The following is a 43,223-nucleotide window of genomic DNA, read 5'->3' as shown; positions in this document are numbered from 1 at the left end:
ACAGGATGCCGCCGTCCGCGATGGGCAGGGTGAGCAGGTTGCCGTATTGGATCCGGTTGGACCGTTCGAGCAGGGTCCGTTCCGAAGCCACTCGGGTGTCGGAGATCATCGCGTTCTGCGTCTGCTCCGGACCGAAGGTCTGCGTATCCGTCGGCAACTGCAGGATCGTGAACTTCCCGTAGTTCTCCGGATCGGATTCGACCGAGATGTACGCCGACAGGAACTGCCGGTTGTAACCCACCATCGCCGAGGTCAGACGGAACCGGGGATCCGCCGTCTCGCGATCGCCCATGAGCAGGTAGTAGGGCGGCTGGTTCGCGCTGGTGTCGACCGTCGGGTCCGCCGGCACCGACCAGAACGCATTGTTCGTGAAGAACTCGCGCGGGTCGTCGACGTGGTACTTGGCGAGCATCTCGCGCTGCACCTTGAACAGATCCTCCGGGTACCGGAAGTGCGCCCGCAGCTCGTCGGAGATCTGGTCCTGCGGGGTCACCGCATCAGGGAAGACACCCATCCACGCCTTCAGGACCGGGTCCTCATCGTCGACCTGGTAGAGCGTCACCGTGCCGTCGTAGGCATCGACCGTCGCCTTCACCGAGTTGCGGATGTACGAGACCTCCTTGCGGGGCAGCAACCGGCCGGTGTTCTGGTCGATGCTGTCCTCGACGAGGCCCTCGAGCGACGCGCGCTGCGCGTACGGGTAGTAGTCGAGCGTGGTGTACGCGTCGACGACCCACTTGATGCGGCCGTCGATCGCGGCCGGGTAGGCGTCGCCGTCGGCCGTCAGCCACGGCGCGACCTTCGTCACGCGCTCACGCGGGTCGCGGTTGAACAGGATCTTCGAGTCGCTGCCGATGGCGCTCGAGAACAGGATGTTGCGTTCGCCGTACTTCGCGGCGAAGGCGAGCCGGTTGAACCAGTTGCCGATGTCGACGCCGCCCGAGCCGGTGTAGGTGTACTTTTCGGTGTCGGTGTCGTACTCGCGCGGACCGGACGAGTCGGCGCTGTTGCCGACGATCGCGTAGTCCGGATCGGCCTCGGCGATGACCTCGCCGTAGTAGATGCGGGGCTGCTCGACGGGGATGACCTGGTTCTCCGCAGCGAGCGACGCCAGGTCGCTGACGAAGTAGACGGGATAGCCGCTGTTGCTGTTGGCGGCCTCCTCCGCCGAGGCACTCGCGGCGGCGTTCACGCGGTTGGCGGGCGCCGCGACGAGACCGTTGCCGTGCGTGTACACGGTGTGGCGGTTGATCCAGTCGGTCTGGTTGCCGGTCAGGCTCGTCGGCGAGAGCTCACGCGCCGCGACGATGTAATCCTCCATACGACCGTCGAGCTCGTACCGGTCGATGTCGAGCGACTCGGGGTAGCCGTAGAAGTTCTTCAGCTGCGTCTGCTGCGTGAACGTGCGGGGAAGCACGTTCGGGTCGAGCAGGCGGGCGTTCGCGATCGTGGTGATGTCGGCCGGGATGTTCTCGGGCGAGGTGGTGCCCACACCCGGGTAGTCCTCGTACGCCACCTTGTCGTCGGTGATGCCGTACGCCTCGCGGGTCGCGGCGATGTTGCGCTCGATGTACTCGCTCTCCTTGTCGGCAGCGTTCGGGCGCACCGAGAACTGCTCGACCATGAGCGGGTACACCGCGCCGACGAGGATCGACGAGAGCACGAGCAGCGCCGTCGCGAGCGCGGGGATCCGCAGGTCGCGCAGGAAGATCGCGGCAAAGAACGCGATCGCGCAGATGACGGCGATCGCGAGCAGGATGAGCTTGGCCGGCAACACCGCATTGATGTCGGTGAAGCCACCGCCGGTGAAGGTGGGTTCCTTGCGGCTGCTCCACAGCAGTTCGTACCGATCGAGCCAGTAGGCGAACGCCTTGAACGCGACGAACAGGCCGGCGAGGACCGCGAGCTGCACACGCGAGGCCGTCGACATGCTTCCCCCGCGACCGGCGAGGCGGATGCCGCCGAAGATGTAGTGGGTGACGAGGTTCGCGATGAACCCGAGCACGATCGCGACGAAGAACCAGTTGAGCAGGAAGCGGTAGAACGGCAGGTCGAAGGCGTAGAAGCCGACGTCGAGACCGAACTGCGGATCGGTGGTGCCGAAGTCGCCGCCGTTGAAGAACATCTGGACGGTGACCCAGCCGGCCTGGGCGACCAGACCGGAGAGCACACCGAGCACGACCGGGATACCGATCCCGAAGGCGCGCATGCGCGTCATCACGGTGGTGCGGTAGCGCGCCACCGGATCGTTGGGTCCGGTGGTCGGCACGAAGACCGGGCGCGACCGGTAGGCGAGCAGCATCGCCAGCCAGACGACACCGCCGATGAACAACCCGACCGCCAGGAACAGTGCGATCCGGGTCAGGAGAACCTTGACGTATACGTCCCGGAAGTCGACCTCGCCGAACCAGAGCCAGTTGGTGTAGGTGTCCACCAACCGTGGTCCGAGCAGGAGCAGCACTGCGGCCACCACTGCCAGGATCAGCAGAACTCTGCTCCGCTTCGACAATGTAGGTACTCCGGTCGGGGGCCTCATGCCCACGTGCCACGCTCCCAACTCGTCCGGCGGCGCGATCGCACCGCATCTGTACATCTCGCGCTCGACGAAAGCGTGCGAGCACGCCTCGTTCTCACGGAGTGACCGTTTCGCCCCACTCTACGGAATCCTCGTACAGGGGGTCGCACGACGCAGGTCCGGCAGCGCACACCCGCGTACGGGTGCCAGGATAGGCCGGTGAACCAACGTCTTCCCGTACCTTCCGAACAAGGACTCGCGCGCGCCGTCCACGAGATCATCGATTTCGCGGATGCGGAGGGTTGGGACCGCCCTCCCGTCATGTTCGCGCTCGTCCCGACCGTGCTTCTCGCAGCCGCCGAACCCGCCCTCGCCGACCAGCTCGACGAGGGACACGAGTACACCCCGATCGCGCAGGAATCTTTCCCCGACGACGTCGAGGGCGGCAGTCCCGCACTCGAGGAGTTCCTCGCCACGACCACCTGGCCCGGATCGGTTGCCGGGTGCGCTCTCGTGCAGGAGGTGGTCGTGCTGCCGCCGAGCGCCGAGAACGAACTCGACGACGCCTTCACGCCATTGCTCGCCGACGCCCACGCGGCGGACGAGGCGGCCCGGCTCGCAGCGCACAGTCACCCGGAACGACGCGCCGCCCGCCTCATCTCCGCGGTCCTGCGCGACGGGCCGTCACTCTCGCTCCTTCAGTTGCGCCCCCTCGACGACGACGATCCGTTCGCGGGCACTGAACTGCGGACCTACGACAACCTCGCCCCGCACGTCGTGGCCGCGTTGTACGCGACCCTCGAGGCGAGCGACGACGACTACTGAGAGGGCGATCACCGCACTGCCGGCCCCCGTGCGGCGCGCGGGATCGGCTGCCGACGGGCGGGATCAGCTGCAGGCGGGCGCGTCGCGTCCGTCCGCGATCGCTGCCAGCGCGTCGATCGCACCCTCGAGCGTCTCGACCTTCACGAGCTGCACACCCTCGGGGGCGCCGCTCTGCGCCTCCGCGCAGTTCTCGGCGGGCACCAGGAAGACGGTCGCGCCGTCCTCCGACGCCGCGGTGAGCTTGTGGGTGATCCCGCCGATCGGACCGACCATCCCGTCCGAGTCGATGGTGCCGGTACCGGCGACGTCCAGACCGCCGTTGAGCAGGCCCGGGCTGAGCTTGTCCACCACGGCCAGACTGAACATCAGGCCGGCGGACGGTCCGCCGATGTCGGCGAGGTTGAAGGTGACCTCGAAGGGCACCTCGGGAACCTCCTCGGTGGCGATGCCCAGGAAGCCCTTGTCCGGGTCGCCGGGCCGGGAACCGACAGGAACGTCGAACGACTCCTCGGCATCGCCGCGCCGGACGGTGACGTCCACCGACTCACCGGGCGGCACGTCGCCGACCGCGCGCTGGACCTGGCCGGCCGTGCGCATCTCCTCGCCGCCGACGGCGACGATCCGGTCGCCCGCCTCGAGCAACCCGGCGGCAGGGGCGTCCTGGCCCACCTCGGCGATCCGCAGGGTCACCGGCAGGTCGAGATAGTGCAGGGCGGCGAGTTCGGCGGACCGCTCCGACTGGGCGAACTGCGCCTGGTCGACGGCCTGGACCTCGTCCTTGCTGCGGTCGGGCGGGTAGACCTGCTCGCGCGGCGCCACGCCGTAGCGCCCGCTGATCCATGCGGTGAAGGTCTGCGCGAGGGTGAGATTGTCGGTGACCCCGACGGTCGTCATGAACAGACTGCCCTCGGTCTCGTCCGCCTCGATCCCCTCGAGCGCGACGACCGGGGTGCCCTCGATCTCCCCGAGCGTGTCGAAGACGGGGCCGGGGCCGAGCGCCACGTACGGCGCCCGGACGTTGAACGCCACGACCACAATGACGAGGATCGGGAGCACGAGCGCGAGCGGCAGGACGTAGCGACGATTCACCCGGCCAGGGTAACGGTCGTCCGACCACCCCCCTTGACACCACGGCCGTGTCGTGTTCGCCATGAGCGTGACCACGACGCCGGTCCCCGCCCTGGACGCCTTGTACCGTTGGATACATGAGCGACACGCCCTTCGGATTCTCGAATCCCGACGACGACCCCGACCGTAGGAAGGACGAGGGTTCCGGTAGCGGCGGAGCCGGTGGCGGCATGCCCTTCGGATTCGGACTCCCCGGCAGCGGTGGGGGCGACAACCCGTTCGGCGGTCAGGGCTTCGATCCCGCGCAGTTCGGTCAGATGCTCAGCCAGTTCGGCCAGATGCTCGCCGGTATGGGCAGCGCCATGGGTTCCGGCGGCGGCTCGGGTCCGGTCAACTACGACATCGCGACGAAGCTCGCACGTCAGCAGATCGGGTCCGTCGACCCGGTCTCGCCCCGTACCGCCGACGCCGTGACGGACGCCGCGCGCCTCGCGGAACTGTGGCTCGACGCGGCCACCACGCTGCCCGCGGGTGCGTCGAAGGTTGTGGCGTGGACGCCCGTCGACTGGCTCGACAACACCCTCGAGACGTGGAAGCGCCTGTGCGATCCGATCGCCGAGCAGGTCAACGGCATGATGCTGAACGGTCTGCCCGAGGAGGCCCGTGCGATGGCCGGGCCCATGCTCGGGATGTTCTCGCAGATGGGTGGGGTTGCTTTCGGCTCCCAGCTCGGCCAGGCCCTCGGCCAGTTGTCGAAGGAAGTGCTCACCTCCACCGACATCGGTCTCCCCCTCGGCCCGGAGGGCACCGCCGCTCTCCTGCCGGCCGCGGTCGAGAGCTTCGGTGAAGGACTCGAGCAGCCCGCTCAGGAGGTGCTCGTCTTCCTCGCCGCACGCGAGGCCGCCCACCAGCGCCTCTACAGCCACGTGCCGTGGCTGCGTCAGCGGATGCTGGCGACCGTCGAGGAGTACGCACGCGGCATCCGCATGGACATGTCGTCGATCGAGGATCTCGCCCAGGGACTCGACCCGTCGGCACTCACCGACCCGTCCAAGCTCGAGGAAATCCTCAAGCAGGGCGCGTTCGAACCCCAGACCACCCCGGAGCAGAAGGCCGCACTCGAACGACTCGAGACGATGCTCGCGCTCGTCGAGGGCTGGGTCGAGACGGTCGTCGCCGACGCGCTCGGCGAGCGGCTCCCGGGTGCCTCGGCCCTCACCGAGACCCTGCGCCGTCGCCGCGCCACGGGCGGACCGGCCGAGCAGACCTTCGCTACGCTCGTCGGCCTCGAGCTCCGGCCCCGGAAGGTGCGCGAGGCCGCTGCGCTGTGGCGACGCCTCACCACCGACGCCGGCACCGAGGCCCGCGACCATGTGTGGGCGCATCCCGACCTGCTGCCGGACTCGTCGGATCTCGACAACCCGACGGCCTTCGTCGATCGTGTGATCGGCGGTGGCACCGGAGCCTTCGAGGATCCGATCGCCCAGCTTCAGGCGACCATGGAACGTGAGCAGGCCGAACGGGATCGCGCGGCCGAGGACGGATCCGGCGAGGACCGGCCCGGGGACGACAGCACCTCCTAGAACGACCCGATAGAGGCACCCGCGCCTGTGGACAAACTGCTCCTCGTGAGCCGTCCACGGGCGCGGATACTGTCAGTCTGTCTCCATGATCACCGCATCGCGCGAAACGACCACGAATCCCGCGCCGGCCGAGGCTGCGGTTCTCCGGGTCGATCCGGAACTGGCCGTGCTCGAGCGGTCCGACGGCTCGCTCCAGCTCGGCTGGGGTCCCGGCACCGCGACCGTCGTCCTGCCACCCCAGGGCATGGACAGCTTCGACCTCGGCGTTCTCGTCCGACTGCTCGACGGCCGGCTCACCCTCGACGAGGTGCTGGACGTCGCAGCCGAGCGCGGGCTTCCGTCCGGACGGGTCCGGCAGGTGCTCGATGAGCTCACCGCGACGGGTGCGGTCCGGCAGGTCCCCGCGTCGCCCGGTCCGGCGCGACCGCGGCGGGTGCGGGTCCACGGCTCGGGTCCGCTCGCTTCGGCGATCGTCGAGGATCTCCCGGTATGGGATGTGCGGTGGGTACGCTCGTCGTCCGGTGACGAACTGCAGGACCCGGCCGACTGTGTCGTCCTCGCCGACGGGCAGGTGCCCGACCCCCATCTCGTGAACATGCTCGTGCGGGCCGGTATCCCCCATCTCGCGGTGCGGATCAGGGACGGACGCGGCATCGTCGGCCCGTTCGTACTCCCCGGCCGGAGCAGTTGTCTGCGCTGCGCCGATCTCGTGCGGGCCGATCTCGATCCGTCCTGGCCGCGACTGGCGAGTCAGCTGTACGGGCGGCAGGGCCACGCCGGCAGGGCGGTGACGTCGGCGACCGCGGCGATGGCCGTCGGCCAGATCGAAGCGTTCCTCTCCGCAGATCCGTCCGTGACCCCGGCGGTCGACCGCACACTCGAACTGGACCTGCGAACCCACCGCATCGTCACGCGCCGATGGTTCCGTCACCCCCGGTGCGACTGCTCGGCCATCGCTCGGGTCGGTCAGGCATGATGGGGGGCGTGCCAGACATCCCTCGCAGAAGCTCGTCCCGCACTGCCAAGCTCGCGAGCATTCCTCTGGGAATCGCCGGGCGCGCCGCTGTCGGTTTCGGCCGTCGACTCGCCGGTGGAGATCGGGAGGAGATCGACGCCGAGATGACGGCGAAGGCCGCCGAACAGTTGTTCAGTGTGTTGGGCGAACTCAAGGGCGGCGCCATGAAGTTCGGCCAGGCCCTGAGCGTGATGGAAGCCGCCGTCCCGGAGGAGTTCGCCGAGCCGTATCGGGAGGCGCTCACCAAACTGCAGGCGGAGGCCCCTCCACTGCCCGCCCAAGCCGTGCACCGCGTGCTCGACCAGCAACTCGGCACGAAGTGGCGTGAGCGCTTCGAGTCGTTCGACGACGTGCCCGTCGCGTCGGCCAGTATCGGCCAGGTGCACCGGGCCGTGTGGTCGGACGGACGCGAGGTCGCGGTGAAGGTCCAGTACCCGGGCGCCGACGAGGCTCTGCGCGCCGACATGCGCACGCTGTCCCGGTTCGCCGGATTGTTCGCCACGATGATGCCGGGTGCCGATGTGCGTGCGCTGCTCGACGAGTTGTCCGCACGCACCGAGGAAGAGCTCGACTACCGGATCGAGGCCGACAACCAGCGAGCCTTCGCGAAGGCCTTCGCCGGCGACGAGAAGTTCGTGATCCCGCGTGTCGTCGCGAGCGCCCCGAAAGTCGTCGTGACCGAATGGCTTTCGGCCACTCCGCTGTCTGTGATCATCAGCGGTGGCACGCGGGAGCAGCGCAACCGGGCCGGTGCGCTGCTCGCGGAGTTCCACTTCTGTTCGCCCGCGCGCGCCGGTCTGCTCCACAGCGACCCGCATCCGGGCAATTTCATGCTTCTCGACAACGGCCGTCTCGGAGTCATCGACTTCGGGGCCACGGCGTCGATGCCCGACGGCTTCCCGCCGGTGCTCGGACGGATGGTCCGACTCGCCCTCGAGGAACGTTTCGACGAACTCACCCGACTGCTCTACGACAACAAGTTCGTCCTGCCCGGCCGCACGGTCACCGACGAGGAGATCGCCGACTACCTCCGGCCGTTCACCGACCCGATCCACACCGAGTCGTTCCACTTCACCCGCACATGGCTGCAGCGGGTGGCGGGCACGGCCACGGACTTCTCGAGTTCGACCTTCAAGACGGCTCGGACGCTGAATCTTCCGCCCGAGTACGTGAGTGTGTTCCGGGTGCTGCTCGGCTCGGTCGGCATCTGCGCTCAGCTCGACGCCGAGGCACCGTACATGCGCATCCTCAGTGAATGGCTACCCGGCTTCGTCGAGGAGTGACAAAGCCGGGCAACCGTATTCACGCACAGACCAGTTCCTTGCGGGGTTCGGGCAGCGGATTCTTCCGCGGCCGGCCCCGCGGCCGCTTGCGGGCCACGACCACACCACGGTCGATGATCTCCCCGCCCCACACGCCCCAGGGTTCCTCCCGCTCGAGAGCGGCGTCGAGACACTGGGCACGCACCGGGCAGCCCGCACACAGCGTCTTGGCGTACTCGAGATCGGCCGGGGTCTCAGCGAACCAGAGGTCGGGGTCGTTGTCGTGGCACGGCAGGGTGTCGCGGTCGCGGTCGTTGCGGGAGACCGCGAAAGTGTCGCTGCGCGACAGGATGTCAGTACAACGCATCTCGTCTCCTTCCGTTCGGTTCGGCAGGCTCGACGGGTATTCGCTCGGCACGTGAGCTCCTTCGTTGGTTCGGTGGAATGCGATGCGAACCCGGCCGGAGAACGAGAAAGGCCACGGTCCGCGGGGCGGGGTCCGTGGCCTGGAGGAGACGAAAGGTCTACCGGAAAACAGTTCCCGATCGACTTCCGACCACGGACGAGACGGCGGCGGCGTGCACACGTCGGCGTGCACGCGGCGCGGCTGCCACTGCGGGTGCCACAGATGTGGCGGTGCGAGTGGTAGCGGCGGCCCCAGCGACACGAGGGGCCGCTGCCGCTGCAAAAGCATCGAAACCGAGCATCGGGGCCACCTCACTTTCTCGTCGCGCACGGACCGTCTCCCGTGACATCGTCATCCAGACTAGATTCGTGAGCACGATCGGCACAAGTTATTTTCTACCTGCGGTTTCGTGCCGCGTTCTTCGTCCCCGCACCAAAGTCGGAGGGCATGTCCCTCGCGACCACGAGACTCCTGCCCGACCTCGACGAGGCCGAACGCCTCGTCCTCGGGCTCGATGCGTTGCGCGCCGACGACGGCTCGAACAAAAGCACCTTCCGGGTGTTCCGCGACCGGCCGGGCACTACTTCTGCCTGTGCGCCGAATGAACACGGTCGGGTAGTCGTCAGAGGTCGAGGGTGTCGACGGTGCGCTCCCCCCGCACGAGGGCGAGCACGTCGGCACCGTACTGCTCGAGCTTCTTCGCCCCGATCCCCGGGATGGCGACCAGCGCACGATCGTCGCGCGGCTGCTGTTCGGCGATCGCGACGAGGGTGTTGTCGCTGAAGACGACGTAGGCCGGAACCTTCATCTCCTTCGAACGCTCCCGGCGCCATTCCTTGAGCGCGACCAGCAGATTCTCGTCGAGATCGGATGGGCAACCCTCGCAGCGGCCGAGCATGGTCGAGGTGGTGCCCATGAGCGGCTTGCCACAGACGCGGCATTGCGGGCGCTTCTTCCGCGGGGAGGACGGTTCGGCGATCTTCGACGCGGGTGAACTGTCGGGGATGAGCCCGTGAAGGAATCGAGAGCGTCGCCGCGACCGACGTCCGCCCGCCGTGCGGGACAACGCCCACGACAGTTGCAGGTGCACACGGGCTCGGGTGACACCGACATAGAGCAGCCGCCGTTCCTCCTCGATGCCGGCCTCGTCGGGCGGTGTGTCCTTGTCGCCGGTGACATGAGTGATCGGCAGGGTGCCGTCGGTGAGTCCGACGAGGAAGACGGCGTCCCATTCGAGGCCCTTCGCCGCATGCAGCGACGCGAGGGTGACGCCCTGGACCGTCGGTGGCTGGCGCGCCTCGGCACGGGCCGCGAGATCGCGCAACAGACCCTGCAGATCGAGATCGGGTTCGTGCTCGAGCAGTTCCTCGGTGAGCTGCACGAGCGCGACGAGCGACGCCCAGCGCTCGCGTGCCTGCGCACCCACCGGTTCGGTGTCGGTCAGGCCCAGCGGCACCAAGGTGGCCCGGACGAGGCTGCGCAGCCCGGCACCGCGACCGGCATCCTCCGGCAGGTCGTCGCGCGTACCCACCTGACGCAGGGCGTTGACCGCCTGCCGGACCTCCGCGCGGTTGAAGAAACCTTCACCGCCGCGCACCTGGTACGGGATACCCGCCTGCGTGAACGCCTGCTCGTAGGCCTCGGACTGGGCGTTGATGCGGTAGAGCACCGCGATCTCGGCCGCCGGGACCCCCTTGCCCATCAGCTTCGCGACGGCCTTGGCGACCGCCTGCGCTTCGGCGGGTTCGTCGTCGAACTCGGCGAAGGTGGGCTCCGGCCCGGACGGACGCTGACCGATGAGCTCGAGCCGGGTGCCGGCGATGCGGCCCCGCGCCGCACCGATCACGCGGTTGGCGAGGTCGACCACCTCCGGCGTGGAGCGGTAGTCGCGTTCGAGGCGCACGACCGTGGCGTCGGGGAACCGGCGGGAGAAGTCGAGCAGGTGCTTCGGGGTGGCGCCCGTGAACGAGTAGATGGTCTGGTTGGCGTCGCCGACCACCGTGAGGTCGTCGCGCGCGCCGAGCCACGCGTCGAGCACGCGCTGCTGCAGCGGCGTGACGTCCTGGTACTCGTCGACGACGAAGCAGCGGTAGCGGTCGCGGAACTCCTCGGCCACCGCGAGGTTGTCCTCGAGGGCCGCGGCGGTGTGCAGCAGCAGGTCGTCGAAGTCGAGATACATCCCGTCGCCCGACCGGGTCTTGAGCTGCTCGTACGTCTCGTAGACACGCGCGACCCGCTCGGGATCGGCCGGTGGGGTGCGGTGGGCGCGGGCGGCCGCGGCGGGATAGTCCTCGGGCGCGACGAGCGTGCCCTTGGACCATTCGATCTCGGACAGCAGGTCGCGCACGGTGTCGGTGTCGGTCGGGAAGCCGCACCGGTGCGCCGCCTGCGAGACCGCCGCGAACTTGCGATCGAGCAGTTGCCAGGGTGTGTCGCCGACCACCTGCGGCCAGAAGTACCGCAGCTGCCGCAGCGCAGCGGCGTGGAAGGTGCGGGCCTGCACCTGCGTACCGTCGCCACCGATGCCCAGGGCGCGTAGGCGGGAACGCATCTCCCCTGCCGCGCGGGCGGTGAAGGTGACGGCGAGGACTTGGCTCGCGGAGACGTGACCGGCCGAGACGAGATGGGCGATGCGGCGGGTGATCGTGCGGGTCTTGCCGGTACCGGCGCCGGCGAGCACGCAGACCGGCCCGCGTGGGGCGAGCACCGCTGCTGCCTGCTCGGGGTCGAGACCGTCCACCACATCCGCACACATGGCCTCCATCATGACAGCGACCGCCGACAGCGCAGCCCACCGGTGAGATCACCCGGTGTGGTGAGGACCACAGCTCACCCCGTCGCGGAACATGTTCGGCGGCTGTGATGTTCTCGAAGACATGACGCCCACCGACGCACCCGCCCTCACCGTCTACTCCACCACCTGGTGCGGTTACTGCAGGCGGCTGAAGACCCAGCTCGACCAGAACGGCATCCCATACGCCGAGATCGACATCGAGTCGGATCCGGCCGCCGCGGAGTTCGTCGGCAGCGTCAACAACGGCAACCACGTGGTGCCCACCGTCAAGTTCGCCGACGGCAGCACCGCGACCAACCCGTCGCTCGCCGAGGTCCAGCGCGCTCTGGGTCTGTAGCTCCCGCTCTTCCGGTAAGGCCGGTCGCGTTCGTCGCGGCCGGCCTCCCCCGTGTCCGGGCCCGACTCGATCCTGTGCCCTCTACCGCAGTGCCCTCTACCGCAGTGCCTCTACCGCACGGCCTGCTACTCCTTGGCCCAGCCCTCGAGCATCCCGCGCGCAATGGAGATCGAACCGGGCAACAACAGCGGGGCGTCCTCGGCGGACGCCCAGTCGCCAGTCGCCAGCGCCGCACGGACCTCGTCACGAGTGAACCACCGCGCCTCGGTGATCTCCCCGTCGCGGAAGTCCAGCGCCTGCTCGGGATCGGCGATCGCCGCGAATCCGAGCATGAGCGATCGAGGGAACGGCCAGGGCTGACTGCCGAGATACCGCACGTCGCGCACCTCGACACCGACCTCTTCACGGATCTCCCGCACCACGCACGATTCGAGCGACTCACCGGCTTCGACGAAGCCTGCGAGAACGGAGAAGCGCCGCTCGGGCCACACCGGTTGCCGGGCGAGCAGCACCCGGTCGTGTCCGTCGTGTACGAGGCAGATGATCGCCGGGTCGGTGCGAGGGAACTCCTGGTGTCCGGTCTCGGTGCTGATCCGCGACCAGCCGGACATCGTCGGACGGGTGGGCGAGCCGTCGACCGCGCTGTAGCCGGCGTTGTCGTGCCAGTTCAGCAACGCGACCGCGCTGACCATCAGATCGGCGTCGGCATCGTCGAGACGCTCGCCGATGCGCCGCAGATCGGCCACCGTGCCCGTCTGCGCCAGGACGCGAGACGCCCAGACGTGGTGTCCGTCGCGGATACCCAGGAAGATCGCGCCCTCGACCGGTTCGGGACCGAGTTCGGACGCCTCACCGAGCACGAGCGCGTTGTCGGAGACACGGACCTGGTTGCGACGATCGACCCGCAGGAGTTTCGCACCGGCCCAGCCGGCGCGCAGGGCGTCCTCGTCCGAACGCAGTTCCTCCGCCCGGTCGACGACGGTACGTGAGAGCAGCGGGGTACCCGACAGAGCGAAACCGGTCACATCAGCACCCTAGCCACGCATGGCGCCCGGCGACGAACCCACCAGCCGGATGTAGAGCAGTTTGTCGTTCGCTTCGAGCGCGTCGACCTCGGGCGAACCGATCCGCCACATCCGCCCGTCGCGGACGACGGCGAGCACGATGTCCTTGAGATGCCGCGGGGATCCCCCGACCTCGCTGGGGTCGACATCGCGTTCGGTGATGGCGAACCCGGCTTCCGGGGTGAGCAGGTCCTCGATCATCTCGACAACGTTCGGCGTGGTCGTGGCGATGCCGAGCAGTCGCCCCGCCGTCTCCGACGAGATGACCACCGAGTCGGCACCGGACTGACGCAGCAGGTGGGTGTTCTCCGACTCGCGGATGGCGGCGACGATCTTCGCGCGCGGGGCGATCTCGCGGGCGCTGAGGGTCACGAGCACCGCGGTGTCGTCGCGGTTCGCGGCGACGATCACCGCCGACGCGTGCTGCACCCCGGCGAGCCGGAGCACATCGGACTTCGTCGCCGAACCCTGGACCGTCACGAGGCCCTGGCCGGCCGCGGACTCGAGAACCACCGGATCGGTGTCGACCACGACGATCTCGGACGGGGGTACCCCGTCGCCGAGCATCGCGTCGACTGCGGTACGGCCCTTGGTGCCGTAACCGATGACGACGGTGTGATTACGCACGCGGCGCCTCCAACGCTGGATCTTGAATGCTTGCCGGGAACTCTCGGTCAGTGCCGACAGAGTGGTACCGACGAGCACGATGAGGAAGAACACCCGGAGCGGGGTGATCAGCAAGATGTTGATCAGGCGCGCTTCGGGTGTGAACGGGGTGATGTCGCCGTAGCCGGTGGTCGAGAGCGAGACCGTGGCGTAGTAGACGCAGTCCAGCAGCGACAGTTCGTCGCCCTGGGCGTCGCGGTAGCCATCGCGATCGAGGTAGACCACGACGACCGCGAGGAACAGCGCCGCGAACGCGTAGCCGATGCGACGCGCGATCGCGAGTCCGGGACTCGTCTGTTCCTGGGGTACGCGCAGCACACCGACGAGCGCGAAGTCGGGGCGCTCGGTGAGCTGATCGGAGCGGCTGAACCGCGCACGCAACCTCCCGGGCATCGCGGTGTCCCACCTTCCTGCTGTCGGCCTCCACTGGTGGCCACCCTCGGTCGTCGCGGTACCGAACGAACTGCGCCCGATACCGGATCGCAGCGTACCGCCGCGCGCTAGTGTGGCACGCATGTCCACGAAAGCGTCGCAGCGCTCTGCGATCCGGCTGGCAGGTCTACTTCTCGGCGTGGGGGTCCTGCACTTCGTGCGACCGGAACCGTTCGACGGCATGGTGCCCCGCGCCCTGCCGGGTGATGCCCGCACCTACACCTACGCCTCGGGGGTCGCGGAGATCGCCGTCGCCGGCGCGCTCGCCGTGCCCCGCACCCGGCGCCTCGGCGGTTCCCTGGCCGCGGCGCTGTTCCTGGCGGTCTTCCCCGCCAACGTGCAGATGGCCGTGACGTGGCTGCGCAGCCCGAAGCTCTCCCCCGCCGCCAAGGCGGTGTCGCTCGCCCGGCTCCCGCTGCAGGTCCCGCTCGTCACCGAGGCACTGAAGGTCCGCCGCACATCCTCCCGCTGAGCTGACCACACGCGGTGAGTGAGGTCACAGCGAGCGGGTATGCGTCGGTATGGACACCGCACGTGGTCTGAAGGTGGTCGTCGTCGGCGCGACCGGAAATCTGGGAACCGGGATCGTCGAGGCGCTCGGACGCGAACCCGACGTCGCCGAGATCGTCGGCGTCGCGCGACGACCGACAGAATGGACGTCCCCCAAGGCGACCTTCACGGTCGCCGACACCACCACCGACGACTTCCGCCCCATCGTGCGGGGCGCGGACGCGGTGATCCACCTGTCCTGGCTGTTCCAACCCACGCACCGCCCGGAGGTGACCTGGGAGAACAATGTGCTCGGCGCGATCTCTGTCTTCGAGGCGGCTGCCGCGGAGAAGGTTCCCGCGCTGATCTACTCGTCGTCGGTCGCGGCCTATTCGCCCGGACGCTCGACGGATCGCGTCACCGAGGACTGGCCCACGCACGGGTGGCCGGGTGCCGCCTATCCCCGCGAGAAGTCGTATCTGGAACGTTTTCTCGACACCCTCGAACTGCGGGCGCCGGAGATGCGCATCGTACGGATGCGGCCCTACTTCCTCTTCAAGCGCGAATCGGCGACCTCACAGCGACGCCTGTTCGTCGGCCCCCTGCTCCCGGGAAACCTGCTGCGCAGCGGACTGCTCCCCGTGATGCCGCTGGTCGAGGATCTGCGTGCCCAGGTACTGCACACGAGCGACGTGGCCGACGCCTTCGTCCGTGCGACCGTCCGACCCGTCCGCGGCGCGTTCAACCTCGCCACGGAACCGCCCGTGGACGGCGCGTTCCTGGCAGAGATGTTCTCCGCCAGGAAGATCCACGTACCGCGTGCAGCACTCCGCAAGGCCGTGCGGGCGGCCTGGCACGCGCATCTCGTTCCGGCCTCCCCCGGCCTGCTCGATACCGTGCTGCAACTTCCATTGCTCGACAGCACGCGCGCCCGCACAGAACTGGGCTGGGAACCGCAGTATTCGCCGCCCGAGATCCTCGAGGAATTCCTGTCGGGACTGCGGGAGGGAGCCGGGATGCCCACCGCTCCCCTTGCACCCGATACTGCCGGACGCCGGGCACACGAAGTGGCCACCGGTATTGGGCAGCGCCCCTGAGGTTGCGTCACTCGCCGTCGGCACGCCCTCGCAGATTCCCCGCCTCGAGCACGAGGCGTTCGAGCATCGCCGCATTCGGCAGTTCCTCGGGCGCGACGGTGCGTCCGGTGCGGACGTAGTGGAAGGCCGCTCGGACCTTGTGCAGCGGCAGTTCGGCCGGTCGGCCGGTGAGCCGCTCGGTCCGCGCTGCCATCAACTGGGCCCAGGCGAGCCGGTAGGCGGCGAGCTGCACACCCACCGCGGCGAGCTTCTCGCCTTCCGGTTCGGCGCCGGTCTTCCAGTCGATGACCGTCCAACCGCCGTCCGGATCCTCGAAGACGGCGTCGATACGTCCGCGGATCACGGTGCCGCCCAGGGCCGTTTCGAACGGCACCTCGACCTCGACGGGGTTGCGCGACGCCCACTTCGACCGCAGGAATGCCTCCTGGAGCCGGTCGAAGTGCGAATCGTCGCCGTCCTCGTCGTCGGCACCGGGAAGCTCGTCGAGGTCGAGCAGGCGCGTCGCGCCGAATCTGCGCTCGAGCCACGCGTGGAAGGCGGTGCCGCGACGCGCGAGCGGATTGGGCCGGAACGGCAACGGACGACGCAGACGCGCGGCGAGGGCGTCGGGATCGGTGGCGAGATCGACGAGTTGGCTGACTGACAGCTGTGCGGGCAGCACCACCTCGGCGCTCTGCTCGGCGCGCTGTTCGCGTTCGGCCAGGAGCGCATCGACGTCGGTGGCCCACTCGTCGGGATCGTCGTCGTATTCGGTCGGGAGGTCGGTCCGGTCGAACTCGGCGAGGACCAGTGCCGCGCCGCGTTCGACCTCGGTGCGCCGGGCACCGAGCGGGTCGCGCGGCCACAGTGCGCTGCGCGGTGAGGCCGTGAGCGGGTTCTCCTCCTCCGGTTCGGGTTCCGGAGCCCAGTGGTCGATCGCACCGAGTTCGGGCCGGGCCGTGACGATCTCGTGCAGTTCCTCGAGGAACGGCGAGGGTCCCTTCGGTTCGGATCCGGTGTCTGCCCAGTGGTGGGCGGAGACGAACAGTGTTCGTTCGGTGCGGGTGAGAGCGACGTAGAACAGCCGACGGTCCTCGTCGAGCTTGCGGCGCTTGAGCGCGTCCTTGTGGGAGTCGATGGCCCGCTCGAGCATCTTGCGATCGGAGAGGTCGTCGAGCTCGAGCACGGGCACACCGTCGGTGCTGCCCGGATCGTCGGCGGGCAGCACCCGGTCGCCCCGCAAGTGCGGGGGAAGTTCGGTCGTCGAACCGAGCCAGGTCGCGGCGGCGGTGGAGGATGGGAAGACCCCGGCAGCGACATGTGGGACGGCGACGACCTCCCATTCGAGGCCTTTCGCGGAGTGGACGGTGAGAACCTGCACGCGGTCGGGGTCGACTTCCACCTCACCGGGCGCGAGCCCCTGCTCGATCTCCTCCGCCGCCGCGAGATAGGACAGCAAACCGGGCAGGGTCGCGTTGGTCCGCCCCGCGTAGGACGCGACGACCGAGGCGAAGGCGTCGAGATGCTCGCGGCCGGCGACACCGCGTCGGCGGCCCACGCGGGCCTCGGTCTCGATGCCGATACCGAGCACACGCTCGACCTCGGCGACGAGTTCGGTGAGCGGCTGGCCGAGCCGCTCGCGCAGGGAGGTCAATTCGCGACCGAGCGCGACGATGCGCGCGTAGCCGAACTTCGAATAGCGGCTGCTGTCGCCGGGATCGGAGATCGCATCAGCGAGACCGGCCTGGTCGGCATATTCACCGGGCAGCGCCGAATCGAGGGCGTCCTCGAGCGCGTCGGGATCGGTCACCGCACCGGCGACACCCCAGCGTCCCGCGATGGCCAGTTCCTGGGCGCGCTCCCACAGTGCCTTCAGGTCGGCGGCACCGAGCTGCCAGCGGGCGCCGGTGAGCACCCGCACAGCTGCGCTCCCGGCCAGCGGATCCGCCGCCAGGCGCAGCATCGCGAGCACGTCGGCGACTTCGGGCGTGTGCAGCAACCCGCCGATGCCGACGACCTCGACCGGAAGGTCGCGGGCGCGCAGCGCCTCGGCGATCGGAGCGGCGTCGGCGTTGCGTCGGACGAGGACCGCAGCGGTCGGCGGTGTGCGTCCGGCCTCGCGGGCGGCGGCGTACTCGTCGGCGATCCGGTCGGCGACCCAGTCGCGTTCCACCGCGACGTCGGAGTGCAACGCGAGGCGGACGTCGCCGGCGGCCGCGTCGGGGCGGGGACGCAACCGGCTGACCGACACCCCGCGATCGCGCAGAGGTTCGGACGAGACGTTCGCCAGTTCGAGGGCCTGCGGCGGATTGCGCCAGCTGGTGAGCAGTTCGCGGGTGGGTGCCGGCTCGCCGTCGGCCGCCGGGAAGTCGGTCGCGAACCGCGGCAGGTTGGCGGCCGACGCGCCGCGCCAGCCGTAGATGGACTGCATGGGATCGCCGACCGCGGTGACCGCGAGACCGGGATCGGCGCCACCGCCGAACAGGGCGGCGAGCAACACGCGCTGGGCGTGCCCGGTGTCCTGGTACTCGTCGAGCAGCACAGCCCGGAATCGTTCCCGCTCCCCGGCTCCCACCTCGCGGTGATCGCGGGCGACCCGCGCGGCGAGCGACATCTGGCTCCCGAAGTCGAGAGCACCTTCGCGGCGCAGTGTCTCGGACAGCCGTTCGACGAGCGGAAGCAACTGCAACCGCGCGTGCTGGGTTTCGAGGTAGCCGAGCAGCGTCTTCGACGGTGCTCCGCGCTGCCCCGGGCCGGGCGGGAGGGTGTGCACCAGCTGTTCGAGTTCGACGTGGGCGTCGCGCAGCAGATCCGGCTCGACGAGGTGCTCGGAGAGCTGGCCGGACAGGGCGAGAACGGCCTCGGTCACCGATGCGGGATTGCGGTCGGTGTCGAGTTCGCCGTCCCACGAGCTGACCACGCGGTGCGCGACCTGCCACAGCTCGGTCTCGGACAGCAGCGTCGCCGACGGTTCGATGGGCAGCAGCAGACCGTGCTCGGTGAGCAGGCGACCGGCGTATGCGTGGTATGTGCTCACCTCGGGTTCGCTGCCGAGGATCCGTGCGCGCAACCCGCCGCTCGGATCGAGGTCGCGCAGGAGCGCCGATCCGGCGAGCTTGGCCAGGCGCGCCCGGATGCGGGCCGTGAGCTGCTGCGCGGCCTTACGCGTGAAGGTCAGGCCCAGCACCTGCTCGGGTTCGACGAGACCGTTGGCGACGAGCCACACCACCCGCGCGGCCATCGTCTCGGTCTTGCCGGCACCGGCCCCGGCGACGACCAGCATCGGGCCGGGCGGGGCCTCGATGACGGCGGCCTGCTCGGTCGTCGGCGGTAACTGTCCCAGTGCCTCCGCCAGGCGCTTCGCGCTCACCCGTGGTGCGCTCATTCCCCTGTCACCTGTCTGCCTTCGTCGTGTGCCGGGCAGCTCGACAGCACCGGGCAGTGGCGGCACCCGTCGTTGACCCTCGCAATGAAGCGGGGGCCGCGGGTCGCGGCCCCCGCGTCGTGGATGATCTCCCGCCACTGCGCGAGACCGTCCTCGTCGAGGGGCGGTTGCACGCGCTGCGTCGCGCCTTCCTTGTTGTGCGGCTTCGCCACGAAGACCAGGCGCGCGCCACCGGGCTCCGATGCCGGTTCGCCCTCGATCGCGCCGGCCGCCGCGGCCACCTGGTAGGCGGCGAGCTGGGCATGATCGCGCGCGGCGTCCTTCGACACGGGGTTCTTCGCGGTCTTGACGTCGATGACGACCGGGCGGCCCTCGGCGTCGCGTTCGAGCCGGTCGATGCGACCACGGAGCCGCACGCGGGGCTTGTCGTCGGAATCGGGTTCGAGGATGCCGTCGACCTTGATCTCGACGCCGATCTCGGTGAGCTCTCCGCGTGTGCCCTGCAGCCACGTCGAGAAGGTGTCGAGCATGCGGCGGGTGCGTTCGAGCTCGCGGCGGGCATACCATTCGGCACCCAGATCGACCGAGTCCCATGCCTTCTCGAGGGCCTGGTCGATGCGGTCGGGAGGGATCCGCCCGGCGAGCGCCTGGACGAGGGTATGTACCAGCGTGCCGGTGACGGCATGGCTGTTCTCGCCGTCGGAACCGCCGTGGCGCTCGAACATCCACCGCAGCGGACACGTCGTGAGCTGTTCGACCGTGGACGGCGACAATCGCACCGCGTCGTCGGGACCCCACAGCGGGTCGGCGGTGCTGGGATCGGCCGTGCCGTACCAGTCGTCGGGGTGGGCGCCGCGCACCCCGGCGCGCGCGAGCCGCGCGAGTTGCTGGGCGGCTCGCTGCTGTCGTTCGGGTTCGGTCTCGGCGATCTCGGGATCGCAGACCACGCTGCGCAGTTCGGCGACGAGGGCGGGCAGGGCCAGCACGCGGGTGCGGACCTCGTCGGGCGCCGGTTCGGCCAGGAGGTCGTCGGGCGCGTCGAGGTCGTCGGTGCCGACACCGCGCAGTTCGTCGACGAAACGGGACCGGACCAGTTCGCTGTCGCCGCTCACCGAATCGACGGCGGTCACCAGAAGGTGGGTGCGGGCGCGACTGCACGCCACCAGGAACAGGCGCCGCTCCTCGGCGAGCAGCGGTGCGGTGCGGGAGAGCCGCGCACCGGCCTCGTCGCCGCCGTCGGCACCGGAGACCGCGTCGATCAGGGCCTCGATGCCGAGCAGGGTGCCGCGGGCGCGCAGGCTCGGCCACAGCCCTTCCTGGACACCGGCGACCACCACGACGTCCCATTCGCGACCGGCGGCGGAGTGCGCGCTGACGACCGTGACCGCTTCGGATTCGGCGGCGACACGGGTGCGAGCCGTCGCAGGGATCTCCTGCTCGGTGAGATAGTCGACGAACCCGGCGATGTGTGCGCGGGGCAGACGGTCGACGTAGTCGGCGGCGGCGTCGAACAGAGCCACGACGCCGTCGAGATCGCGGTCGGCCTGCGCCCCGATCGGCCCACCCCAGGCCGACGCGGCGGCCCATCGCCGTTCGAGTCCGGTGGCCTGCCATGCCTCCCACAGCACGTCCTCGAGACCGCCCCCGCGCAGCGCCGCCGAGCGGGCCTTGCGCAGCACACCGAGCACCTTCCTCAGCGGTGCCGCCTCGACGTCGGTCAGCCCGCGGATCAGATGCGAGTTCCCGGCGGTGTCGTCGCCCTCGGTGAGCAGGATGCGCAGCAGTTCGGCGGAGTCGCGGTCGTTGCCCGATGCTAGCTCGACCCGCCGCAGACCACGCCGCAGTCTCCGCAGCGCGACCGGTTCGGCACCGCCGATGGGCCCGGACAGCAGGGCAAGTGCTTCGTCCCCGCCGAAGCCACTGTCGGATACCGCGCGCAGCACGAGCAGCAGTCCCGCGACGCTGTGCTGGCGGGCCAGCGGGAGTTCGGAGGCGGCGGTCGTCATCGGGACGCCCGCCGCGAGCAGCGCGCGACGCAGCGGCGCGAGTACCCGCGGCACGGACCGGACAACGATCGCCATGCGCGACCACGGCACACCGTCGACGAGATGGGACCGGCGCAGGGTGTCGGCGACCAGTGCCGCCTCCTTGGCCTGCGACGAGCACACCGCCACGCGGACCTGCCCCGGATCGCCCTCCTCGACGCGGTGCCCGGCCATACCCCGGTGCGGCGGCAGGCCCGGCAGTCTGCGGGTGATCCCGTCGGCGAGGGACGCCACCTCGGGAGCGGCGCGATGGTTGACACCCAACACGATGCGGCGCGATCCGTCGGCCTCGCCGAGGCTCTCGAGGAAGGAGGTGTCGGCGCCGCGGAAGCCGAAGACGGCCTGATCGGGGTCGCCGGCGATCGTGCTCGTGCGGGTGCCGGTACCGATCACGCGGACCAGGTCGGCGGCCTGCGGATCGAGATGCTGGGCGTCGTCGACGAGCAGGTGGCGGATGCGGCCGCGCTCGGCGGCCAGCAGATCGGGATCGGTCGCGAACGCCGCGAGCGCCGCGCCGACGAGTTCGGCCGCGTCGAGTGCCGGAGCGGTGGCCTCCGGAGCTTCGAGACCGACGGCACCGCGAAGCAGCATCACCTGCTCGTAGCGCTCCGCGAAACGCCCGGCCGCGACCCATTCGGGCCGATTGCGGCGCTCCCCGAGCGCGACCAGATCTTCCGGGCCGAGACCGCGCTCGTTGGCGCGCAACATCAGGTCGCGCAGTTCGACGGCGAAGCCCGTCATGCCCAGTGCCGGACGCAACCGCTCGGGCCACATCCCGGCGCCGTCGTCGATGTCGCCGCGCAGCAGTTCGCGCAGCACGGCGTCCTGTTCGGCGCCGGTGATCAGACGGGGCGGCGGATTGCCGTGCGCCGAGGCCTGCAACCGCAGCACCGCGAAGGCGTAGGAGTGGACGGTACGGACGAGCGGCTCGCGTGTGGCGCGGGGCACTGCGCCGTCGCCGAGCGCGATCAGACCGGCCGTGATCGCCTCGCGCACGGCGGTGGCGGCCCGCCGCGAATGCGTGAGGATGAGCACCGACTCGGGATCGGCGCCGGAGGCGATGCGGTGGACCGCGAGGTCGACCAGCAGGGACGTCTTGCCCGTGCCGGGACCGCCGAGGACCTGCCACGGCCGCCAGCGGAGGGAGGGCGGGGCGTCGTCGAACAGCACGCGCACGTCGTCGGGCCACTCGCGGGCCACCGGCGCCTCGGCGGACCTGCGCACGAGGCGCGCGGCCGGGCGGCGGACGCGATCGGGGATCTGCGGTTCGGACATGCGCGAGACGGTGGCGGGCAGGTCGGTGACCTGCGCCCGTAGTGGGTGCAGGTCGGGGATGCCGGTATCGACGTCGAGCATGACCCCATCCCACCAGACGGGTACGACAGCGTCCGGGGCACACCGCGGAGCCACGACTGGGATAGTGGTCGGCGTGAGTGCCACGGATCTTCTGCACACCCATCTGTTCGGCCCCGTCGACGGACCGGAGGTCCTCGCCCTGCACGGACTCACCGGTCACGGCCGACGCTGGCGGAACCTCGCCGAACGACACCTGCCCCACCTGCGGTTCGTCGCTCCGGACCTCCGGGGTCACGGCCGGTCGCCGTGGACTCCCCCGTGGTCGTGCGAGGCGCACATCGCCGACCTGAAGGCCGTGCTGGACGCACACACCACCGGTCCCGTCACCGTGGTGGGCCACTCCTTCGGTGGTGCCCTCGCGCTGCATCTCGCCGCCGCGGTGCCCGACAGGGTGCGGGCGCTGGTACTCCTCGATCCGGCGATCGGCCTCCCGGCCGACCGGATGCTCGAGATCGCCGACCTCACCCTCCACAACCCCGACTACACGGACGAGGCGGAGGCGCGGGCCGAGAAGGTCCACGGCGACTGGGGCGAGGTGGCCCCCGAGTTGCTCGACGAGGAGATCGCCGAGCACCTCGTCGAACTCGACTCGGGGCGTGTCAACTGGCGGATCTGCGTACCTGCGCTGGTGACCTCGTGGGGCGAGCTGGCCCGCGGACCCGTCCTGCCGCCGGCCGGTATCCCGACGATCTTCGTGCAGGCCGGGAAGGTGCAACCCCCGTACACCACGTCAAATTTCCGTCGCGACCTGGCGGAACGACTCGGCGACGACCTGACCCTGCTCGAATTCGACTGCGACCACATGATCGACCAGGCGCGTCCCGCCGAGACCGCCGAACTCGTGGCCCGGATGGTGTAGCCGGTGGTCACCACGGACGAGCAGATCGAGCGGGTCCGCGAACTCGTGGCCTCCGTGCCCGCAGGCCGGGTCGCGACCTACGGCGACATCGCCGGTGCCGCGGGCCTGTCGAGTGCACGCACCGTCGGATGGATCATGCGGACCGATTCCGCCGACCTGCCGTGGCACCGCGTGGTCCCGGCGTCCGGGCGACCGGCCTCGCACCTCGCGCGCCGGCAACTCGCGCGTCTCGAACTCGAGGGCGTCCCGATCTCCGGCGACCGGATCGATCTCACCCGTGCTCGACACCGGTTCCCGCCGGGCTCAGGCGAGCACGGCGGCGAGCCACGCGCAGACGACGAGTAGGTCCGGTCCCCGCGCCCACTGCCGGAGCAGATCGACCGGAATCTGCCCGACGGCCGTCTCGAGGATCAGACCGTCGTACCCGATCGGAGGTCGCGTGCGCATCCGATAGGCGGCCGCGCACCCACCGACGATGACGATCACGACGCTCGCCACCGACGCACTCCCGGCGAATCCCGTCACGGCACCGGCGACGACCGCGGCCGACCCCGGGACGGCCGAGAGTGCGCGACGCAGATACGTGTCGCTCGTACCGAGCAGGACGGCGAAATCGGGATCGCGGCTCACGTCGCGCAGACCCGCACCGAAGATCGTCGCCACGGTGAAGACGGCGACGAGCTGCACCACGACAGCGGCGGGCGGCGATACGACCGACATCAGCACCACGACGCCGAGCAGCGCCACGCACGCGACGAGCACGGGTGTGGGCCTACGGACATGGCGGAGCAGATCGGAACGGACGAGTGCCGCGATCCGGCGGCGCGGCAGGGCCCGCGAGCGGCGGGATCCGATGCGCAACCAGGCCTTCCGTTCGACCACGCCTGTCAGCAGCGAAGGATCGAGTGCCGTGAACGACGCCGACACACCGACCGCGGTGTCCGATCCCACCCTCCACTCCGGTGCAGCGATCCTGTCGCATCGACGCAACGCCGAGACCGCCGGTGCCGCAACGGCGATCCCCGCCCCCACCACGAACAACGGTCCCGGCGGTGGCACCGCGACGCCGACGGCGGCGACCGTCACCACGCCCGGAACGGCGACGAGGCACAGCCCGACCACGACCCGCACGACCGCGGGCACGAGTACCCGGCACTGCACGAGCATCGGAAGGGCGACGGCACCGACACCGAGAGCGGCAGCGAGACATGTGAACGCGACGCGCCCCTCCGGGGTGGTCACGAACGTCGCGAACCGTCCCGCGAGAGCACCCGCGATTGCACCGCAGATCAGGAGCGCCGCGACTCTCGGGCGGAGTGCCGCACCGCGATCCACCGGTGTGGACAGCAGCCAGAACTCCGTCTCGGTACCGCACGTCACCGGACCTGCGGCCCGGGTGGACGCCGTCCCCGCAGCGACCGCGATCGCGACGACGGCCCATCCCCACGCCGAGGTGCACCCCGAATCGCGCACGATCGGGTCCCCGCACGCGAAGGTCGTCGCCGGAAGGGAGAACAACCACCACGCCAGTCCCCCGCCGACATACAAGCCGAGGACGACCAGCACAGCGAGGGCCGGACGATCCACCAGCGGCGCGCGCCGGCGCTCGAAGGCGTGACGGAGCGCGCGGAGGTCGCGCGCGCCGGGGACGGTTCCGGTCAGCTCCATCGGTCCGCCTCCACCACCTGGTCGGCGACCGCGTCCACCAGCGCGACATCGTGCGAGACCATCAGCACGGTGCCGCCCGCGCGCTTCTCGGCTTCCAGTGTGGACGCCAGCCACCGGCGACCGGCGTCGTCGAGATGCTGTTCGGGTTCGTCGAGGACGAGCAACCGCCGGGGCCGTACCAGCGCGGAGGCCAGCGCGAGCCGGCGGCGTTGCCCGCTCGAGAAGGTCAGCGGCAGTCGATCGGCCGACGCGGCGAGACCGACCGTCTCGAGGACCTGTGTCGCCGCGTCGAACGGGTCGGTCACGCCGTGACCGGTGGCGACGAGTTGCAGGTGTTCGTGCGCGGTGAGATGCGCGAATGTCGCCACGTCGCCGAGGACTGCGGCGACCTGCCGTCGCAGCGTCGGCGAGCTCTCGTCGACGGGGACGCCGTGGATCTCGACAACGCCCTCGTCGAGTCGGTCGACGCCGACGACGCATCCGAGCAGGGTGGACTTGCCGGTGCCGTTCGCGCCGATCACGGCGCAACATCGGCCGGGGGCGACGTCGACGTTCACCCCGGTGAAGACGGTCAGGTCACCGAACGAGCGGTGGGCGTTGCGGACGGACACGGCGGGTGTGCCGTGTGGATAGGGATCGAACATGGAAAATCTCCCGGTGTTCCTCGTCGGACGGAGTGTCGAGGGCGAGGACGGAACCGGGTGAGCGCGGACGTGGCCGTCCGGCGGTGTCGGGGTGGGAGTGGCGGCGGAACCCGCCGCGCAGACGTCGTTCCTCGGAGGTCGGGCCCCGGATGCTGCGACCGAAGGCGAACAGCGGATCCTCCGCGGCGGCGACGAACGCGAGTGCTGCGACGACCACCACCAGCAGGCCGAGGAGCAGTCCGGCGGTGTCGCCGGTGGAGACCGCGGTGACCGGAACGACCGCGGCGACGAGCCAGGACATGAGGACGACGAACACCGCCGCGCCGTTCCGCCAGCCGAAGAACATACCCGCCAGTCTATCCGCGACACGGCAGTGCGATCGGTGCCGGACACGGCAGTGCGATCGGTGCCGGACACGGCAGTGCGATCGGTGCCGGACACGGCGAGTACAGACGATCACGAGCGCGGCGGATGAGGCAGCATGAAGACATGAGCACGCTCACCCACGTCGAAGCCGTGATCGTCGCGGGAGGCCGCGCGACCCGCATGGGAGGCGTCGACAAGCCCGCTCTGACCGTCGGCGGCCGCAGGATGCTCGACACCGCCCTGGGCGCGGTCGAGGGGTGCGCGCGGGTGACGGTGGTGGGTCCGCACCGCGACGATCTCGACCTCCACGTGCTGCAGATCCAGGAGACACCGCCCGGCGCGGGTCCGGTCGCGGCGCTGGCAGCGGCGGATCCGGTCGCCGATCTCGTGGTCACTCTCGCCGCCGACCTTCCGTTCGTCACACCGACGACGGTTGCTGCCCTGCTGGAGGCCCTGAACGAGGATGCGACGGCCGAGGCCGCCTTCGCGGTGGACGACACCGGCCGGGTGCAGTTCCTGCTCGCCGCGTGGCGGACACCGGCGCTGGCCGCGCGTCTGGACTCTCTCGGTGGAGACGTCGCGAACCGGCCCATGAAGGCGTTGTTGCCCGAGCGGTACGTCACCGTCTCGGTGTCCGAGGCGACCGACTGCGACACCCCTGCCGATCTGGAGGCGGCGCGCGCCGGATCCGCGACCGCCCGTGTGGCCGCCGATCCGGACCGGGCGCGGAGAATCCTACGGGAAGCGTTGTCGCCGTTGCCTTCCCGCACCGTTCCGGTCGAGGAGGCGCGGGGCGCCACATTGGCGGCTCCGCTCGTCGCGGTGGAGGCGTTGCCTCGCGTCCGCACCTCGGCGATGGACGGTTACGCGGTGGCGGGCGACGGACCGTGGTTGTTGCGCAACGAGATCCGCTACGCGGGCGACGGAGGCTCGCTCACGCTCGGCGACGGGGAAGCGGCCCGGATTGCGACGGGCGCCCACCTGCCGGGCGGCGCGACCGCCGTCGTGCGCGACGAGTTCGTCCGCATGGAAGGCGGTCTCGTCAGTCGCCTGCCCGATGCGCCCGTGCGCGACGACGCGCGGCGCCGCGGGGAGGACTGGGAGTCGGGGACGGTCCTCGCCGAGGCCGGCACCGCCGTGAGCCCGGCGGTCGCCTCCGCGGCCGCCAGCGGTGAGGTCACCGAACTCCGGGTGCGAGGTCCTCTACGGGTGCATATAGTGCTCACCGGCGACGAGATCCGACGCACCGGCCCTCTGCGCGAGGGGCAGACGCGCGACTCGCTGGGTCCGGTACTCCCGGACTTCGTCCGCTGGTGCGGCGCCACGGTGGTCGGTGAAGGGCATCTCCGCGACACCGCCGACGGATTCGATGCGTTGTTCACGGGCACCGATGCCGATGCGATCGTCATCGTGGGCGCGACGGGCGGTGGCGCCGCCGATCAGTTGCGCGGTGCGCTGGCGCGGGCCGGCGCGCAGGTGGTCGTCGAACGGGTGCGGTGCAAGCCCGGCGGATCACAGGTCGCGGCGACGCTGCCGGACGGCCGTGCCGTGCTGGGACTGCCCGGGAATCCGGTGGCGGCGGTGTCGACGCTGCTGGTGCTGCTGCCTGCGATCGTCGACGGCCGCACCCTCCGCACCCCGGCGACTCCTGTGACCGCTCCGCTGGCGAACGCCTCGGAGGTCGTCGGCGACATCACGCGGTTGCTCCCCGCCCGCCAGGACGTGCAGGGACGATGGTTGTGTGACAACACGATTCGTACCGCGCATCTCGCCGGCCTCATCGGGCGCAGCGCGATCGCCGTGGTGCCACCGGGAGCGGTGGACGGCGACCGCGTCGAATTGCTGCCGCTCCCCCGCTGATTCAGGCGCGGTGGCGAGCCGCTCCCACGGGAGCGAGGCGCAACGCGTCGACCGCGGAGCGGTAGCGCCGGGCCACGAGGTCGACGACGGGTTCGGCGACACCGATCGGCGCAGCGACGCCGTCGGCGCCGACCTCCGCCAGGCGGTGGTGGAACAGACCGTCGGCGAGAAGATACGACGCGACGAACACCCGGTGTGCGCCGCCGGCGCGGACCTCGTCCACGACGGTCGCGACCCGCGGTTCTCCGGTGGCGATCCATCCGACGCGCACCGGGGTCTGCACGAGCGACGAGACCATGCGGGCCGTCACGTGGACGTCGTGGCGGGCGCGAGGGTCGGACGAGCCGGCGGCCGCGAGAACGACGTCGTCGCCCTCGACCCAGCCGGCCTGCCGCAACCGCTCGACGAGGACACGGGCGAGAGCAGGATCGGGACCGAGCGCGGGGGTGATCGTCACCGCGTCGTTCCCGCCGGCCGCGACCTCGCGCGGAACGTCGGTGTGCACGTGATAGCCGGAGGCGAGGAAGGCGGGGACGAGCACGGTCGGACGGCCGGTGTCGCGCAGGACCTCCGAGGGCGACGGTCCGAGGACGTCGACGAAGGCGACACGGGTGGGGCCGACGCGGGAGGAGACGGCATCGGCGAGCGCCGCGATCATGTCGACACCGCGCGGATTGCGGGTGCCGTGCGCAACGAGCAGGAGCGCCGGGTCGGCGTGTGTACCGGTCATGGATGCATTCCTTCCGGGTCGACGGCGAGGCGGTAGCCGCGCTTGACGACGGTCTGCACGATCGCCGGTGCGCCGAGAGCCGAGCGCACCCGGGCGACCGCGGTTTCGACGGCGTGAGTGTCGCCGCCACCGCCGGGCAGGGCCGCGAGGAGTTCCTCGCGGGAGACGACGAGACCGGCGCGCGCGACGAGTGTGCGCATCAGGGCCATCCCGGTAGGGGGAAGGCACCGCACGGTGCCGTCGACGATCACGCAGCGCCCTCGCGGGCTGAGTACGTGACCGCCGGCCTCGATGCGCACAGCCCGCCGGGGCAGTTCCTCGGCGATGTGCCGGGCCAGCGAGCCCAGCCGGGATCGGGTGGGCATGCTGACGGGTACGTCGAGTTCGGTGAGCGGTGCCGCGGTGACGGGACCGACGCACACCGCGGTGACGCCGGTCCGCAGCGACCGGAGCATCGGCTCGAGCCAGCCGGTCTCCTTGGCCCGCATGAGCATCGACGCGACGGCCGGTGCACTGGTGAAGCTCACGGCGTCGAGTCCGCGTTCGACGATCTGCTCGATCATCCGGTCGAGCGCGGTGAGATCCTCGGGGGCCGTCCATCGGTAGACCGGGACGGGCACGACGTCGGCGCCCGCAGCGCGCAGCGCATCGCACACGTCGGTCCCAGGCTCCCATTCGGTGCGCTCGCCGTGCAACTGCACCGCGATGCGGCGGCCGGCGACCCCCTCCTTCAGCAGAAGTTCGAGCACCTCGGCGGTCGATTCCGAGGAAGGAGACCACTCCTCGCGGAGTTCGGCGGCCCGGATCGCGCCCGTGACCTTCGGGCCACGGGCGAGGATCCGGCTCGAGCCGAGTGCCTGCGCGAGGTCGTCGGCGAGTCCCCAGCCCTCCGCTGCACCCATCCACCCGCGGAATCCGATCGCCGTGGTGGCGATCGTGATGTCCGGGGGCTGCGCGACGATACAGCGGGTGACGCGCTCGAGCTCGTCGTCGTCGGACAGCGGGATGATGCGGATGGCGGGGGCGTGCACGACCTCGGCCCCACGCCTGGTGAGGAGCGTGGCGAACTCCTCGGCACGCCGAGCTGCCGTCACGCCGATGGTGAATCCCCGCAACGGCGCGTTGTCGTCGCTCACGAACCCTCTCCGGTCGGCCCCTCGTGCCGCTGGTCACGGGGGACGAGGCTGTGGATCTGGACGACTCCCGCCCATACGCGCACCTCGTAGACGGGCAGACGCACCGACGGATCGTCGAGGTACCGGCCGTCGTCGAGGGAGAAGACCTGCTTGAGCAGCGGCGACGCCACGGTGGGCTCTCCGCCCCGGTCGCCCACGATACCGCGGGACATCACCGCGGCGCGGCCGAACGGATCGAAGTTGCTTACTGCGCGCAGCGTTCCGTCGTCGAGCAGGAACAGGGCCACCTGCTCGCCGCCGCGCAGCAGCACGGCCACGCCGCGGCCCGGAATGAGATGGCTGAGCGGACAGGCCGAGGTCCATTCCAGTCGCCCGTCGAACACGCTGTCGCGCGTCGATCCCCCTACGGTGTGCGTCTCGATGACGGTCATCGCTGTCCTCCTTGAAACTGCTGTCCTGAAGTGTGGGTGCCGGGTGTTTCGAGCGCGTTACCCGCTCGTTCCCTCGGGGTAAGCGGTCGTCACGCCCCGGTTCCGGGTCCGATGCCCGGCATACCCACGAGGACGGGGACCTTGCGGGGGCCGCTGTCGTCGAAGCGGACCGTGGGGTCGGGCTGCTCGGGCGCGTTGACGAACGAGACGAACCGCGCCAGCTTCTCCGGATCCTCGAGGACACCGGCCCACTCGTCCTTGTAGCCCTCGACATGCTTGGCCATCGCGGCCTCGAGATCGTCGGCGATGCCGAGGACATCGTCGCACACGACCTCCTCGAGGTGCGCGAGACCGCCCTCGAGTGCGTCGAGCCACGGCGCGGTGCGCTGGAGCCGGTCGGCGGTGCGGATGTAGAACATCAGGAACCGGTCGATGTAGCGGACGAGGGTCTCGTCGTCGAGACCACCGGCGAGGAGCTGTGCGTGCTTGGGCGACTGGCCGCCGTTGCCGCACACGTACAGGTTCCAGCCGTTCTCCGTCGCGATGACACCGACGTCCTTGCCGCGTGCCTCGGCGCATTCACGGGCGCAACCCGACACACCCATCTTGAGCTTGTGGGGCGATCGTAGTCCGCGGTAACGCAATTCGAGGGCGACGGCCATCCCGACCGAGTCCTGCACGCCGTAGCGGCACCAGGTGGAGCCGACACAGCTCTTGACGGTGCGCAGCGACTTGCCGTACGCCTGGCCGGATTCCATGCCGGCGTCGACGAGACGCTTCCAGATCTGCGGGAGCTGTTCGACGCGGGCACCGAACAGGTCGACGCGCTGACCGCCGGTCATCTTCACGTAGAGACCGAAATCGCGTGCCACCTCACCGATCACGATGAGCTGCTCGGGGGTGCACTCGCCACCGGGCATGCGCGGCACGACCGAGTAGGTGCCGTTCTTCTGGATGTTGGCGAGGAAGTGGTCGTTCGTGTCCTGCAGACCTGCCTGCTTCGGGTGCAGGATGTGGTCGGAGTCGGTGGACGCGAGGATCGAGGCGACCACCGGCTTGCAGATGTCGCAGCCGTGTCCGGTTCCGTACTGCGCGATGAGCGCGGAGAAGGTGCGGATGCCGGTGGCCTGGACGATCTCGAACAGTTCGGCGCGCGACTGCTCGAAGTGCTCGCACAGGGCCTTCGACATCTGCACACCCGACTGGGCGAGCAGTTGCTTGATGCTCGGGAGGCAGCCGCCGCAGGTGGTGCCCGCACTCGTGCACGACTTGATCTGCGCGATGTCGCAGGCGCCCTCGGAGATCGCGCCGCAGATCGCGCCCTTGGTGACACCGTTGCACGAGCACACCTCGGCGTCGTCGGGCAGCGCGCCGGCGCCCGGCTTCTCCCCCACCGGGGAGATCAGCGTGGCCGGATCACCCGGCAGTTCGCGGCCCACCAGCGGTCGCAGCGTGCCGTAGGCGGAGGCGTCGCCGACGAGGATGCCACCGAGCAGGGTCTTCGCGTCGTCGGAGACGACGAGCTTGGCGTAGGTGCCCTTCGCGGAGTCGGACAGCACGACCTCGAGGGCGCCGGGCGTCGTCGCGTGGGCGTCGCCGAAGCTCGCGACATCCACGCCGAGCAGTTTGAGCTTCGTCGACAGGTCGGCGCCGGGGAACTCGGCGGTGCCGCCGACGAGCCGGTCGGCGACGACCTCGGCGGTGCTGTAGCCGGGGGCTACGAGTCCGTAGCAGGTGCCCTCGACGGCCGCGCATTCACCGATCGCGTAGACGGCCTCGTCCGAGGTGCTCCGACAGGTGCGGTCGGTGAGCACACCGCCGCGGCCGCCGAGTTCGAGTCCGGCCTCGCGGGCGAGTTCGTCCTGGGGACGGATGCCGGCGGAGAAGATCACGAGCCCGGCCTCGAGGGCGGAGCCGTCGGACAGGGTCACCTGGAGCGCCTCAGGTCCGGCCTCGATCTTCTCGGTGCCCACACCTGTGTGGGTGACGAGGCCGAGGTCGGTGACGAGACGGTCGAGGACACGGCCGCCGCCCTCGTCGACCTGGGCGGGCATGAGCCGGTTGTTGTACTCGACGACGTGCGGGGTCACGCCCAGCAGGCGCAGCGCGTTGGCGGCCTCGAGTCCGAGCAGGCCACCACCGATGACGATGCCGGCGAGGCCGGCGGCCTTGGCGCGTTCGGCGGCGGCGCGGATGCCGTCGAGATCGTCGAGCGTGCGGTAGACGAAGCAGCCGGGCAGGTCGTGGCCGGGCACGGGGGGCACGAAGGGGTACGAGCCGGTCGCGAGGACGAGGCTGTCGTAGGGCAGAACGTCGCCGCCGGCGGTGGTGACGGTGCGGGCCGCGCGGTCGATTCCCACGGCGCGGGTGCCGACACGAAGGTCGACGAGGTCGTCTGCTGCGTAGTCGTTTCCGGCGAGGGCGAGTTCCTTGCGGTCCCAGGCTCCGACGTAGGACGACAGCCCCACGCGGTCGTAGGCGGCGTCGGCCTCCTCGCCGAGCACGGTCACCGACCAGCTGTTCTGCTCGTCGCGGACGCGAAGGGCTTCGACGAAGCGGTGGGCGACCATTCCGTGTCCGACGACGACGACGTTCTTGCGGCTCATGATGTTCTCTTTCTTCGTGCCGGGGATCGGTCAGACTGCGACGCGGGCCGGGGCGGGAGCCTCGGTGGACGGCTCGCTCGTGGGGGTGGTGTGAGGGCGGCGGAGGAAGACGAACCAGGTCACCGCGATGCACACGAGGTAGAAGATCGCGAAGACCCAGAAGGCCATCGTCGCGGACTGCGCCTCGCCGCCGTAGGAGGCGCGGAAGACGAGGTTGATGCCCACGCCGCCGAGTCCGCCGATGGCACCGGCGAAGCCGATGAGGGCACCGGACATGCTCCGCGACCAGGCGGCCTTCTCGTCGCGATCCAGTTCGTCGAGATCCTGCGCACGGGCCTCGAAGATGGACGGGATCATCTTGTAGACCGAGCCGTTGCCGAGCCCGGAGAGCAGGAACAGGGCGATGAAGCCGAGCACCATGGCGGTCAGCACACCGCCGGTCGCGGCGCCGGTGGTGCGGTCGTCAAGGGTGCCGGCGACGATGAGCACCGCGGCGGCCAGGGCCATCGCGACGAAGGTGTAGAGGGTGATCTTCCCGCCGCCGATGCGGTCGGCGAGCTTTCCGCCGAGCGGGCGCGAGATGGATCCGAGGAGCGGGCCGATGAAGGCGATCTGCGCGGCGTGCAGTGCGGCCTGGGCGGGGGTGTCGCCGCCGGCGAGGAAGTTGATCTGCAGGACCTGACCGAAGGCGAAGCTGAAGCCGATGAACGAACCGAAGGTGCCGATGTAGAGGAAGGAGATGATCCACGAATCGCGGAACTTCAGCGCGGCGCCCATGGCCCGCAGGTCGGCCTTCTGATCACGGAGGTTGTCCATGAACAGGGCGGCACCGAGCGCGGCGACGGCGCACAGGACCAGGTAGACCGCGCACACGATCCAGGGCTCGGTGTTGCCGACGGTGGCGATGACGAGCAGGCCGATCAGCTGAACGGCCGGGACACCGATGTTCCCGCCGCCGGCGTTGAGTCCGAGGGCCCAGCCCTTCAGTCGCTGCGGGTAGAAGGCGTTGATGTTGGTCATCGACGAGGCGAAGTTGCCGCCGCCGACACCGGCCAGTGCCGCGACCAGCATGAACGTCGTGTAGGAGTGACCCGGGTTCAGCATCAGGTACAGCGCCCCGATGGTGGGGATCAGCAGTACGAGGGCACTGAAGATGGTCCAGTTGCGGCCACCGAAGCGGGCGGTGGCGACGGTGTAGGGGATGCGGAGGATCGCGCCGACGAGTGTGGGGACGGCGACCAGGAAGAACTTACCGGCGGCGTCGATGCCGTACACCTCGGTGGGCATGAACAGCACCATCACCGACCAGATCGACCAGACGGAGAAGCCGACGTGCTCGGCGATCACCGACCAGATCAGGTTGCGCTTGGCGACCTGCTTGCCGCCGGCCTCCCACGCCTCCACATCCTCGGCGTCCCACCGCTCGATGTTGTGCTTGCGCGCGAATTTGTCTCTGAGACTTTCCTTTTCGATGAAGGTCGTCATCGCCGTTCCTCCTCGGGTCCGTGTTGATCCCCAAGGTAGGAAACGGGTGTTGCTACGGTGCTGCCCGCGGTGACCGTCGCGTCAAGAGTTGCTCACCCCGGCCCCGGCCGCCCTGTGAGGTGTTACAGGAGGAACCGCACGAGGTCGGCGGTGTGCGCCAGGCCCGGGAAGGCGTCCTCGGTCGAGCGCGGGTGCAGCGCGTGCACGGCCAAACGGAAGATGACCGCGCGCAGCAGCATCTGCGGCCATTCCGGCAGGTCCTCCCAGCGACCGATGAGCCCTTCGTCGGCACCGCCCCACGACAGTGCGTCGACGACGGCGACGGCGGCCGCCCACGAGGCCGGACGCCAGTAGGGGGTGATGTCGGTCAGCCCGGGTGCCGCGCGCCCGGCGAACAGGACGGTGCCGAACAGGTCGCCGTGGACGAGCTGGTCGGGCAGGTGCACGGGCTTGCGGAAGGTCGCGAGCTGGTTGATGAGGTCGAGGCTCTTGCGGCCGTCGGGTGTCACCGTCTCGGGCGCACCGGCCGCGCGGGCGCTGCGCAACGGCACGGTCTCCCAGGCCGCGCGGTCGGCCGCGACGAACACGTCGACGTCCTCCCAGGGTGCGACGGGTGGCTGCATGAGGAAACGGGGACGTTCGAGCTGCGCGGTGGCGGTGTGCAGCCGCAGCGACAGCGAGACCACTTCGTCGTGCCTGGGCTCGGACGTACCGACGATGTAGGTGTCGGCGCGCCATCCGGAGACCACGTAGCGACCGTCGGTGGACCGCACCGGACGGGCCAGCCGCACACCGTCGACGGTCAGGGTCTCCCGCACTTTGGCGGACCAGGCCGCGCGAGCATGATCGGCGACTCGGGACAGCACCACGTCTCCACACCGGAAACCGCCGTCCCAGTCGGGCCCGAGCGGGACCGGTTCGACGTCGCGGAGACCGAATGTGGAGCACACGTGCTGAGGCGGTTCGAGTGAGCTCACGCAGCTCAACCTACCGCCGCACACCGCTCGGATCGGGCAGGCACTCCGCTGTTTCAGGTCACAACGAGGTCACCGTCAGTAGACCGGTAGCGAGGGATCCACCTGCTGCGCCCACGCGATCACCCCGCCGTGCAGATGTGTCGCGTCCGAGAATCCGGCTCGCACAAGCACTTCGAGCGCCTCGGCCGATCGGATTCCCGTCTTGCAGTACAGCACGATCGGCGTGTTCTGCGGCAGGTCGGCGAGGACCTCACCGGAGAGGATGCGGTCCTTCGGCACGAGCCGGGCACCGTCGATACGGACGATCTCCCACTCGACGGGTTCGCGCACGTCGATCAGCGCGATGTCGCGGCCCTCGTCGAGCATCCGGCGCAACTCGCTGGGGGTGACGGCCGAGCGAGCCGACGCGGCGGCATCGGGAACGATCCCGCAGAAGGCCTCGTAGTCGACGAGTTCGGTGACGGGCACCCGTCCCGGATCCCGGCGCAGGGTCACCGTCCGGAACGACATCGCGAGCGCGTCGTAGATCAGGAGGCGACCGAGCAGCGGCTCGCCGATCCCGGTGACGAGTTTGATCGCCTCGGTCGCCATGACGGTGCCGATCGTGCCGGGCAGGACGCCGAGTACCCCGCCCTCCGCGCAGGAGGGAACCATCCCCGGTGGCGGTGCCTCGGGGTAGAGGTCGCGGTAGTTCAGGCCGCGCCCATCCGGGGCGTCCTCCCAGAACACCGACACCTGGCCTTCGAAACGGAAGATCGATCCCCACACGTAGGGCTTGCCCGCGAGGACCGCGGCGTCGTTGACGAGATAGCGGGTCGCGAAGTTGTCGGTGCCGTCGAGGATGAGGTCGTACTGCTCGAACAGCTGCACGGCATTGCTCGACTCCAGGCGCGTCTCGTGCAGGCGCACAGTCACACCGTCGTTGATCGCCAGGATGCTGTCGCGGGCACTGTCCGCCTTGGGCCGTCCGACGTCGAAGCGGCCGTGGATCACCTGGCGCTGCAGGTTGGACGTCTCCACGTCGTCGAACTCGACGATGCCGATCGTGCCGACCCCCGCCGCCGCGAGATACAGCAGGGCGGGCGAACCCAGGCCGCCGGCGCCGATACACAGCACCCGCGCGTTCTTCAGGCGACGCTGGCCGGTGACCCCGACATTCGGTATGATCAGGTGACGGCTGTACCGCGCGACCTCCTCGCGACCGAGCTCCGGGCCGGGTTCCACCAACGGCGGAAGGGATCGGCGCGTCGAAGGTGTCGTTGCGGTCACGGGTTCTCCTGTCGCGATGCGTCCTGCGTCACCGTCCATGGTGCCATTCCCTGCTGCGACCCCCATTCCGCCCGTCGACCCCCACCTCGCCCGTCGACCCCCACCTGGCCCGTCGACTCCGCCCGGCCCGTCGACCCCGACCGGCGCCTACGCCCGCGGGTACGGCCACGGGTTGAACCGGCACCGCGCCCCGTCGGCGGGGACCGTGCCGCCCGGGTCCAGGCGCGCGATGTCGTCGTTGGCGGTGCCGAAGGTCTGCTGCATCATGATCGGCGCGAGGCCGCCGTCGGTGGTGCAGGCATCGTGTTGCGCCAGGCCGATGGCGTGGCCGACCTCGTGGTTGACGACGTACTGGCGGTACGACCCGATGTCGCCCTGGAAGGCGACGGCCCCGCGCACCCACCGCGCTTCGTTGAGGAACACCCGCTCCATCGAGGGGTTGAAGCACGATCCCTCGAGCGGGATGTCGTAGCCGCATCCTTCGCGAATGGTCATCTGCGAAGTGAGGGAGATCCGGAAGTCCGGCTCGCCGGTGTCGATCCGGCGGAAGGCGACCGCCTCGTCGCCGATCCAGCTGCGCGGGTCGGCGAGGGTCCGGTCGACCATCGACGCGAAGGCCGCGTCGCCGCCGTAGCCGGTGGTGTCGATGCCCTCCTCGAGTTCCACCGTGTAGGTGAACACACGGGTCTGCCCCGCGCCGACCTGACCCGTGGTGCCGGGCACGACCCGCCACTCCCGCGCACCGACCTCCGTGAACGGGCCGCCCTCCGGCAGCGCACCGGACTCGAGCGACTCGGGGAAGGTTCCCTCGGGTTGCGGGGCCTCGACGATGATCTCGGTGACCTCGCTCGCGTCGGTCTGGTCGGCGGGCTCCTCCGCTCCGGCGCCACGCGCGGCGTCCCACAGCACGATCAGGGTCACGACGGCGAGGATCGGAACGGCGTAGGCGCGCCAGCCGTAGGTGGCGACGAACCTGCCCACGCGGGTCTGCTTGCGGACGTCCCGTTCGGGTCGCGGTCGGCGCGGCGGCCGGTCCGGCCGTCCCACCGGGTCCCACACGGCACGCAGGGGCTGGTGCGACCGGCGACCCACCTCGGGTCGTTCCGTTCCTCGCGACCGGGACGAACCGGGCAGCGTCGGGGAAGGATCTGTCGGCGAGGAGCCCTGCGGGCCCCTGCTCTCGCGCACTCCTCCACGCTCGATCACGGATGTCAGGATGTCATATCGAGACCATTTCGATATCCGAAGCGCCGAACCTGCGCCCCCATTCGTGCACCGGGAACGGATACTGGGCGGTAGGCCGATCCGTTCGACACGCGACTTCACCTGTAACGTGCAGAGACGAGGAGCGCCGAGGTGGTACAGGCCACGTTCGGAAGTAGTGCAGATTGGGAGTAAGCATGACCGACGTCACCGAACGAGCATCCAGCCGGGGTTCCAACGGCAAACGGGGCGCCCGGATGCCGCGTGACGAGCGTCGTGCCCAGTTGCTCGAGGCTGCCAGCGAGGTATTCGTCACACGCGGTTACCACTCGGCCGGCATGGACGAGATCGCCGAGTGTGCCGGAGTGAGCAAGCCCGTCCTGTACCAGCACTTCCCCGGCAAGCTCGAACTGTATTGCGCCGTGCTCCAGAACTACGTGGACACCCTCATCAACGGCGTACGCCAGGCCCTGCGGTCCACCACCGACAACCGTCAGCGCGTGCGCGCCGCAGTGCAGGCCTTCTTCGATTTCGTCGACAACGACAGCCAGGGATTCCGGCTCGTCTTCGAATCCGATCTGATGGGCGAACCGCAGGTGTCGCGGCGAGTGGAGCAGGCCACCGAGGCGTGCGTCGACGCCGTCTTCGACCTCGTCAGCCACGACTCCGGTCTCGATCCGTACCGGGCCCGCATCCTCGCGGTCGGCCTGGTGGGAACGAGCCAGTTCACCGCACGCTACTGGCTCGACGCCGCACGCCCGATCCCCAAGGAGGACGCCGTGGACACCACGGTCGCGCTGGCCTGGGGCGGTCTGAAGCACGTGCCGCTGCAGCCGGAACTCCGTCGTCGCTGACGACACAGAGGCGCACCGTCGTCGCTGACGACACAGAGGCGCACCGTCGTCGCTGACGACACATTCCGAGAACGACGAACGGGCCGGGGCGACATGCCCCGGCCCGTTCTCGTCGGTCGCTCTCAGTTGGCGGCGAAGCCGACCTTGCCCAGCGTGGCAGGACCGATGTCCACGTAGCTGATCTTGGCGGCCTGCACGAGAACCTTGCGGCCCTTCTCGTCGACAAGGGCGAGCACCCCGTCGTCGGCGCCGTTCAACGCGGCCCGGACGAGCTTCTCCACCTCGTCGGGCGTCTGGTCGCTGACGACGACAACTTCGCGCGGGCTGTCCGCGACGCCGATCTTGACCTCCACGGTGGACCTCCGATTCTCATGCATTGAAACCGAGCTGGTACTGCTGTCAGCCCCAGGCTAATGCAGTCCGAGCACCGACATCCGCTCGGCGTGCTCGACCTGCATGCGATCGAACAGCGCGGCGATGTTCGCCAGGTCACCGGACGCGAGAATCACCAGCTCGGCGAGTTCCTCGTTCTGCGCGAGGACGTACTGCGCCTGGGTGATGGCCTCGCCGAGCAGCCGGCGTCCCCACAGCATCAGGCGGTCCTTCTGCAGCGGGCTGCGCTCGACGACCTCGCGGACCTCATGCACCACGAACTCCGAGTGGCCGGTCTCGGCGAGGACCTCCCGGACCACCGTGGACACCTCGGGAGCAAGCATGTCGGCGATCTCACAGTAGAAATCTGCGGCGATCCTGTCACCGACGTATGCCTTCACGAGAACCTCGAGCCACGTCGACGGAGTGGTCGAGGCGTGGTAGGCGTCGAGGGCTTTGCGGTAGGGCTCCATCGCCGCGTAGATCTCCACACCACGATCGGTGAGCGCGGTGTGGAGCGTCTCGAAATGGCTCATCTCCGCAGCTGCCATGCTTGCGAGGGCGACCCGCCCGCGCAGGGACGGGGAGAACCGTGCGTCCTCGGCGAGCCGGTAGAACGCCGAGATCTCGCCGTACGCGAGCAACGCGAAGAGCTCTGCGACACCGGGGTGATCGGCGGGGACTGCGGGTCCGCCCGGCGTCGTGCCGGACTCGGAGGTGGACTGCGGCGTATCGGCTCCCATGACGACGAAGCGTAGTACTACCTCGTGGAATGCGCCGGAACCGGTACAATGGATCGGGAAGCCCGCGCTTCGAGCCGCCGACCGTGGCCCGCGAGCTTCCCAGATAATGTGCGCGCACCCGAACTGCGGATCGCTGCCGCGCTTCGCCGAGCCTGGTGGAAACCGCTCGCGCTGAGGTGCAGGCCGGTCGCCTTTCCCCCTCGTGCGTGCGTGCCGAGACCAGGAAGGCCGGACCCCTGAGCAAGATCACCATCGACCACGAAGACGACGCGAGCGAAACGACCGTCTCCGCACAACTCGACTCCACCCACGTACCCCCCACCTTCGGCGAACTCGGTGTCCGCGACGAGATCGTCCGCGCCCTCGCCGAGGTCGGCATCGAACGCACCTTCGCGATCCAGGAACTCACCCTGCCGCTGGCCCTCGCCGGCGACGACCTCATCGGGCAGGCCCGTACGGGTATGGGCAAGACCTTCGGCTTCGGCGTTCCGCTCCTGCATCGCATCGCCACCGAGGGCTCCGGCACGACCACCCTCGACGGCACTCCCCGTGCACTCGTGATCGTCCCGACCCGCGAGCTGTGCATCCAGGTCACCAACGACCTCGTGAACGCTTCCAAGTACCTGCCCGGCAGCCGCAAGTCGGGCCTCGAGGTCCTGTCGATCTACGGTGGGCGCCCCTACGAGCAGCAGATCGACGAACTGAAGAAGGGTGTCGACGTCGTCGTCGGTACTCCCGGCCGTCTGCTCGATCTCGCCAACCAGGGCCATCTGATCCTGGGCAAGATCGGCGTGCTCGTCATGGACGAAGCCGACGAGATGCTCGACCTCGGCTTCCTGCCCGACATCGAGCGCATCCTCACGATGGTCCCCGACCGTCGTCAGACGATGCTGTTCTCGGCCACCATGCCCGGCCCGATCATCACCCTCGCCCGCACGTTCCTGAACCGCCCGACGCACATCCGGGCCGAGGAGGCCGAATCGTCGGCCGTGCACGAGCGCACCCAGCAGTTCATCTACCGGGCGCATGCACTCGACAAGGCCGAACTCGTCGCCCGCGTACTGCAGGCCGAGGGTCGCGGCGCCACCATGATCTTCACCCGCACCAAGCGCACGGCGCAGAAGGTGGCCGACGACCTCGTCGAGCGCGGTTTCGCGTGCGGCGCGGTGCACGGCGACCTCGGTCAGATCGCGCGTGAGAAGGCACTCGACAAGTTCCGCAGCGGCAAGATCGACGTGCTCGTCGCCACGGACGTCGCCGCCCGCGGCATCGACATCGACGACGTCACCCACGTCATCAACTATCAGTGCCCCGAGGACGAGAAGACCTACGTCCACCGCATCGGCCGTACCGGTCGCGCCGGACGCACCGGTATCGCGATCACCCTCGTCGACTGGGACGACGTGCCGCGCTGGCAGCTCATCGACAAGGCTCTCGATCTCGGTATCCCGGATCCGATCGAAACCTACTCGAGCTCCCCGCACCTGTTCGAGGAGCTGAACATCCCGTCCGACGCCACCGGACGCGTCCGCAAGGCCGCTCCCGCCGCCTCGGAGAACGGTGAGAAGCCCGAGCGCGTCGAGCGCGAGGGCGGATCCCGCCCGAAGCGCAACCGGGTCCGCCGTCGTACCGTCCGCGGAAAGTCTGCCGACGGCTCCGCAACGGATGTGGCCGCAACCGGTTCGGACGACTCGGTGAAGGCCGAGAACGAGCCTGCCGCAGCGGAGACGGGTGAGGACACCGGGGCGGCCGCTCCGGCACGTCGTCGCCGTCGTCGCCGTCGCACCCGCTCGGGCGAGGGCCCGGCCGGTCGCGCAGAGCAGCAGGACACGTCGAACGTGGAAGCGGTCTCGACGTCGTCTGCCCGATAACCACGTGCTCGCGCCCGAGCGCCGCACCCGCACCGACCTTCTCGTCGCAGCCGCACTCGTCGTCACCGCTCTGGTGGCGGCGAGTGTCGTCTGGCTGAACTCGGATGCGCGGGGCACCACGTCGACCACCTGGGACGGCCCTGTCCCCACTCTCGCTGCCGCGCAATCTCTTCCGCGCACGCTCGCCGAACTGTGGCGTGCTCCGAGTACGGCGACGACCGCACCGGTGGTGTCCGGCGGCACGGTCGCCACGGCAGACGGTGGTGCGGTCGTCGGCCGCGACCCGCAATCCGGCGAGGAACGCTGGCGGTACGACCGCGACCGGGCGTTGTGCGCGGTCACCGAGGCCTGGGGCGACGTGGTCTCGGTCTATCGCGGCCCGCGGGGATGCGGTCAGGTCACCGCGCTCGACTCGGGCAGTGGCTCTCGGGGCGCGCAACGGTCGAGCGACGCCGACGATCCGATCCGGGTCGTCGGCGCCGGTTCGCACCTGATCGCCTTCGGCGAGTCACGTCTCGAGATGTGGCGCTCCGATCTGGTGCGCACGGTCGAGTACGGGCGCGTCGACGCACCGGTGAACCCGAACGCGCAGCCACGATCGGGTTGCGAACTGCGCTCGGCGGATTCGGGCGCCGAAGTGCTGGCCGTGCTCGAGCAGTGCGCGAACGAGCCGACCAATCGGCTCACCCTTCTCGATCCCACCCCCGACGACAGCACCAAGCCCGAGGAGTTCGCGTCGTCGGTGCTGCCGGAAGCGGGCGGGGACTCCCGCATCGTCGCGGTGGTCGGCGACCGCACGGCGGTCTACCTGGCCCCGGACGACAACGACGGGCCGCGCATCGAGGTCTTCGACAGCGAGGGCGTCCTCCTCGACACGCACGCCCTGCCGCGTCCTGCCGGCGAATCGGACGACCCCGCCCTCGAGCGCGGCGGCGTGCTCGTGTGGTGGACGGGCCGCGACACCGTCGCATTGTCCACCACCGATTTCGCCCCGCAGTGGACCGTCGAGGACACTCTCGGCAACGGCGACATCATGGCCGGTTCGCTGCTCCTTCCCGTCGAGGACGCCCTCGTGGGAGTCGACTCACGGACCGGTGAACCCGGCCCGCGCATCGACGTCGAGCGCGGGACGGTCTCCACGGTGAACGTCGCCGTCGCCGGGGATGTCGTGGTCGAGCAACGCGGCGATGAGCTCGTGGCACTGCGCTGATGGCGAGCCGTCCCGGTCGGTGCTGATGGCGAGCCGTCCCGGTCGGTGCTGAAAGCGAGCCGTCCCGGTCGGTGCTGACGTCTCAGTCCGCGACGGCGGTCTCGAAAGTCTCGAGTTCCGCCTCCCCCGACCAGTAGCGCAGCAGGTTCTCGGAGAGCGCCCGGTACGCCTCGGCGCCCTTGTTCTTGCGTCCCGCCAGCACCGTCGCGCCCGAGGCGGAAGCCTCCGCGAAGCGGACCGTGCGGGGTACGGGCGGGGCCAGCACCGGCAGGTCGTACCGGTCGGAGACATCGGCGAGCACGTCGCGACTGTGCGTGGTCCGCGAGTCGTACAGGGTCGGCAGCGCGCCGAGCAGCTCGAGATCCGGATTGGTGATCTGTTTCACCTCGTTCACCGTGCGCAGGAGCTGCCCGACTCCCCTGTGCGCGAGCGTCTCGCACTGCAGCGGAACGAGCACGGACCGCGCCGCGGTCAGCCCGTTGAGGGTGAGGACGCCCAGAGAGGGCGGGCAGTCGATGACGACGACGTCGTAGTCGTCCTCCACCGACGCCAGCGCCCGCTTCAGGGTGTATTCACGCCCCGGCTTCATGAGCAGCATCGCCTCCGCACCCGCGAGGTCGA

General features: G+C 69.9%; 35 protein-coding genes (1 of these 35 running past the window's edge). 13 read left to right on the top strand and 22 right to left on the bottom strand.

Annotated elements, in window-relative coordinates; genetic code table 11:
- Nucleotides 1-2,542, bottom strand: a 2,542-nt coding sequence (locus NVV99_RS16335) for a UPF0182 family protein (RefSeq protein ID WP_260782935.1), incomplete at its 3' end; no start/stop codon positions are given.
- Between the two features lie 192 nt (nt 2,543-2,734).
- Here NVV99_RS16335 and NVV99_RS16330 point away from each other — a divergent pair.
- Complete coding sequence (locus NVV99_RS16330) at nt 2,735-3,340, top strand: PPA1309 family protein (RefSeq protein ID WP_006550273.1); 606 nt, start codon at nt 2,735-2,737, stop codon at nt 3,338-3,340.
- 63 nt (nt 3,341-3,403) lie between these two features.
- Here NVV99_RS16330 and NVV99_RS16325 read toward each other — a convergent pair whose 3' ends face one another.
- Nucleotides 3,404-4,429, bottom strand: a complete 1,026-nt coding sequence (locus NVV99_RS16325; protein WP_024101465.1) for a PDZ domain-containing protein — start codon at nt 4,427-4,429, stop codon at nt 3,404-3,406.
- 116 nt (nt 4,430-4,545) lie between these two features.
- Here NVV99_RS16325 and NVV99_RS16320 point away from each other — a divergent pair, with 116 nt between their 5' ends.
- From NVV99_RS16320 to NVV99_RS16310, 3 genes are all read left to right on the top strand, one after another.
- Nucleotides 4,546-5,991: a zinc-dependent metalloprotease gene (locus tag NVV99_RS16320; protein ID WP_024101466.1), complete on the top strand. Its 1,446-nt coding sequence runs from the start codon at nt 4,546-4,548 to the stop codon at nt 5,989-5,991.
- Between the two features lie 85 nt (nt 5,992-6,076).
- Nucleotides 6,077-6,967 (top strand): hypothetical protein, encoded by an 891-nt coding sequence (locus NVV99_RS16315; RefSeq protein WP_006550270.1) that lies wholly within the window; start codon nt 6,077-6,079, stop codon nt 6,965-6,967.
- Nucleotides 6,964-8,289, top strand: a complete 1,326-nt coding sequence (locus tag NVV99_RS16310) for an AarF/ABC1/UbiB kinase family protein (protein ID WP_041803765.1) — start codon at nt 6,964-6,966, stop codon at nt 8,287-8,289. The genes NVV99_RS16315 and NVV99_RS16310 overlap by 4 nt, the downstream gene beginning before the upstream one ends.
- Before the next feature lie 19 nt (nt 8,290-8,308).
- Here the strand turns inward: NVV99_RS16310 and NVV99_RS16305 are convergent, their stop codons facing one another.
- Together NVV99_RS16305 and NVV99_RS16300 are read right to left on the bottom strand one after the other, a co-directional pair.
- Complete coding sequence (locus NVV99_RS16305; protein WP_228044579.1) at nt 8,309-8,635, bottom strand: WhiB family transcriptional regulator; 327 nt, start codon at nt 8,633-8,635, stop codon at nt 8,309-8,311.
- A gap of 661 nt (nt 8,636-9,296) precedes the next feature.
- Entirely contained in the window at nt 9,297-11,429 is a 2,133-nt protein-coding gene (locus NVV99_RS16300; RefSeq protein WP_085989292.1) for an ATP-dependent DNA helicase UvrD2, read from the bottom strand.
- A gap of 121 nt (nt 11,430-11,550) precedes the next feature.
- Between NVV99_RS16300 and NVV99_RS16295 the strand changes: the two genes are divergently transcribed.
- Nucleotides 11,551-11,805 carry a mycoredoxin gene (locus tag NVV99_RS16295; protein ID WP_024101470.1) on the top strand — a complete coding sequence of 85 codons (255 nt, stop codon included), beginning with the start codon at nt 11,551-11,553 and terminating at the stop codon, nt 11,803-11,805.
- A 125-nt stretch (nt 11,806-11,930) separates the two neighbouring features.
- Here NVV99_RS16295 and nudC read toward each other — a convergent pair whose 3' ends face one another.
- The gene (gene nudC, locus NVV99_RS16290) at nt 11,931-12,830 is read right to left on the bottom strand and encodes an NAD(+) diphosphatase (protein WP_006550265.1); all 900 of its coding nucleotides are present in this window, start codon (nt 12,828-12,830) and stop codon (nt 11,931-11,933) included.
- Nucleotides 12,831-12,839: 9 nt separating this feature from the next.
- Nucleotides 12,840-13,928, bottom strand: coding sequence for a TrkA family potassium uptake protein (locus NVV99_RS16285; RefSeq protein WP_006550264.1), 1,089 nt, complete (start codon nt 13,926-13,928; stop codon nt 12,840-12,842).
- A gap of 121 nt (nt 13,929-14,049) precedes the next feature.
- Between NVV99_RS16285 and NVV99_RS16280 the strand changes: the two genes are divergently transcribed.
- Both NVV99_RS16280 and NVV99_RS16275 read left to right on the top strand, forming a co-directional pair.
- Complete coding sequence (locus NVV99_RS16280) at nt 14,050-14,439, top strand: membrane protein (protein ID WP_033097208.1); 390 nt, start codon at nt 14,050-14,052, stop codon at nt 14,437-14,439.
- A gap of 49 nt (nt 14,440-14,488) precedes the next feature.
- Nucleotides 14,489-15,553, top strand: a complete 1,065-nt coding sequence (locus NVV99_RS16275; protein WP_024101471.1) for an NAD-dependent epimerase/dehydratase family protein — start codon at nt 14,489-14,491, stop codon at nt 15,551-15,553.
- 7 nt (nt 15,554-15,560) lie between these two features.
- Here the strand turns inward: NVV99_RS16275 and NVV99_RS16270 are convergent, their stop codons facing one another.
- Nucleotides 15,561-18,917 (bottom strand): ATP-dependent helicase, encoded by a 3,357-nt coding sequence (locus NVV99_RS16270; protein ID WP_041803408.1) that lies wholly within the window; start codon nt 18,915-18,917, stop codon nt 15,561-15,563.
- Entirely contained in the window at nt 18,914-22,237 is a 3,324-nt protein-coding gene (locus tag NVV99_RS16265) for an ATP-dependent DNA helicase (RefSeq protein WP_024101473.1), read from the bottom strand. Before NVV99_RS16265 ends, NVV99_RS16270 begins: the two co-directional genes overlap by 4 nt.
- Nucleotides 22,238-22,382: 145 nt before the next feature.
- Between NVV99_RS16265 and NVV99_RS16260 the strand changes: the two genes are divergently transcribed.
- Together NVV99_RS16260 and NVV99_RS16255 are read left to right on the top strand one after the other, a co-directional pair.
- Complete coding sequence (locus NVV99_RS16260) at nt 22,383-23,177, top strand: alpha/beta fold hydrolase (protein WP_019288472.1); 795 nt, start codon at nt 22,383-22,385, stop codon at nt 23,175-23,177.
- A 3-nt stretch (nt 23,178-23,180) separates the two neighbouring features.
- Nucleotides 23,181-23,522 (top strand): MGMT family protein, encoded by a 342-nt coding sequence (locus NVV99_RS16255; protein ID WP_006550258.1) that lies wholly within the window; start codon nt 23,181-23,183, stop codon nt 23,520-23,522.
- Here NVV99_RS16255 and NVV99_RS16250 read toward each other — a convergent pair.
- Genes NVV99_RS16250 through NVV99_RS16240 form a run of 3 tightly spaced genes read right to left on the bottom strand, consistent with a single transcriptional unit; the run spans nt 23,481 to nt 25,835 of the window.
- Nucleotides 23,481-24,845 carry a DUF6297 family protein gene (locus NVV99_RS16250; protein WP_024101474.1) on the bottom strand — a complete coding sequence of 455 codons (1,365 nt, stop codon included), beginning with the start codon at nt 24,843-24,845 and terminating at the stop codon, nt 23,481-23,483. The two genes, NVV99_RS16255 and NVV99_RS16250, sit on opposite strands and share 42 nt — an antisense overlap.
- Entirely contained in the window at nt 24,836-25,489 is a 654-nt protein-coding gene (locus tag NVV99_RS16245) for an ABC transporter ATP-binding protein (protein ID WP_006550256.1), read from the bottom strand. The genes NVV99_RS16250 and NVV99_RS16245 overlap by 10 nt, the downstream gene beginning before the upstream one ends.
- Nucleotides 25,422-25,835, bottom strand: a complete 414-nt coding sequence (locus NVV99_RS16240) for a DUF6412 domain-containing protein (protein WP_024101476.1) — start codon at nt 25,833-25,835, stop codon at nt 25,422-25,424. The genes NVV99_RS16245 and NVV99_RS16240 overlap by 68 nt, the downstream gene beginning before the upstream one ends.
- A 143-nt stretch (nt 25,836-25,978) precedes the next feature.
- Between NVV99_RS16240 and NVV99_RS16235 the strand changes: the two genes are divergently transcribed.
- Nucleotides 25,979-27,715 carry an NTP transferase domain-containing protein gene (locus NVV99_RS16235; RefSeq protein WP_024101477.1) on the top strand — a complete coding sequence of 579 codons (1,737 nt, stop codon included), beginning with the start codon at nt 25,979-25,981 and terminating at the stop codon, nt 27,713-27,715.
- Between the two features lies 1 nt (nt 27,716).
- On the opposite strand, the gene NVV99_RS16230 is transcribed toward NVV99_RS16235, so the two are convergent.
- The 8 genes from NVV99_RS16230 to NVV99_RS16195 all read right to left on the bottom strand — a co-directional run bounded on the left by NVV99_RS16230 (nt 27,717) and on the right by NVV99_RS16195 (nt 37,441).
- A complete protein-coding gene (locus tag NVV99_RS16230; RefSeq protein ID WP_024101478.1) occupies nt 27,717-28,445 on the bottom strand; it encodes a sirohydrochlorin chelatase in 729 nt (242 codons plus the stop codon).
- Complete coding sequence (locus NVV99_RS16225; protein WP_024101479.1) at nt 28,442-29,581, bottom strand: uroporphyrinogen-III synthase; 1,140 nt, start codon at nt 29,579-29,581, stop codon at nt 28,442-28,444. The genes NVV99_RS16230 and NVV99_RS16225 overlap by 4 nt, the downstream gene beginning before the upstream one ends.
- On the bottom strand, nt 29,578-30,012 hold the full coding sequence (gene nirD, locus NVV99_RS16220; RefSeq protein ID WP_006550251.1) for a nitrite reductase small subunit NirD: 435 nt from the start codon (nt 30,010-30,012) through the stop codon (nt 29,578-29,580). The genes NVV99_RS16225 and nirD overlap by 4 nt, the downstream gene beginning before the upstream one ends.
- A gap of 89 nt (nt 30,013-30,101) precedes the next feature.
- A complete protein-coding gene (nirB, locus tag NVV99_RS16215; protein WP_260782933.1) occupies nt 30,102-32,618 on the bottom strand; it encodes a nitrite reductase large subunit NirB in 2,517 nt (838 codons plus the stop codon).
- 30 nt (nt 32,619-32,648) lie between these two features.
- Nucleotides 32,649-34,103, bottom strand: coding sequence for a NarK/NasA family nitrate transporter (locus NVV99_RS16210; protein WP_024101481.1), 1,455 nt, complete (start codon nt 34,101-34,103; stop codon nt 32,649-32,651).
- Nucleotides 34,104-34,225: 122 nt separating this feature from the next.
- Nucleotides 34,226-35,080: a TIGR02569 family protein gene (locus NVV99_RS16205; protein ID WP_006550248.1), complete on the bottom strand. Its 855-nt coding sequence runs from the start codon at nt 35,078-35,080 to the stop codon at nt 34,226-34,228.
- Nucleotides 35,081-35,155: 75 nt separating this feature from the next.
- Nucleotides 35,156-36,388: an adenylyltransferase/sulfurtransferase MoeZ gene (gene moeZ, locus NVV99_RS16200; RefSeq protein ID WP_024101482.1), complete on the bottom strand. Its 1,233-nt coding sequence runs from the start codon at nt 36,386-36,388 to the stop codon at nt 35,156-35,158.
- A 108-nt stretch (nt 36,389-36,496) separates the two neighbouring features.
- Nucleotides 36,497-37,441 (bottom strand): DUF3152 domain-containing protein, encoded by a 945-nt coding sequence (locus tag NVV99_RS16195; protein WP_024101483.1) that lies wholly within the window; start codon nt 37,439-37,441, stop codon nt 36,497-36,499.
- Nucleotides 37,442-37,749: 308 nt separating this feature from the next.
- On the opposite strand from NVV99_RS16195, the gene NVV99_RS16190 reads away from it, so the two are divergent.
- Entirely contained in the window at nt 37,750-38,406 is a 657-nt protein-coding gene (locus NVV99_RS16190) for a TetR/AcrR family transcriptional regulator (RefSeq protein WP_024101484.1), read from the top strand.
- 122 nt (nt 38,407-38,528) lie between these two features.
- Here NVV99_RS16190 and NVV99_RS16185 read toward each other — a convergent pair whose 3' ends face one another.
- Nucleotides 38,529-38,759 carry a DUF3107 domain-containing protein gene (locus tag NVV99_RS16185; RefSeq protein WP_006550244.1) on the bottom strand — a complete coding sequence of 77 codons (231 nt, stop codon included), beginning with the start codon at nt 38,757-38,759 and terminating at the stop codon, nt 38,529-38,531.
- A gap of 57 nt (nt 38,760-38,816) precedes the next feature.
- A complete protein-coding gene (locus tag NVV99_RS16180; protein WP_006550243.1) occupies nt 38,817-39,521 on the bottom strand; it encodes a ferritin-like fold-containing protein in 705 nt (234 codons plus the stop codon).
- Between the two features lie 206 nt (nt 39,522-39,727).
- Between NVV99_RS16180 and NVV99_RS16175 the strand changes: the two genes are divergently transcribed.
- Complete coding sequence (locus tag NVV99_RS16175; RefSeq protein ID WP_024101485.1) at nt 39,728-41,392, top strand: DEAD/DEAH box helicase; 1,665 nt, start codon at nt 39,728-39,730, stop codon at nt 41,390-41,392.
- Nucleotides 41,393-41,396: 4 nt separating this feature from the next.
- Nucleotides 41,397-42,602 (top strand): hypothetical protein, encoded by a 1,206-nt coding sequence (locus tag NVV99_RS16170; protein ID WP_024101486.1) that lies wholly within the window; start codon nt 41,397-41,399, stop codon nt 42,600-42,602.
- A gap of 82 nt (nt 42,603-42,684) precedes the next feature.
- Here NVV99_RS16170 and NVV99_RS16165 read toward each other — a convergent pair whose 3' ends face one another.
- Nucleotides 42,685-43,223 carry the 3' portion of a ParA family protein gene (locus NVV99_RS16165; RefSeq protein WP_024101487.1) on the bottom strand. Its footprint extends 262 nt past the window's final position, so the window shows 539 of its 801 coding nt (coding positions 263-801); its start codon lies beyond the right edge, outside the window; the stop codon is at nt 42,685-42,687.

Source organism: Rhodococcus sp. PAE-6, assembly GCF_025290685.1.
GTDB classification, from domain to species: Bacteria; Actinomycetota; Actinomycetes; order Mycobacteriales; family Mycobacteriaceae; genus Rhodococcus; species Rhodococcus pyridinivorans.
The sequence above is the reverse complement of the archived record's forward strand: the minus strand, read 5'-3'. Positions and strand labels throughout refer to the sequence as shown.

Excerpts from the sequence above, each read along its gene's own strand:
- NVV99_RS16320 (WP_024101466.1), top strand. The coding sequence starts at position 4,546 with ATGAGCGACACGCCCTTCGGATTCTCGAATCCCGACGACGACCCCGAC.
- NVV99_RS16315 (WP_006550270.1), top strand. The coding sequence starts at position 6,077 with ATGATCACCGCATCGCGCGAAACGACCACGAATCCCGCGCCGGCCGAG.
- NVV99_RS16310 (WP_041803765.1), top strand. The coding sequence starts at position 6,964 with ATGATGGGGGGCGTGCCAGACATCCCTCGCAGAAGCTCGTCCCGCACT.
- NVV99_RS16305 (WP_228044579.1), bottom strand. The coding sequence starts at position 8,635 with ATGCGTTGTACTGACATCCTGTCGCGCAGCGACACTTTCGCGGTCTCC.
- NVV99_RS16300 (WP_085989292.1), bottom strand. The coding sequence starts at position 11,429 with ATGTGTGCGGATGTGGTGGACGGTCTCGACCCCGAGCAGGCAGCAGCG.
- NVV99_RS16295 (WP_024101470.1), top strand. The coding sequence starts at position 11,551 with ATGACGCCCACCGACGCACCCGCCCTCACCGTCTACTCCACCACCTGG.
- NVV99_RS16285 (WP_006550264.1), bottom strand. The coding sequence starts at position 13,928 with ATGCCCGGGAGGTTGCGTGCGCGGTTCAGCCGCTCCGATCAGCTCACC.
- NVV99_RS16280 (WP_033097208.1), top strand. The coding sequence starts at position 14,050 with ATGTCCACGAAAGCGTCGCAGCGCTCTGCGATCCGGCTGGCAGGTCTA.
- NVV99_RS16275 (WP_024101471.1), top strand. The coding sequence starts at position 14,489 with ATGGACACCGCACGTGGTCTGAAGGTGGTCGTCGTCGGCGCGACCGGA.
- NVV99_RS16270 (WP_041803408.1), bottom strand. The coding sequence starts at position 18,917 with ATGAGCGCACCACGGGTGAGCGCGAAGCGCCTGGCGGAGGCACTGGGA.
- NVV99_RS16265 (WP_024101473.1), bottom strand. The coding sequence starts at position 22,237 with ATGTCCGAACCGCAGATCCCCGATCGCGTCCGCCGCCCGGCCGCGCGC.
- NVV99_RS16250 (WP_024101474.1), bottom strand. The coding sequence starts at position 24,845 with ATGGAGCTGACCGGAACCGTCCCCGGCGCGCGCGACCTCCGCGCGCTC.
- NVV99_RS16245 (WP_006550256.1), bottom strand. The coding sequence starts at position 25,489 with ATGTTCGATCCCTATCCACACGGCACACCCGCCGTGTCCGTCCGCAAC.
- NVV99_RS16240 (WP_024101476.1), bottom strand. The coding sequence starts at position 25,835 with ATGTTCTTCGGCTGGCGGAACGGCGCGGCGGTGTTCGTCGTCCTCATG.
- NVV99_RS16235 (WP_024101477.1), top strand. The coding sequence starts at position 25,979 with ATGAGCACGCTCACCCACGTCGAAGCCGTGATCGTCGCGGGAGGCCGC.
- NVV99_RS16230 (WP_024101478.1), bottom strand. The coding sequence starts at position 28,445 with ATGACCGGTACACACGCCGACCCGGCGCTCCTGCTCGTTGCGCACGGC.
- nirD (WP_006550251.1), bottom strand. The coding sequence starts at position 30,012 with ATGACCGTCATCGAGACGCACACCGTAGGGGGATCGACGCGCGACAGC.
- nirB (WP_260782933.1), bottom strand. The coding sequence starts at position 32,618 with ATGAGCCGCAAGAACGTCGTCGTCGTCGGACACGGAATGGTCGCCCAC.
- NVV99_RS16210 (WP_024101481.1), bottom strand. The coding sequence starts at position 34,103 with ATGACGACCTTCATCGAAAAGGAAAGTCTCAGAGACAAATTCGCGCGC.
- moeZ (WP_024101482.1), bottom strand. The coding sequence starts at position 36,388 with ATGGACGGTGACGCAGGACGCATCGCGACAGGAGAACCCGTGACCGCA.
- NVV99_RS16190 (WP_024101484.1), top strand. The coding sequence starts at position 37,750 with ATGACCGACGTCACCGAACGAGCATCCAGCCGGGGTTCCAACGGCAAA.
- NVV99_RS16180 (WP_006550243.1), bottom strand. The coding sequence starts at position 39,521 with ATGGGAGCCGATACGCCGCAGTCCACCTCCGAGTCCGGCACGACGCCG.